This is a genomic window from Amycolatopsis sp. NPDC043887, assembly GCF_056435665.1.
Genome location: NZ_JBWKEB010000021.1, coordinates 56,383 through 111,934 on the forward strand (window position 1 = coordinate 56,383; position 55,552 = coordinate 111,934).

Below are 55,552 nucleotides of genomic sequence, written 5' to 3' on the forward strand. Positions count from 1 at the left end.
CCTGATGACCGAGTGGAAGGCCGCCGGCCGCGCCCCCAAGGACAGCGACGAGGCGCTCTGGCAGCGTTTCCGCGCCGCGCAGGACAAGTTCTTCGCCCGGCGGTCCGCGGTGTTCTCCGAGCGGGACGCCGAGTTCGCGACCAACGCGCAGCAGAAGGAAGAGCTGCTCGTCGAGGCCGAGAAGATCGATCCCGCGGCCAACCTCGACGCGGCGAAGCAGCACATGCGGCGCATCCAGGACCAGTGGGACGAGATCGGCAAGGTCCCGCGCGAGCGCATCCGCGAACTGGACGGGCGGCTGAAGGCCGTGCAGGACGCGATCAAGGCGGCCGAGGACAGCAAGTGGCGCCGGACCGACCCGGAGGCGCAGGCCAGGGCGGCGCAGTTCCGCGAGCGGGTCGAGCAGTTCGAGTCGCAGGCGGCGAAGGCCCGTGCGGCGGGCGACGAGCGGCGCGCGAAGAAGGCGGACGAGCAGGCCGCGCAGTGGCGTGAGTGGCTCGAGGCGGCGGAAGCGGCCATCGCGGACCGCTGATCCGCCGGCACCGTCCGTGAAGGCCTCCTTACCTACCCTGAGGGTAGTGAAGGAGGCCTTCACTACTTTCACGGTGCCGACCCTAGGTTGAGCGCGCCCGTCGCCGCGTTGTGGCCGATGGTGTCAGTGGGACTCAAGGTGAGGCTCCGACACGATGAGGGGAACTTCGAGGGACTCTGGGTCCCTCAAGGAGTCCTTCACGGCAGGCGGTCGGTCATAGCGGGCAGGGGCTGGGCCTTCACTCCACTGTGGAGGGACGCCTAGCACCTTCGTGCGTATTCGGGCGCTCTCCGCGCTCAACCGTGGTCGACTTCGATCATGAACCAGACACTGATTCCCCCAGTACGCCGGGCGTTCGCCGCCCTGGCGATCAGTTGTGCTCTGGTGGCCGGGCTCGCCCCGGCCGCGGCGGCGACCGGTTCCCCGGCACCGCTCCCCGCCTCCTCCGAGGCCGGAAAGAAGAAAGTCAAACTCGACGCCTCGCTCAGCAAGAAGCAGGTCAAGGTCAACGAAAAGGTCACCCTCAAGGGGACTCTGCAGGCCGCGGAAGGCGCCCGGGCCGACGGGACGGACAGCCTCGAAGCGATCATCGTGCAGCAGCTTCAAGGAAGTGTCTGGGTGAACATCGCCGACACGACCTGCCGGCCCAACTCGACGTTCTCCCTGAAGCTGAGTTTCTCCTTCAGCGCGGTGGTCACGCTGCGGGCCTACCACCCGGAAACGACGCTCTACGCGAGCGCGTACACGTCCAGCAACCTCACCCTGCGGGTCGGCTAGCTGCGGGAGAAGGCGGCACGCATCCAGTAGACGGCCAGCGCGACGGTGGCGATCCAGGCGACGATCAGCCCGAAGCCCGGACCGCCACCGGCCGCGCCGGTCGCGTTCGAGGACTGCTGGGACCAGATCGCGAGCATTCCGTCGACGGAGGCGAACCAGCCGCCCGCGGCGCAGACCCAGGCCAGCCACCAGCGACGGGTCACCAGCGTGACGGCGGATACGAACACGCCGACCCCGGTGGAGGTCGCGGCGAACAGCTGCGGGATCCCGCCGCCCTTGCCGAGCAGCACCTCCCAGCCGGCGTGCTCGCCGACCCAGGGCAGCAGCTGCGCGACCAGCAGCACGAACACCAGCACGGCGATGGAGAACCCGCGCCTGCCCAGTTCGATCGTCTTGGCCGCGCGTTCGCCGGCTTCGTCGATCTCGGCGGCGAGTTCGTCGATCTTCGGTTCGGTCACAGTGCACACCCGCTCACCGGTTCCGGCGTGACGGCCGGGGCACCGAAGCCCGGCAGGCCCAGCGTCACGCCGTTGGTCTTCGGCCGCAGCCCGGCCTCGGAGTTGTCCCCCGCCTTGGTGCGGCGGTGCGACAGCAGGTCGCCGTCGGCGACGAGATGGTGCGGAGCGCCGTAGGTCACCACGGTCTCGACGACGTCGCCGGGACGCACCGAGCGGTCCACGAGCGGCCCCGTCGGCGTGAAGTGGACGAGCCTGCCGTCACGCGCGCGGCCACTCATACGCTGCGTCTCGGTGTCCTTGCGGCCCTCGCCGGAGGCCACCAGCAGCTCGACCCGCCGCCCGACGATCTTCTTGTTCTCTTCCCAGGAGATGTCGTTCTGCAGCTTCACGAGCCGTTCGTAGCGCTCCTGCACGACCTCCTTCGGCAGCTGCCCGTCCATCTCGGCGGCGGGTGTGCCCGGCCGGATCGAGTACTGGAAGGTGAACGCGCTCGAGAACCGCGCCTGCGCGACGACGTCGAGCGTCGCCTGGAAGTCTTCCTCGGTCTCGCCGGGGAAGCCGACGATGATGTCGGTGGTGATCGCGGCGTCGGGCATCGATTCGCGCACGCGGTCGAGGAGCTTGAGGTAGCGGGCCGAACGGTAGGACCGCTTCATCTCGCGCAGCACCCGGTCCGAACCGGACTGCAGCGGCATGTGCAGCTGGTGGCACACGTTCGGCGTCTCGGCCATCGCGTCGATGACGTCCTCGGTGAACGCCGCCGGATGCGGCGAGGTGAACCGGACGCGCTCCAGCCCGTCCACGGAACCGCAGGCGCGCAGCAGCTTCCCGAACGCGAGCCGGTCGCCGAATTCGACGCCGTAGGAGTTCACGTTCTGGCCGAGCAGGGTCACTTCCAGTACGCCTTCGGCGACGAGCGCCTCGACCTCGGCGAGGATCTCGCCGGGGCGGCGGTCGCGTTCCTTGCCGCGCAGCGCCGGGACGATGCAGAAGGTGCACGTGTTGTTGCAGCCGACCGAAATCGACACCCAGCCCGCGTACGCCGAGTCCCGCTTCGCCGGGAGCGTCGAAGGGAAGGTCTCGAGCGCTTCGAGGATCTCGACCTCGGCCTCGGCGTTGTGCCGCGCGCGCTCCAGCAGCGTCGGCAGCGAACCGATGTTGTGCGTGCCGAAGACGACGTCGACCCAGGGCGCGCGCTTGACGATCTCGCCGCGGTCCTTCTGGGCGAGGCAGCCGCCGACGGCGATCTGCATGTCCGGCTTCGCCGTCTTCTGCGGCCGCAGGTGGCCGAGGGTGCCGTACAGCTTGTTGTCCGCGTTCTCCCGCACCGCGCAGGTGTTGAACACGATCAGGTCGGGTGTGGCCTCGCCGTCACCCGGTACGTAGCCGGCGTCCTCGAGCTGCCCGGCAAGACGTTCGGAGTCATGCACGTTCATCTGGCAGCCGAAGGTGCGGATCTGGTAAGTGCGCGCGCTCATCTCGCCTTCGAGGGTACGCGGGCGGGGTTCCATGGCACGATCGACCCTCATGAGGAGACCAGGGGTGCTCGCGGTGGTGATCGCCGTCGTCTGTGCCCTGGTCGCCGGGTGCGGGCCCGATCTCTCCGGGACGAAGGTGCGGATCGCGGCGGGGCTCGACGGCGGCGTCTACGACAAGCTGGCCGAGGCGCTGGCCGACGCGTGGGCCGCGCAACTGGACACCGAGCGGCCCGTGATCCAGGAGACCCAGGGGTCGCCGGACAACGTCGGACGGGTGCGTGCGGGGAAGGCCGACGTGGCGTTCGTGGCCGCCGACGTGGCCGCCGACGACACCGCCGGTTTGGCCGCGCTGGCCCGCGTGCACGACGACTATCTGCACGTCATCGTCCGCGCCGACTCGTCGATCAGGTCCTTCGCGCAGTTGCGCGGGCACAAGGTCGCGATCGGTTCGCCGGATTCGGGTGTCGAGTTCCTGTCGAAGCAGTTGCTGAAGGCGTCGGGGCTGACCGGCGCGATCGACCGGCGCAATCTCGGCCTCCCCGAGGCGCTGCCCGCGCTGGAGAACCGGCAGATCGACGCCGTCATCTGGTCGGGTGGCCTGCCGACGCCGTCGATCACCGAGAAGGTGCACACGGTCGGCCTGCGGCTGCTCGACATCACCGATCTCGCGGACGCGCTGCGGGCCACCAGCCCGGTGTACCGGACGGCGACCATCCCGGTGACGGCCTACAACCTGCCCTCACCGGTGACCACGCTCGTGCTGCCGAACTTCCTGGTGGTGCCGACGTCGATGCGCGACGACGTCGCCGAGGCGCTCGTGCGCGGGCTGTTCGACGCGCGGGACCAGCTGGTCAAGGCGGCGGGCGCGGCGTTGTCGATCGACATCCATCCCGCCATCGAGACCGCTCCCCTGCCGCTGCACCCGGGCGCGCTGCGCTACTTCCGGTCACTCAAGGATTAACGGCAGGGTCACGGTCACCTGAAGGCCGCCGCCTTCGGGTGAGCCGAGCCGCAGCGAACCGTCCGAACGGGCCAGGATCTCGGTGACGATCGCCAGGCCGAGGCCGGATCCGGGCACGTTCTGATGCGCGGTGCTGCGCCAGAACCGGTCCGCCGCGCGTTCCAGCTCGTCTTCGCGCAGGCCGGGGCCGTGGTCACGGACGGCGATGTCGACCTTCCCGTCCGTGGTGGTGACGTCCACCCGCACCTCGGTCCCCGGCTCGGTGAACTTGAGCGCGTTGTCCAGCAGCGCGTCGAGGACCACTTCGAGGCCGCGTGCCGGGGTGAGCACCCGCAGTCCGCCGCCCAGCCCGGTCGCCACCAGCGTGATGTCGCGTGCCGCGCCGACCACGGTCCAGTCGGCGACCCGGGCGCCCACCATCTCGTCGAGGCCGACCGGCACCAGTTCGCCGCCCGAGGCCTCGGCGCGGGCCAGCGAGAGGAGTTCGTCGAGGATCTGGTTGAGCCGTCGCGCGTCGACGACGGCGGCTTCGAGGTCGGCCGCGGCGAGATCGTCGTCGACGTGGCCGTCGAGGTTGCCGAGCCGGATCTTCAACGCGGTCAACGGGTTCCGCAGCTGATGGGAGGCGTCGGCGACGAACGCGCGCTGCGCCGACAGTGCCTCGTCGACGCTGGCGGCCATCCGGTCGAAGGACCGTTCGAGCTGCCGCAGTTCCGGCGGGCCGCCGGTCTCGCCCACCCGTTTGACCTCGCGGCCGCTGACCACGGAGGCGACCAGTTCGCCGGTGGCGTCGTCGAGCCGCCGGACCGGGCGCAGGATCCAGCGCACCACCGGCACGGCGACCAGGAGCGCGATACCGAACGCCAGCACCGCGCCCGCCGCGATGAGCAGCCACCACCACAACAGTTCGGTGCGGGCCTTGTCCGTCGAGGACACCGTGATCACCGCGCCCCGCACCTCGCCGTCGATGAGGATCGGCTCGGCCAGCACCAGCGGCTCGGTGTTCCACGGCATCAGCAGCGGTCCGGGCTCCGAACGCCGTCCCGCCAGCGCCTGCTGCAGATGCGAAGCGATGACGGGGTCCTTCAGGTCGATCCCCGCCGTCTCACCCGGACCCCTGGCGACGGATTCGCCGTCCTGGTCGACGATCGCCACCGGCACCCCGTAGACCTCGGTGTAGCGGAGGAGTTCGTCCTCGATCAGGTCCGGCCGGTTCTCCACCAGCGGGCGCTGTGCCAGCGACGCGAACCGGGAGGTGTCGGTGAGGCGGTCGAGGAAGAGGTCGAGCTGCACACTGGCCGCCACGCTGAGCGCGAGCGGGATGCCGAGGCCGAACACGAGCGCCGCGACCAGCGTCAGCACGATCGCCTGGAGCCGGACGCGCACCGGCTCAGCCCTCTTCGGCCGGACCGTAGGCGCCGCCGAGGCGGTACCCGACGCCGCGGACGGTCTCGATCAGCGCTGGCCTGCCCAGTTTGGTCCGCAGGGTGGCGACGTGGACGTCGAGCGACCGGCTCTCCGCGGGGCCGCGGTGACCCCAGACCTCGTTCAGCACGTGATCACGGGCGCAGACCGCGCCGCGGGCGGTGACCACCAGCGCGAGCACCTGGAATTCCTTGCGGGACAACGAAACCGGCTGCCCATCGACCTGGACCTCATGGCGCCCGATATCGACCGAGACATCACCCGCGCGGATGACGCCCGCTGGTTCGGGCGCGGCAGGCCGTTCCCCGCGGCGACGGCGCACGGCCTCGACACGGGCGACCAGTTCGTCGACGTCGTAGGGCTTGACCAGATAGTCGTCGGCGCCGGACCGGAGCCCCTGGATCCGGTCGTCGACCTCGCCCCGCGCCGAAACGACGATCACCGCGACGTCGCTGACCGCGCGGATCCGGCGGCACAGGACGATCCCGTCGATGTCGGGGAGCCCGAGGTCGAGCAGCACCACGTCGACCTCGTGCACCAGATCGAGCACCCCGGCACCGGAGGCGAGGCGTTTGATCGTCAGGCCGCGCCGGGTCAGCGCGGGCGTCAAGGCACCCGCGACCCGGTCGTCGTCCTCCACCAGCAGTACCCGCACCCGTGTTTCCCTTTCACGCCGTCACCGCCACCGCGACGACTTGAAGAACGACTCTATGGGGTGAGTCACCTCTCGCGCTGCCCGTACCGCTGGGCCGGATGGCCCTGTGAGCGACCCGCTGCACGCGGTAATGGTCACGATGCGTCACAGATCTGCTGTGACCCCGGTTACGGGAGACCCCCGCCTTGTCTAGGCTGATCAGCGCCGGACGGAGGTGGACCGGGGCCGTCCGGTGGCTTGAGAACGATACGGACTTGAAACCCTAAGTATTGGTCAAGCCGTCTTTACAAGCGGTCCGACGGGAGTAGGTTTCCGCCATCGCGTGGTGCCTGACCCCGCAGTCCCCTGCAAACGAACGCTCCTGGAGGCCAGATGACCGCGGAGGTGGCGGCGCCGATGATCAAGGCGGCCGCCGTGAACAAGTACTTCGGCGACCTGCACGTGCTCAAGGAGATCAACCTCGAGGTGCCGCGCGGGCAGGTCGTGGTCGTGCTCGGGCCGTCCGGGTCTGGCAAGTCGACGCTGTGCCGGGCGATCAACCGGCTGGAACCCATCAACTCCGGTGAGATCGCGGTGGACGGCGTTCCGCTGCCCGCCGAAGGGAAGGCGCTGGCCGCGCTGCGCGCCGACGTCGGCATGGTGTTCCAGTCGTTCAACCTGTTCGCGCACAAGACGATCCTCGAGAACGTCATGCTCGCGCCGATGAAGGTCCGCAAGGTCAACACGGCCGAGGCCCGCAAGACCGCGATGGACCTGCTCGAACGCGTCGGCATCGCCAACCAGGCCGACAAGTACCCGGCGCAGCTTTCCGGCGGGCAGCAGCAGCGTGTGGCGATCGCCCGCGCGCTGGCCATGCGCCCCAAGGTGATGCTGTTCGACGAGCCGACCTCGGCGCTGGACCCCGAGATGGTCCAGGAGGTCCTCGACGTGATGACCACGCTCGCCAAGGACGGGATGACGATGCTCGTCGTCACCCACGAGATGGGCTTCGCGCGGCGCGCGGCGAACCGGGTGGTGTTCATGTCCGACGGCGAGATCGTCGAGGACTCCACCCCGGACGAGTTCTTCACCAAGCCGAAGACGGATCGCGCCAAGGACTTCCTCGGCAAGATCCTCACCCACTGAGGACTTCCCCGCCGGCCGGTATGGCCGGACAAGATTCGGAAGGAAACTGAGAACAATGCGGTTGAACCGAGTTCTGCGAATGAGCGCGGCCGTCGTGGCGGCCGGTCTCGCCCTCTCCGCCTGTGGCGGCGGCGGGTCGGACGCCGGCAGCGGCTCCAGCGGCGCCAAGAACGTGGTGGCGAAGGCCAAGAACGACAAGAAGCTGACCATCGGCATCAAGTTCGACCAGCCCGGTCTCGGCCAGAAGCAGGCCGACGGCACGTACGCCGGCTTCGACGTCGACGTGGCGAAGTACATCGCCAAGGAGCTCGGCGTCGAAGAGTCGGCGATCACCTGGAAGGAAGCGCAGTCCGCGCAGCGTGAGGACCTGATCAAGAAGGGCGAGGTCGACTTCATCGTCGCCACCTACTCGATCACCGACAAGCGCAAGAACGAGGTCTCCTTCGCGGGCCCGTACTTCATCGCCCACCAGGACCTGCTGGTCCGCGCCGACTCCACCGACATCACCGGCCCGGAGTCGCTGACCGGCAACAAGAAGCTCTGCTCGGTCAAGGGTTCGACCCCGGCGCAGAACGTCAAGGAGAAGTACGCCAAGGAAGTTCAGCTCGAAGAGCGCGGCAAGTACACCGACTGCGTCACCTCGCTGCTGAACAAGACCGTCGACGCGATGACCACCGACGACGTCATCCTGGGTGGCTACGCCGCGCAGCAGCCCGGCAAGCTGAAGCTGGTCGGCAAGGGCTTCACCGACGAGAAGTACGGCGTCGGCCTGAAGAAGGACGACGCCGAGAGCATCACCGCGATCAACAACGCGATCAAGAAGATGCAGCAGGACGGCGCGTGGAAGGCCGCTCTGGAGAAGAACGTCGGCCCGTCGGGCTACAAGATCCCCGAGCCCCCGGCCATCTCCTGACCCCCGGCTCGCTGAGCCGCTGAACTGAAGGAATCGAACGGTGCGCCGTGTACCGCGGCGCACCGTTCCCATACCGAGGCTGGGTTGAGCACCTTGTTCGATTTCCTCGACAATCCCAATTACGACTTGCTCGGCGCCTTCTGGATGACGATCAAGCTCACCTTCTTCTCCGCGATCGGTTCCCTGATCTGGGGCACCATCCTGGTGGGGATGCGGGTGAGCCCCGTTCCGATCATGCGGGCGTTCGGCACCGCCTACGTCAACATCTTCCGGAACACCCCGCTGACGGTGATCATCGTCTTCACATCGCTGGGACTGTCCTCCACCCTGGGACTCAACCTGGCCTCGTCGGAGTCCACGACATCGTTGGAGGACAACGCCTTCCGGCTCGCGATCCTCGGCTTCGTCGCCTACACCGCCACATTCGTCTGTGAATCGCTGCGGTCCGGTATCAACACCGTCCCGGTCGGCCAGGCGGAAGCGGCCCGCGCGCTGGGGCTCGGCTTCGTCCAGGTGCTGACCCTGATCGTGCTGCCACAGGCGTTCCGGTCGGTGATCGCGCCGCTGGCGAACGTCATGATCGCGCTGCTGAAGAACACCACGGTCGCGTCGATCATCGGTGTCGCCGAGGCGTCACTGCTGATGTCGGACATGGTCGAGAACGAGTCCGACTCGCTGTTGCTGGTCTTCCTGCTCTTCGCCGCCGGGTTCGTCGTCCTGGTCCTCCCCCTCGGCCTGCTGCTGGGCTGGGTCGCCAAGAAGGTCGAGGTCAAGCGATGAGCGCGCAGACCGTCCTCTATGACATTCCCGGGCCGAAGGCGCGGGCACGGAACTGGCTCTACTCGGGTCTTTTCGTGCTCGTCGTGGCACTGGTCGCGTATCTCGTCTACGCGGGTTTCGATGAGAAGAACCAATGGGCCGGCGCGCTGTGGGAGCCCTTCCTCAAGGGCTCGACCTGGACCGAATTCGTCCTGCCAGGTCTGCTCAACACCCTGAAGGCCGCGGCGCTGTCGATCGTGATCGCGCTGCCGATCGGTGCGCTGCTGGGCATCGGCCGACTGTCGGACCACAAGTGGATCCGGGTGCCGGTCGGCGCGGTCGTCGAGTTCTTCCGGGCGATCCCGGTGCTGCTGCTGATGGTCTTCGCCGCGGCGTTCTACGCGTTCTACACCGACATCGACGCCGAGATCCGCCCGCTGTTCGCGGCGGTGACCGGCCTGGTGCTCTACAACGGTTCGGTCATGGCCGAGGTGTTCCGTGCGGGCATCCTTTCGCTGCCCAAGGGCCAAGGTGAGGCCGCGTCCGCGCTGGGCATGCGCAAGACCCAGATCATGATGACCGTCCTGCTGCCGCAGGCGGTCACCCTGATGCTGCCCGCGCTGGTGAGCCAGCTGGTGGTCATCCTCAAGGACACGGCGCTGGCCGGTCAGCTGACCATCGGCTTCAACGAGCTGATCCGGAGTACCGGGCCGCTCACCGGCCTCTACGGCAACACGATCCCGACGCTGATCGTCGTCGCGATCATCTTCATCGTGCTGAACCTGCTCCTGAGCTGGTTCGCGTCGTGGCTGGAGAACAAGCTGGCGCGGCGGAAGAAGGCCCCCAAGGGGGCCAAGCCGGTGCACTCCGCACCGTCCAGCGTGGTCATGCAGCGCGATGACGCGAGCGGTGGGGCACTGTAGCTCCGTAAGTACACGAAGGCCCCCTTCCTTGCGTCCAGGTGCAGGAAGGGGGCCTTCCTGTTTTCGGGATAGGCCTCTTGGTCCTGTCGGGACGGTGACCCCGTCGGCTAACGTCGGCCGTATGGCGGACCAGGCCGCGACGCTGCTCGAAGCGCTGCCGGACCTGGCGGGCAGGGCGGTCCTGGTCGTCGGGTGCGGTGATGGCCGCTATCCCCGCTTGTTCCGAGGAAAGGGCGCGCGCCGTGTGGTCGGCGTCGACGCGGATAAGGCGCTGATCGCGGCAGCCCAACGCGAAGAGGAACGCGACCCCGTCGGGATCTCGTACGAGGTTCACCAGCTCGCCCGGCTGCCGGTGATGGGAGCCTTCGACGTCGTCCTGGCCTTCCTGGACTCCCCCGCCCATCTCGGTCGCGTCGCCGCGAGCCTGGTGACGGGCGGGCTGCTCATGGCCGTCGCCACGAACGGCATCGGCCTGGAGGAAGCGTTGCGGGACAACGGTTTCCAAGACATCGTCCTGCGCCGCCACGAAAGCGGCGACGTGCACAGCGCCCGCAAGGTGGGCTGAGTCGCGCACCCTGGTGTCGAGCCAGGCTGGCCGGGGCTATGAATCCCGGCCGGTCGCCGGACCGTGCGCGTCTGGCGGTATGGGACACACGGACCCCACACCGCCGCACCGGTACGACGGAACAGGTTTCCCCGCCGTGCCGGGGCGTAGCGCGTGTGGGAGTCGAACCCACGTCACCGGGGTGAAAACCCGGTATCCCTTCCGCTGGACCAACGCGCCTTGGCCTGGAACACAGTCCGGCGCGCACCGCGCACCGGACTGCTTCGTTCCAGAAATCAGGGTCACCGAAAGAAAAAGCCGCCCGGTTCGGTTTCCCGAAGGGCGGCTCCACGTATGCGACGTCGTGCTAGGACGACGGCGGGGAGCCACGTTTTTCTTCCATGCCAAGGAAAGGACAGGCCATGCGGTACTGCGTCATGTGTCCTCCCTTGGTGGTGTGCGGGTAAGTGTGCGTCAGGTATGAGGGCGGCGGCAACCGATTTAGCTCGTGAGTGGTAAGGACGGTTAGAACCGTCCTTACCACTCACGAGAGGCGACTACTTGTCCCGCCGGAACAGTTTGTTCCCCAGCCACACGATGGGGTCGTACTTCCGGTCCGCGACGCGTTCCTTCATCGGGATGAGCGCGTTGTCGGTGATGTGGATGCCCTCCGGGCACACGTCCGAGCAGCACTTGGTGATGTTGCAGTACCCGAGCCCATGCTCCTCCTGCGCCTCGTCACGCCGGTCGGCGACGTCGAGAGGATGCATTTCGAGTTCGGCGATCCGCATCAGGTACCGGGGCCCGGCGAAGGCCTCCTTGTTCTCCTCGTGGTCACGCACCACGTGGCAGGTGTTCTGGCACAGGAAGCACTCGATGCACTTGCGGAACTCCTGCGAGCGCTCGACGTCCACCTGCTGCATCCGGTACTCCCCCGGCTTCAGCTCCGGAGGCGGCGTGAACGACGGGATCTCGCGGGCCTTGGTGTAGTTGAACGACACGTCGGTCACCAGGTCGCGGATCACCGGGAACGTCCGCATCGGGGTCACGGTGATGACCTCGTCCTCGGTGAAGGTCGACATCCGGGTCATGCACAGCAACCGCGGCTTGCCGTTGATCTCCGCCGAGCACGAACCGCATTTGCCCGCCTTGCAGTTCCACCGCACCGCCAGATCCGAGGCCTGGGTGGCCTGCAACCGGTGGATGATGTCGAGGACGACCTCGCCCTCGTTGACCTCGACGCTGTAGTCCTGCAGCTCACCCGAATCGGCGTCACCGCGCCAGACCCGGAAACTCGCCTTGTAGCTCATGCCGGACTCCCGGGGTGCGAAGCCAGTTCTTCGTCGGTGTAGTACTTCCCCAGCTCGGACAGTTCGAACAGCTCCAGCAGGTCCTGCCGCAGCGGGGTCTGCGCCTTGACCTCGACGCCGATGTCCGGCACCACCGGGTTGTCGCCCGGCGTGGCCGAGCAGACCAGGAGTTTGTTGCGCCACTGGGCATCCATGCCCGGATGATCGTCCCGCGTGTGTCCGCCCCGGCTCTCGGTCCTGGTGAGCGCGGCCCTGGCGACGCATTCGCTGACCATCAGCATGTTCCGCAGGTCGACGGCGAGATGCCAGCCGGGGTTGAACTGCCGGTGCCCTTCGACGGTGACCCGCTTGATCCGCTCGCGCAGCTCCCCGAGCTTCTCCAGCGCCCGCTCGATCTCCTCCGCCTTGCGGATGATGCCGACCAGGTCGTTCATCGACTGCTGCAGTTCGGTGTGCAGGCTGTACGGATTCTCTTCGACGCCGTCACCCGGCGGGTCGAACGGCGCGAGCGCCATCGCCGCGGCAGCGTCCACATCGGACTGACTGACCTTGGGACGGTCCTTCAGCTCCGACACGTAGGACGCGGCGCCGAGGCCCGCACGACGACCGAAGACCAGCAGATCCGAAAGCGAGTTGCCGCCGAGCCGGTTCGAGCCGTGCATCCCGCCCGAGCACTCACCGGCGGCGAACAGTCCGGGCACGCTCGACGACGCGGTGTCCGGGTCGACCTCGATCCCGCCCATCACGTAGTGACAGGTGGGGCCGACCTCCATCGGTTCCTTCGTGATGTCGACGTCGGCGAGTTCCTTGAACTGGTGGTACATCGACGGCAGCCGTTTGCGGATCTCCTCCGCGGGCAGCCTGCTGGCGATGTCGAGGAAGACCCCGCCGTGCGGCGATCCCCGGCCCGCCTTGACCTCGGAGTTGATCGCCCGCGCCACCTCGTCACGCGGGAGCAGATCCGGGGTGCGGCGGTTCTTCTCCTGGTCGGTGTACCAGCGGTCGGCTTCCTCCTCGCTGTCCGCGTACTGCCCCTTGAACACATCAGGGACGTACTCGAACATGAACCGCTTGTCCTCGGTGTTCTTGAGAACCCCTCCGTCACCGCGAACACCTTCGGTGACCAGGATCCCCTTCACACTCGGCGGCCAGACCATGCCGGTCGGGTGGAACTGGACGAACTCCATGTTGATGAGCGTCGCCCCGGCCCGCAGCGCCAGCGCGTGCCCGTCACCGGTGTACTCCCACGAGTTCGAGGTGACCTTGAACGATTTCCCGATGCCGCCGGTGGCCAGCACCACCGCCGGCGCCTCGAACAGGATGAACCGGCCGCTCTCGCGCCAATACCCGAAGGCACCCGAGATCCGGCCGTCGTCGGTCAGCAGTTCGGTGATCGTGCATTCGGCGAAGACCTTGATCCTCGCCTCGTAGTCACCGGTCTCCTTGAAGTCCTCTTGTTGCAGCGAAACGATTTTCTGCTGCATCGTGCGGATCAGTTCGAGCCCGGTGCGGTCGCCGACGTGCGCCAGCCGCGGGTACGTGTGCCCGCCGAAGTTGCGCTGGCTGATCCGGCCGTCGGCGGTACGGTCGAACAGCGCGCCGTAGGTCTCCAGTTCCCAGACCCGGTCCGGCGCCTCCTTGGCGTGGAGTTCGGCCATCCGCCAGTTGTTGAGGAACTTCCCGCCGCGCATGGTGTCGCGGAAGTGCACCTGCCAGTTGTCGTTCGAGTTCGCGTTGCCCATCGACGCCGCGCAGCCGCCTTCGGCCATCACCGTATGCGCCTTGCCGAAGAGCGATTTGCACACCACCGCGACACTGAAGCCGCGTTCGCGGGCTTCGATGACCGCGCGGAGACCGGCACCGCCGGCACCGATCACCACCACGTCGTAGTTGAGCCGTTCGACCTCGGTCATGAAAAGAGCCACCTCAAAGCTTGTCGCCGGGGACGGGAGATTCCCGCGCCGCTAGTTGATGAACCGCAGATCCGAAATGGCGCCGCTGGCCACGAGCATCACGTAGAGGTCGGTCAGCACGAGCGTGCCGAGCGTCGTCCACGCCAGTGCCATGTGCCGGGTGTTGAGCTTCGTGATCTGCGTCCAGATCCAGTAGCGGACCGGATGTTTCGAGAAGTGCTTGAGCCTGCCGCCGGTCACGTGACGGCACGAGTGGCACGACAACGTGTAGGCCCACAACAGGATCACGTTGCCGGTCAGCACGATGTTGCCGAGCCCGAAACCGAATCCGCCGGTCTTGCCGTGGAACGCGGTGATCGCGTCGTAGGTGTTGATCAGCGAGACGACCACGGCCACGTAGAAGAAGTAGCGGTGGGCGTTCTGGATGATCAGCGGCAGCCGCGTCTCACCGGTGTACTTCGCGTGCGGTTCGGCGACCGCGCAGGCGGGCGGTGAGAACCAGACGGCCCGGTAGTAGGCCTTGCGGTAGTAGTAGCAGGTCAGCCGGAAGCCCAGCAGGAACGGCAGGACGAGGAAGCCGAGCGGGATGAAGCCCGGCAGTTCGCCGATCCAGGCCCCGAAATGCCGGGAGCCTTCGACGCAGGATTCCGAGACGCAGGGCGAATAGAACGGCGTCAGGTAGTGGTACTCGGGCACCCAGTACGCGGTGCGCGCGAAGGACCTGATCGTCGCGTAGATGATGAAGGCGGAGAGGCCGAGGACGGTCAGCAGCGGGGACAGCCACCACCGGTCGGTGCGCAGCGTTTTTTCGGCGATCCGGGCCCGCGACGGTGCGCGGACCCCCGTACCCCGTCCGGCCTCGTTGCCGGCGGGGGCGCTCACCGCTGGTCGCGCTTGTAGCCGCCGACGCCTTCGTCATCGGCGCCTTGCCAGAGCGCCGGGTCGTAGGGCGTATCGGGAACCTGGACACGATCGGCGGCCTTCGCCTGCGCGGGCACCGCGTTCGGGGTCGTGTCGAGGTCGGTCGCGTCGATGTCGAGCCGCTCGACGTCGTTCGCCAGGCGTCGTACCGCCGAAGCGTCGCCGTATCGGGATCGCAGCGCGCCGACGCACTGCCTCAACTGACCGATGGCTCGCCGAAGCTCGGCGATCTCTGTGGTGGACATCGGTACCTCCCGATGGTCGGTTCGGTTGGCCGCTTGAGCCTTCGAAGGCCGGCGACTCCTCGCCGTCTCGACTCTGCCGCGCGTTGTGCAATGTGACAAGTAGCACAGTGGAACCTAGTGACGTGACGGAGGTCACGCGAGTCGATCTTCTGTATCGATTTTGATTCGGGCTTTCCCCCGAGGTACTGTGGCCACTGTCACGACCCAGCGACGTCAGCGTTGCCGTCCCGCGGACCACCACGACCAGTGATCCGGAGCCGGACAATGAGTACCGCCCCGAACGTCCACCCCATCATCGCCGAAGTCACCGAACGCATCGCCGCCCGCAGCGCCGAAACCCGCGCCGCGTACCTCGAGCGCGTCGCCGCCTCCCACGAAGAAGGGCCGGTGCGGCGCGGTCTCGACTGCAGCAACCTCGCCCACGGCTTCGCCGCGATGGAAGGTGTCGACAAAGCGGCACTGCGCGCCGTGCGAGCGCCGGGCGTCGCGATCGTCTCGTCCTACAACGACATGCTTTCGGCGCACCAGCCGATGCAGGAGTACCCCGCGATGCTCAAGGGCTCGGTCCGCCAGGCGGGCGGGGTGGCGCAGTTCGCCGGTGGCGTGCCCGCGATGTGCGACGGCGTCACCCAGGGTCGCCCGGGGATGGAGCTGTCGCTGTTCAGCCGCGAGGTGATCGCGATGTCGACCGCGATCGCGCTGTCCCACGACATGTTCGACGCGGCGCTGCTGCTCGGCGTCTGCGACAAGATCGTGCCCGGCCTGCTGATCGGGGCGCTGTCGTTCGGGCATCTCCCGGCGATCCTGGTGCCCGCCGGGCCGATGAACTCCGGCCTGCCGAACAAGGAGAAGGCGCGCGTGCGCCAGCTCTACGCCGAGGGCAAGGCGACGCGCGAAGACCTGCTGGACGCCGAAGCGGCTTCGTACCACTCGGCGGGCACGTGCACCTTCTACGGCACCGCCAACTCGAACCAGATGGTCGTCGAGGTGATGGGCCTGCACCTTCCGGGCGCCAGCTTCGTGCAGCCGAACTCGACGCTACGCAAGGCGCTCACCGAAGAGGCCGGGCGGCGCGTCGTAAAGCTTTCGCGAGGCGAGGAGTACACGCCGGTCTCGCGCGTGATCGACGAGAAGGCCGTCGTCAACGGTGTCATCGCGCTGCTCGCCACGGGTGGCTCGACCAACCACACGATGCACCTCGTCGCGATCGCAGCCGCCGCGGGCATCCAGCTGACCTGGGACGACTTCTCCGACCTGTCTGCGGTGATCCCCCTGCTGGCCCGCGTGTACCCGAACGGCAGCGCCGACATCAACCACTTCCACGCCGCCGGCGGCATCCAGTTCCTGGTCGGCACCCTGCTCAGCGCGGGCCTGCTGCACGAGGACGTCCAGACCGTCGCCGGACCGGGCCTGCACCGCTACCGGCAAGAGCCGATCCTCTCCGAGGGCGAACTGGTCTGGCGTGACGTCCCGACGCGCAGCCTCGACGAGGACGTCCTGCGTCCCGTGTGGCGGCCGTTCGCCTCCGACGGCGGGCTTCGCATGGTCGCGGGCAACCTCGGCCGCGCGGTGATCAAGGTGTCGGCGGTGGCGCAGGAGCACCGGATCGTCCAGGCCCCGGCGCGGGTGTTCACCGACCAGAAGTCCTTCAAGACCGCTTTCGAGGCCGGCGAGCTGGACCGCGACGTCGTCGTGGTCATCCGGCAGCAGGGCCCGCAGGCCAACGGGATGCCGGAGTTGCACGGCCTCACCCCGGCGCTGGGAGTGCTGATGGACCGCGGGCACCAGGTGGCGTTGCTCACCGACGGCCGGATGTCGGGTGCGTCCGGCAAGATCCCGGCGGCGATCCAGGTGACCCCGGAAGCCGCCGCGGGAGGCCCGATCGCGCGGATCGCCGACGGCGACGTCATCCGTCTCGACGCCAAGGCGGGGACGCTCGACGTCCTCGTGGGTGACGAAGAACTCGCCCGCCGTGAACTGGTGGACTACCCGCCTTCGGAGGCATCCTGGACCGGCACCGGCCGGGAGCTGTTCGCGGCGCTGCGCCGCGCGGTCGGCCCCGCCGATCAGGGCGCGAGCGTCTTCGGACCGCTCACGCCGGAACACTTCGGCGCCCCGGCGCACACGTTGACCCCTGTGGAGGTAACCCAGTGACCACCGGCGCAGACCTGCTCGGCCTGTCCCCTGTGATGCCCGTCGTCGTGCTCGACGACGCCGCCGACGCCGTGCCCACCGCGCGGGCCCTGCTCGCGGGCGGGATCGGCGTGATCGAGCTGACCCTGCGCACCCCGGCGGCACTCGCCTCCATCGAGCGGATCGCCGCCGAGGTCCCGGAGATCGTCATCGGCGCCGGGACGGTCACCGCGCCCGAGCACGCGAAGCAGGCGGCCGCCGCCGGCGCGAAGTTCCTGGTGACCCCGGGCTGCACGGACGCCGTGCTGGACGCCGCGTTCGAGACCGGGCTCCCGTTCCTGCCGGGCGCGAGCACGGTGTCCGAAGCGATGCGGCTGGCCGAACGCGGGCTTACCGCGTTGAAGTTCTTCCCCGCCGAGGCCAGCGGCGGCGTGGCGTACCTGAAGTCGATCGGCGGGCCGCTGCCCGGGCTGAAGTTCTGCCCGACCGGTGGGATCACCGTGAAGACCGCGCCGGACTATCTCGCACTGTCCAATGTGGGCTGCATCGGTGGTTCGTGGCTGACGCCGAAGGACGCCTTGGCGGCCAAGGACTTCGGGAAGATCGAAGCTTTCGCGGCGGAGGCTTCGAAGCTCTGATCCGTGTTGTGAGGGCCACTCGCGCGCCGGGTGGCCCTCACTGTTTTCAGAGCGGGAGCTGGTACTGGATGAAGCCCCGGTTCACCGCGACCTGGTCGTACAGGCGGCGCGCGGTGGCGTTGGATTCCTTGGTGTGCCAGTAAACCCTGTCGCAATCGCGGTCGCGCGCCCAGTCCGCGACGGCCTCGATCAACGCCCGCGCGACCCCCTTGCCCCGGGCTTGCGGCGCCGTGAACAGATCTTGCAGGTAACAGGCGTCGGTGAGCGCGGAAGTACTGGGGTGCACCAGGAAATGCGTGATCCCGACGAGCTCGCCGCCCAGGTGGGCACCGAGCGCGTGCATCCGCTCCCCGGTCCGGAATTCTCGCCAGGCCCGGTCGTAGACCTCTTGGGGCGCGACACGTTCGTAGAAGGCGATGTACGCGCGGAACAGGCGTTCCCAGGCTTCGCGGTCTTCGGATTTCAACGGCTCGATGGTGATCATGTGGTCCTCCCAGTGATCACCCGAGCCTAGGGTTTCGCCGCAGTCTCGCGTGTGGCCACTCACGCGGTAAAACGAGCTGCCACTCGCGTTGTGGGGTGGCCTGGCGAGAGGACGTTGCGAAACTGGCTTTCGCAACAACCTCCCGCGAGCTCGCCGCCGGGCATCGCCTGCGGTCGCTCAGCTGACGGCTTGCTTCACCAGCGTGGCGATGCGCTGTTCCACCTCGGGGGTGACGCCGGTCAGCGCGAAGGCCGTCGCCCACATCGCGCCGTCGTCCAGCTGAGCGGCCTCGTTGAAACCGAGCGTCGCGTACCGCGTCTTGAACTTGGCCGCCGCCTGGAAGAAACAGACGATCTTGCCGTCCAGCGCGTAGGCGGGCTGGCCATACCAGAGTTTCGGCGCGAGCATCGGGGCGTTCGCCTTCACGACGGTGTGGACCAGCTCGGCCAGCGCCCGGTCCTCATCGGACATCTCGGCGATCTTCGCGACCACGTCCTGCTCGGCCGCCGCCGCTTTGTCGGCGGCCGAACCGCGGCGCGCCGCCTTCTTCATGTCCTGGGCGTGTTCCTTCATCGCGGCCTTCTCTTCGGCCGTGAATCCTTCGTACGTGGTGGTCATTGCGGTTTCTCCTTGGTAAGCGGCGAGCGGGGGCATCCGGTAGTGGCACATCAGGACTGGGCGGCGAGAGCCGAGGTCTCCCAGACGAACCCGTCGAGGTCGGTGAACGGGGCGGTACCGCAGATCGCGATGCGGTGCGAGCCGTTGCCCTCCGGGGACACGCCGGCGTCCTTGGCCAGGGCCTTGCGCTTGTACAGCGCCAGCTTCACGGGGCTCGAGCCGGATTCGAACTCGACGTACACGCGGCCGAAGCTCTTCCCCACGGTGAGGCCGTGCTCGACGTAGAACTTCTTGCTCGCGGCCACGTCGGCGACGCCCAGCAGCAACACGATGGCGTCGAATTCGCGGGCCGCCGGTCCGGTGTTCTTCTTCGCCGAGGTGGCGATCTTCCAGATCGCGCCGTCCGGGGCCCGCACGGTTCCGCCGTAACCCCACATCGACTTCGCGGCGGGCTTGATCACGGTCGCCCCGGCGGCGACGGCGGCGTCGATGAGCGCGTCGGCGTTGGCGGGCTGGGAAACCGTGAGGGAGAGGGTGTAGCCGCGGAAGCCGGTGGACGGCTCCTGCGAAGCCCGCAGACGCAGCTCGGGGCCGAGCCCGAAGGCGGTGGTGTAGAAGCGTTCGGCGGCCTCGGTGTCGGCCACTTCGAGGGTGATGGCGTCGATGAAGTTCATGCCGGTAACGCTATTTCGCGGCGGGCTTCCGGTGCTTCTTGATTCCTGATCGGTCGTATCGACGCTGGTCAGAGCCTTGGTTCGGGGAGCCGTCTCGGGCGTCTGGGTCCGTGAAGGCCTCCTTACCTACCCTCAAGGTAGTGAAGGAGGCCCTCACTACCTCCGTGGCCGAACCAGTGCCCCTTCATGTACTTCGCCTGAACGCACAACACCGGCCGGCGGGCAATCGGGCCCGCACGGCCGGTGAGCGGCTCAGATGACGGAGGTCAGTCGAGGGTGGCGTCGTCCAGCAGCGCCGACTCGGCGCCGAACTCGCGGAGTTCGTCGCGGATCACGGTGTAGGCCAGCCCCTGGGGATAGCCCTTGCGGGCGAGGAAGCCCAGCAGGCGGCGGATCGCCGTCTGCTCGTCGACGTTGCCCAAGGAGCGCATGCGCTTCCGTACCAGCTCTCGGGCGCGCTGCTCCTCTGCCTCTCGGTCCACCTCTTCGGCGGCCTGGACGGCGATATCCCCATCGATTCCTTTGCGTTTGAGTTCGGCTACGAGGGCGTTCCGTGCCAGGCCCATGTTGGCATGACGGGAACGTACCCACATCTCGGCGAACTCGGCGTCGTTGATGAGCCCTGCCTTGTCCAGCTTACCGAGCAGGGTCTCCGTCGTCTCCTCGTCGAAGCCCTTGCGCTTGAGGGCCTGACGCAGTTCCTCCGTGGAACGCGGGCGCGCGGCCAGGAGATCGAAGCAGATCTCCTTGGCCTTCTTCCTCCGCTCGTCCGGCGGCAGCTCCGCCGGATCCACTTTGGGCGCACGCATTCAGCCATCACTCCAGTCGAAACGATCGATCGGCGACTTCACCCCAGGCGGGGCTGAACGAACTCAGAAGTCGACCGGCGCGGGGGCGGCTTCGGCGTCGACAGCGGCACCGATGCCGAGCTTCTCCTTGATGCGCTTCTCGATCTCGTTGGCGATGTCCGGGTTGTCCAGCAGGAACTTCCGGGCGTTCTCCTTGCCCTGGCCCAGCTGGTCGCCCTCGTAGGTGTACCAGGCGCCGGACTTGCGCAGGATGCCCTGGTCGACGCCCATGTCGATCAACGAACCCTCGCGGGAGACGCCCTTGCCGTAAAGGATGTCGAACTCGGCCTGCTTGAAGGGCGGCGCGACCTTGTTCTTGACGACCTTGACGCGGGTGCGGTTGCCGACGGGCTCGCCGCCGTCCTTCAGCGTCTCGATACGGCGGACGTCCAGGCGGACCGACGCGTAGAACTTCAGCGCCTTACCACCGGTCGTGGTCTCCGGGGAGCCGAACATGACGCCGATCTTCTCGCGCAGCTGGTTGATGAAGATCGCGGTGGTGCCGGAGTTGTTCATCGCACCGGTCATCTTCCGCAGCGCCTGGCTCATCAGCCGGGCCTGCAGGCCGACGTGGTTGTCGCCCATCTCGCCCTCGATCTCGGCGCGCGGCACGAGCGCGGCGACCGAGTCGATGACCAGGATGTCGAGCGCGCCGGAGCGGATCAGCATGTCCGCGATCTCGAGCGCCTGCTCACCGGTGTCCGGCTGGGAGACCAGCAGCGCGTCGGTGTCGACGCCGAGCTTCTTGGCGTACTCCGGGTCCAGCGCGTGCTCCGCGTCGATGAACGCGGCGATGCCGCCGTTCTTCTGCGCGTTGGCGACCGCGTGCAGCGCGACGGTGGTCTTACCGGAGGACTCCGGACCGTAGATCTCGATGACCCGGCCGCGGGGAAGGCCACCGATCCCGAGCGCGACGTCGAGTGCGATGGCGCCGGTGGGAATGACCTCGATCGGCGCGCGGCCCTCTTCGCCGAGGCGCATGACCGAGCCCTTGCCGTACTGCTTGTCGATCTGGGCGAGGGCCAGTTCGAGCGCCTTGTCCTTGTCGGGTGCTGCTGGTGCCATGGGTCCACCTCGTTGGTTGAGCCGGGTAGGGCTTGTTCAGTTCTGAGCTGTCGGGTCCGACGCTACGGGCGACCACCGACAATTCCAGGCCTCGCGCCCAAGCTGTGGATCGCTGACCCCGTTGTGGACAACACCCTAGACGAACGTGTGTTCGAGGCCGCGACCGACACGCCGTCGCGCTGGGGTTCTTGTCCTTTCGCCGAGGTCAGCGCCGCTCAGGCGGGATCTCGAAGGCTTCGCAGACCGCCCGCCAGACGTCCTTGGCAGAGGTTCCCGCGTCGAGGGCCTGTTCGACGGTCCGGCCCCCGAGTTCGCCGAAGACGTGATCCCTGGCGAGGGTTTCCGCACGTCCGGGACCGAATTCGTCGGCCATCAGCCGCCGGAAGACCGTGATACGCATCAGGTGAAGTCTAGCCCCGCCTCGGGCGGAAACGCGTGAAGGCCCCCTTCCCTCGGCTGAGCCGAGGGAAGGGGGCCTTCACGCGCGAACAGCGGCTATTCGCCCGGCTGGACGCTCTTTTCGAAGTAGTCGGCGAGCTCGCCAGGCGTCGGGTTCTGGCCTTCGGCCGGGACCTGGTAGATGAAGCCGACCAGCGGCCGGTCGGTCACGGTGAACACCAGCACGGCGGCGTTCCGCCCGGCGGCCGAGGAGTACTGGCCTTCCAGGGCGTTGCCCGCCCACTTGGCCTCGGTGCGGTCTCCACCGGCCGATTTGAGCAGCCCGTCGGTGTAGGCCTTGAGCTTGTCCGCGGAGTCGCTCTGCAGGTAGGTCACCTGGGTCCCGGCACGGCCGGGGGCGGAGCAGGTCGACGTCACGCCGAGATCCTCCGCCGGTTTCGCCGGCCCGTTGCCCATCCCGGGTTTGCAGTCGCCGGTGTCGGCGATCTTCCCGGCGAGCTGGCGCAGGCAGCCGGTGAGGCCCTTGTCGTCGGCCGCGCCGGGCACCTTGCATTCGTCTGCCGTGTACGTCGTCACCGACGAGGACGTCAGGAAGTACGTGAGCCCGGCGGCGAGCAGCACGACGACGGCCACGATGGCGCCGATGACGAGCGGCTTCTTCTTGCGCGCGGGCGCCTTGTCACCGGAGGTCTGGCCGGCCAGCGAGTACGTCGGGAAATTCGTCGGCGCTGGCTGCTGCACCTGCTGCGGACCGCTGTTCGGGTAACCCGACTGGGGGAAACCGCCGGACTGGCCGGGGCCGCCGCCCGTATACCCCGGGATCGACGCGACCTGCTGCGGCGGCGCGTACGGGCCCGAAACACCGGGCCCGACCTGATGCTGGCCGGTTCCCGCGGCGACCTGCCCTTCGACGCCCTGCGTGCGCGAGCTGATGCCGTCGGAAGCGACGTGCTGGGCGCCGAGCGCGACCGCGGTCTCGGGCTGGTCCAGGCTGCCCGGCACGACGCCGAGCTTCTCCGCGATCAGGCTGCCGACCAGCGGGAGACGGCTCGAACCGCCGACGAGGTAGATACCGGCGAGCCGGTCCGGGGTCATCCCGGCCGAGCGGACCACCCGGGACATCAGCTCGACACTGCGCAGCATCGACGGCCGCACCAGCGCTTCGAGTTCCCCTCGCGTGACGAGGACGTCCTCGAACGGCTCCGGCATCGGGACCTCGGTCTGCGGGTGCCGCGAAAGGGCTTCCTTCGCCGCCTTCACGTCCTCCTGCAGCGCGCGCCGCGTACGACGGTCCGGAGTGGACTCGGGCCGCAGGACCCGCTGCCAGCGCTGGGGATCCTTGTGCGAGACCTCGCGGCCGACGTGCACCAGCAGCGCCTGGTCGACGTCGAGGCCACCGAGGTCGGGAAGGCCGTCTTCGGCGACGACGGTGAAGCCGCCGTTCGGGGTCGCGCCGACGATCGCGACGTCGAAGGTGCCGGCGCCGAGGTCGTACACGGCGAGCGCCTGACCGGGAGCGAGCGTCTTGCCGGGGAACGACGCGAAGTGCGCGGCCGCGGCGACCGGCTCGGGGACGAGCACCAGGTTGCCGCCCATCCCGGCGAGCCGGGCGGCGGACAGCAGCACGTTGCGGCGGGTCGGGCCCCACTGCGCGGGGTGGGTGAGCCGGACCTCGTCGGGCAGGTCCCCGCCGAGCTGGCGGGTGGTCTCGTCGAGGACGCGGCGCAGGATCGCGGCCAGCACCTCGCTGACCGGGATGACGTCGGTGCCCAGCAGGAGCGTCTGCTCGTCGATGCGGCGTTTGGGGTTGGGCTCGAAGCGGGTCGGGTCGAGGCGGGCGCGGCGCTCGGCGTCCCGGCCGACCATGATCGTGCCGTCCTCGGTGGCGAACACCGCGGACGGCATGTTGGCCGAACCGTCGACTTCGACCACGCGCGGGGGCCTCCCGTGCGCCGAAAGGACGGCCACGGTGTTGGACGTCCCGAGGTCCACCGACAGGATCCGCACAGCTCATACCCCTTCACAGACGAACGGCGACCGCCCCAGTACCGATCCGGCCGCGCTGGCGGTGATGCTCCCATGAGCGAGGTCACCGCACGTGCGGAACCCGCCGAACTCGTCCCCGACCGGGTGCCTCGTCACAGCCCTCGGAGCGAAACTGTCGGTGGTCCGGCGCAGTATGGAGGGCGTGGCACACGTACTCGACCTCTTCTCCCCCGCGACCAGGGACTGGTTCACCGGGGCCTTCGCCGCGCCCACCCGCGCGCAGGAGGGCGCGTGGCGTGCCGCGCACGCGGGGGAACACGCGCTGGTCGTGGCCCCCACGGGATCGGGCAAGACGTTGTCGGCCTTCCTCTGGGCGCTGGACAGGCTGTCGGTCGAGCCTCCGCCGTCCGAGCCGAGGAAACGCTGCCGCGTCCTCTACGTCTCTCCGCTGAAGGCCCTGGCGGTCGACGTCCAGCGCAACCTGCGGGCACCGCTGGCGGGTATCTCGCAGGCGTCGCGGCGGCTCGGGCTGCCGGTCCCGGACATCGGCGTCGGCATGCGGACGGGCGACACCACCGCCGCCGAGCGGCGCTCGTTCGGCAAGACCCCGCCGGACGTGCTGGTCACCACGCCGGAGTCGCTGTTCCTCATCCTCACCTCCTCCGCCCGCGATTCGCTGCGCGGCGTGGAGACGGTGATCATCGACGAGGTGCACGCGGTCGCGGGCGGCAAACGCGGCGCGCATCTGGCCCTGTCCCTGGAACGGCTCGACGCCCTCTTGGAGAAACCCGCCCAGCGGATCGGGCTGTCGGCGACGGTCCGGCCGATCGACGAGGTCGCCTCGTTCCTGGCGGGCGGCAGGCCGGTCACCGTCGTCCAGCCGAAGCTCGCGAAGACGATCGAGGTCCGCGTCGAAGTTCCGGTCGAGGACATGGCCGATCTCGACGGTCCTCAGGGGCCGAAGCAGAACGAAGACCTCGACGCCGGCCTCGCGCGTCTGCCCGGATCGCTGGAGGACATCGACGGTGCGCCGCGGCGGCCGTCGATCTGGCCCGCGGTGGAGGAACGCGTCCTCGAACTGATCCAGGCGCACCGGTCGACCATCGTGTTCGCCAACTCGCGGCGGCTCACCGAGCGGATGACCGCCCGGCTCAACGAACTCGTCACGGAACAGGCCGAGCTGGAGCCGGATCAGCGGTATCCGGCCGAGGCGATCGGCCAGTCCGGGCTCACCACCGGCGCGGCACCGGTGATCGCGCGGGCGCACCACGGCTCGATGTCGCGTGAGCAGCGCACCCATGTGGAAGAGGAGCTCAAGTCCGGGCGGCTGGCGTGCGTCGTGGCGACGTCCTCCTTGGAACTGGGCATCGACATGGGCGCGGTCGATCTCGTCGTGCAGATCGAGGCGCCGCCGACGGTCGCTTCGGGACTGCAGCGGGTCGGCCGGGCCGGGCACCAGGTCGGCGCGGTGTCGAGCGGGGTGATGTTCCCGAAGTTCCGCGGCGACCTCGTCTCCTGCGCGGTGGTGGCGGAACGGATGGCGTCCGGGGCGATCGAGGCGGTGCGGTATCCGCGGAATCCGCTGGACGTGCTCGCGCAGCAGATCGTGGCGATGGTGGCGCTCGAATCGTGGACGGTCGACGAGCTGGCCGCCCTGGCCCGCCGCGCGGCGCCGTTCGCGTCCCTGCCGGACGACGCGTTGCTGGCCGTGCTCGACATGCTCGCCGGCCGGTACCCCAGTGAGGAGTTCGGCGAACTGCGCGCCCGGATCACCTGGGACCGGGTCACCGGCGAACTGCACGGCCGTCCGGGGTCGCAGCGGCTGGCGGTGACCTCGGGCGGCACGATCCCCGACCGCGGCCTGTTCACCGTGACGACGCCGGGTTCCGACGGCAAGCCCGGGTCGCGCGTGGGCGAGCTCGACGAGGAGATGGTCTACGAGTCCCGCGTCGGGGACACGATCCTGCTCGGCACCTCCTCCTGGCGGGTCACCGACATCACCCACGACCGCGTGATCGTGGTCCCCGCGCCGGGCGAGCCCGCCCGGATGCCGTTCTGGAAGGGCGACGCCCCCGGCCGCCCGCTGGAACTGGGGCGGGCGCTGGGCGCGTTCGTCCGCGAACTGTCCACTTCGGAGCCATCGGCGGCCAGGGAACGCGCCGCCGTCGCCGGGCTGGACGAGTACGCGTGCGACAACCTGCTCGCGTACCTGGAAGAGCAGAAGTCGGCCACCCGCCATGTGCCGAACGACAAAACCGTGCTGCTGGAACGGTTTCGCGACGAGCTGGGTGATTGGCGGGTCATCCTGCACTCGCCGTTCGGCGCGCAGGTCAACGCGCCGTGGGCGCTCGCGATCGCGGCCCGGCTGCGGGAGAACCGCGGGGTCGACGCCCAGGTGGCGCATTCCGACGACGGCATCGTGCTGCGGCTGCCCGAGGCGCTGGACATGGACGGCGCCGAGGTCACCATCGGGGTCGAAGACGTGTTGCTCGATCCGGAGGAGGTCGAGCAGCTGATCGTCGCCGAGGTCGGCGGCTCCGCGCTGTTCGCCGCGCGATTCCGGGAATGCGCGGCGCGGTCGCTGCTGCTCCCCCGCCGGGATCCGCGCCGCCGCACCCCGCTGTGGCAGCAGCGGCAGCGCGCGTCCCAGCTGCTTTCGGTCGCGGCCAAGTACGAGCGGTTCCCCGTGGTGCTGGAAGCGATGCGGGAAGTCCTGCAGGACGTGTACGACGTCGGCGGGCTGCGCGAACTGATGACCGACGTCCGGTCCCGCAAGGTCAAGCTGGTCGAGGTCGAGACACCGTCGGCGTCCCCGTTCGCGCGCAGCCTGCTCTTCGGCTACGTCGGGATGTTCCTGTACGAGACCGACGCCCCGCTCGCGGAACGGCGCGCGGCGGCGCTGGCGCTGGATTCGACGCTGCTGGCCGAACTGCTCGGCACCGAGGCGATCCGCGAACTGCTGGACGCCGAGGTCGTCGCCGAAGTCGAGCGCTCGTTGCAACGCCTCGATCCGGACAGGCACGCCCGCAACGCCGAAGACGCCGCGGATCTGTTGCGGTTCCTCGGCGATCTCTCGATCGAGGAGGCCGCCGCGCGCGGCATCCAGCGGGAATGGCTGGAGGAATTGGAGGCCGCGCGGCGGGTGATCCGGGTCCGTATCGGCGGCGGAGAACGCTTCATCGCCATCGAGGACGCCGGCCGCGTACGCGACGCGCTGGGCACCGCGCTTCCGGTCGGGGTGCCGGAGGCGTTCACCGAGCCGGTCGAGGATCCCGTCGGTGACCTGCTGTCGCGCTATTCACGCAGCCGCGGCCCGTTCAGCGCCCGGCAGGCGGCCGAGCGGTTCGGCCTCGGGACTGCCGTGGTCACCGGCGTACTGGACAGGCTGACCGCGCAGGGCAGGCTGGTCCGCGGCGAGCTGAGCCCCGTCGGGCATCCGGAGACCCACGGCGTCGGGATGGAGTTCTGCGACGCGTCGGTGCTGCGCAGGCTCCGGCGGGCGTCACTGGCCCGGCTGCGGGCCGAGGTCGAACCGGTCGAACCCGCCGCGCTGGGGCGGTTCCTGCCTTCGTGGCACGGCATCGGGGCGCGAGTGCGGTCGGCGCCGACGGCGGACGACGTACTGTCCGTGGTCGAGCAACTGGCCGGTGCCCCGCTCCCGGCGAGCGCCGTCGAGTCGCTGATCCTGCCGAGCAGGCTGCCCGGCTACACCCCGTCGCTGCTGGACGAACTCACCACGGCGGGCGAGGTCACCTGGTGCGGCTGCGGATCCCTGTCCGGCGGGGACGGCTGGCTGGCGCTCGCCCCCACGGACGTCGCCGATCTGCTGTTGCCGGATCTCGACGACGATCTGCCCTCCGGCCCGCTCCACGAGGCCATTCTGTCCACATTGGAGGGTGGAGCGCAGTTCTTCCGTCAGCTCGTGGACCGGGTGTCGCCGATGGTCGAAACCCCGCCCGGCGACGGCGAAGTCGTGGCGGCGCTGTGGGATCTCGTGTGGGCCGGTCTGGTCACCGGGGACACGCTGGGCCCGCTGCGGGCGCAGGTCTCCGGTTCCGGCGCGGCGCACAAGCCACGGCGACAGGCTCCTCGCGGCCGGTACGCGCGGCTTCGGGCCGGGCGTCCGGCGATGCCTTCGCGCACCGGGCCGCCGACGGTGGCCGGCCGCTGGGCACTGGCCCCGGGACGCGAAGCCGATCCGACCAGGCGCGCGCTGGCGCGGACGGAGGCCTTCCTGGAACGGCACGGCGTCCTCACCCGCGGCGCCCTCGATACCGAGCGTGTGACGGGCGGTTTTTCAGGAATCTACAAGGTTTTACGCGGCATGGAGGATTCGGGGCAGGTCGTCCGGGGGTACGTGGTCGAAGGACTCGGCGCGGCGCAGTTCGCGGCGAAGGGCGCCGTCGACAGGCTGCGCGCGCAGTCGGGGAACCAGCGCACCACCACCGAAGGCGCCGTCGTCCTCGCCGCCGCCGACCCGGCCCAGCCCTACGGTGCCGCGTTGCCATGGCCTGCCGCGACAGGAGACACGAAGCACCGTCCGGCAAGGAAAGCGGGCGCGCTGGCCGTACTCGTGGACGGTGTCCCGGCGATGTACGTCGAACGCGGCGGCCGGTCGCTGCTGAGTTTCACCGAGGATCAGGACAGGTTGCGCTCGGCCGCGCGGGCGCTGTCCACGGCGGTGCGGGAAGGCTGGCTGGGGCAGCTCGCGGTGCAGAAGGCCGACGGCGAGGTGGCGCTCACTTCGGAGCTTTCGGCCGTCCTTCAGGAGGCGGGTTTCCGGGCGACTCCCAAGGGGTTGCGCCTGCGGGCCTAGAATCACCGCTCAGACCTGCGGAGAAGGACGTTCGACCATGGTGATGCGCGACCTGCGCTATTTCGGGGATCCCGTGCTCAAGACCGTATGCGACCCGGTCACGACATTCGACAAGAAGATCGAGTCGCTGGTGACCGATTTGATGGACGGGGTGAAACCGGCCGGGCGCGCGGGTCTCGCGGCGCCGCAGATCGGGGTCGGGCTGCGGGTGTTCAGCTACGACGTCGGCGGACTGAGCGGGTACGTGATCAACCCCGAGATCGTCGAGCTGTCCGAAGAAACACACGAGATCGGCGAGGGCTGCCTGTCCGTGCCGGAGCTGTGGTTCCCGGTCGTCCGCGCGAAGCACGCCGTGGTGCGCGGTGTCGACCTGCGCAACGAGCCGGTCGAGGTCGAAGGCGTCGACGTGCTCGCCCAGTGCCTGCAGCACGAGACCGATCACCTCGACGGCAAGCTCTACCTGGAACGGCTCACCCCAGAACGCAAGAAGCGCGCGCTGAGCGAGGCCCGCGGCAAAGACTGGTTCTGGAACCGCTGACCCACTCCCGCATTTCGTCCTCTGAATGCGGTGGTTGGTAACCCGAACTACCGCGTTCAGAGGACTAAACGCGCGGGTCGGGGAGCCGGAAGCGCAGGGTGCCGGGGTCGCCGGGGGCGCGTTCGGGCCGGAGCCCCACACGGGTGGCGGTGCGGTGGAGGGAGTCGTCGCCGGGCAGGCAGACGGCGGTGAGTTCGCGCTCCCCCTTGGCCACGGCCAGAGTGGCGAGCCGGGCGAGCAGAGCCGTGCCGATGCCTTGGCGCTGCCAGGAATCCTCGACCAGGAGCGAGACTTCGGCCGCGCCGCCGTCGGCAGCCGGGATCAGCTGGCCGAGACCGATCACGTCACGGCCGCAGACCGCGAGCAGGCTGATCCCGCGCGGCGGCATCAGGAGCCGGTGCAGCCAGCGACGCGGCACGGCGCGCATTCCGGTGTGATAGCGGTGGAAGAGCGTCGTCATCGAGCATCTCTGGTGCAGCGCGGACACCGCTTCCGCGTCACCGGGGACGCCCTTGCGCAGGACGATCGCGGCGCCGTCGGCCCGGTCGAGCACGATCGGACCGGTCACGTTGTCGCGGACGGCGGTGGTCAGGCCGACCAGCGCGACGGCGCGGCTCAGCTCCAGTTCGACGAACGGTGACCACCGGCGGCGCGCGACGAACGCGGCGCCGTCCCCTGCCGGGAACACCGCGCGGTGCCCGCCTTCCGTGCGGGCCGGGTTCGCCTCGATCGACGGGACCTTGGTGACGACGTCGGCCGCGAGGACGCCGCGGAGCACTTCCGCGAGGCCGCCGGGCTCCTCGACGGTCCTCTTGGCCGCGGTGAGCGTCGCGGTGGCCGGGTCGACCAGTTCGGCCAGATCCGCGTCGATGACGGCGGAGCATTCGCATCCTTCGTCGCGGATCGCGTCGATGAGCAGTTGGCGCGGCAGACCGGTGGCCGGCCGCAGGACGATCTCGTCGAGCACGCCGCCGGGGACCGGGAGCACCGACAGTCCGAGGATGTTGCATTCGAGGTCGGCGAGCCGGATCGCGATCCTGGCCAGGGTGCCGGGCCGGTCGTCCACGCGGATCCGGACACGCCATGCCGACGCGGCCGCGGTCTCTTCGCCGGGATGGACCAGGGCGGGCCGGGCTCGATAGGTCTCCATGACTCCACGGTCCCGGCCGGTTGTTGCCTGCCCACGGCGCGGGTGTTTCGCTCAGGTCAGCGTTCGACGCCACCGCGCAACCCCGGCGAAACACTCAGCGGGGAGAAAGCACGCTGAACTCGTTGCCCTCCGGATCCACCATCGCATCGCCACGCTGCCCTGACGCGCCCAGCTCCCGCAGGCGCCGGACTTCGGCCGCCCGGCTCTTGCCTCGCCGTGGCGCGATCTCGAACCGCAGCCTGTTCCTGTGCCGTTTCTCCTCCCGCGTGGCGAGGAACTCGATCCACGGGCCGCGGCCGTCCGGTGGCCGCAGGCCGACGATCGCCTCTTCCCGGACGCCGGCCTCCCAGCCCAGGACGGCCGCCCAGAACCGCGCCAGCCGCTCCGGGTCGAGGGCGTCGGTGACGACCGAAGCGATCGCGCCGGCGCCCTCGTACTGCTCGCGCGGCTCGAGGACGCAGAACTCGTTGCCCTCGGGGTCCGCGAGCACCACCCACGGCACCCGTTTCTCCTCCGGCGGGCCCTGGCCGATGTCGATATGCCGTGCGCCGAGGGACAGCGCGCGGTCCACCAGCTCGGCCTGGTGCTCGGGCGAACGGCTCGCCAGATCCAGGTGCAGGCGGTTCTTGCCCCGTTTGGGGCCCGCCTCGGAGCGGAACGCCGGTTGGAACGGGGCGTCCCAGCTGAACAGCCCTTCCCAGAAACCCGCCAGATCTCTGGGAAGGGCCGAGTCGAAGACCAGGTTCACCAGCTGTGCTGCCACACCGGTGAACCTAGACGGCACCACCGACACTTCTGTGCGTCTCAGGTGAACCGGAGTTCGGTCGCTTCTCGGGCACATCTTCAGCTCCGCCGACTGGCGTGACCGGTTTGGCTTCCCCACCGACCGGTCATCGGGTCGCGAGCCGCAGAAGGGCCCAGAGTTGTCCCGCCATGTCCTGGGCTCCGCTGACCGTCACCGCCGTCGGACCCGCCCGGCCCCAGAGCCAGCGGTAGATCTTGTCCGGCTTCCCGGTGATCAGGTCGTCCGCGCGCTGGGCCTCCTCGGCCGAGCACCGCCAGGCGACCGTTTCCGTGGGCCCCGCCCTGGCGATCCAGGTGTGGCCCGCGGTGCGCACGCCGACCGAGCCGGTCTTGGTGCCGGACAGTCCGAGCAACGGCAGCCGCTGGCCGAACCAGAGCACCAGCGCCTCGTCGATCCCGTCGAGTGCCACGTCTTCGGGGATCTCCGACACTTCCCGGCCTGCCGCGCTCTCCGCGTCGATCCGGTGGATCGTCGTCTCGTGCGCCATCCGCCGCCGCCAGAACCCGTAGCTGCGGTCCGCCGGCCACCAGGTCGGCGCCAATTCGTCCGGGTCGTGGGCGGACAGTTCGGCGACGAGTTCGTCCCTGCCCTCGCGGAAGTACTCCTCCAGGTGCTGTCCCGGCCCCGGTTTGCGCTGCCAGTGCTCGGGACGCCGTCCGTCGGTGATCCAGCGGCGGGTGACCCGGTACACGCTGCCCACGTGCCTGAGGACCTCGCCGAGCGTCCAGCCAGGGCAGGTCGGGACCGGCGCGTCGGCGGACGCGGTGTGCGCCACCTGGGCCATCAACTCGGTTTCGGCGCCGATCACTTCCAGGAACCTGCCCTGGTCGATCATGGCCTGCCCGGCCATCGGGCACCCCCTCTCCGCGGTGACTCTGTCTCTAGGTGAACCCGCGTGTGAATCGGCACAGCGGGTTCACGCTCCGGCCGACAGGCTGCTCAGGCCACATGCGCCGAGTCACCCATCGGCAGCCCGTGCACCACCCGTCGCACCAATTCCAGGAACACCGTGGCGGCCCGGGTCAGCTCGTCCGCCAGCTCGACGGTGACCTTTCCGGTGATGCCCGCCTGCGCGGCGGCCCGCGTCGCCGAATTGGCCGCGAAGAACGCCGCCCATTCCTTCAGCTCGGGCGCGACGGAGTCGAGCAGTACCCAGCCGCTCGCCGGCCGGGCACGGCCCCGGTGCGGACGGCCGCGGGCCTCCAGTACCGCCGCCGCGCCCCGCAGCGCGGCGAGATACGCCCCGATGAACCGCTCCGCGGGATCGCTCTCCCGCTCTGCTTCGGCGAGCCCCCGCCTCGCCTGTGCGTACAAGGAGACCGCCGCGGGTGGTGCCGGCGGGCGCAACGACATCGGCAGGGCGGGCTGCGCGGTGCCCCCCGGCCTCTCGGCTTCGTCGGGGGACACGACCGAAACGGACATGACGACCCTCCTCCTGTACGTGAGCGCCTGCCGGTGCCCGGCGCCGAGGCGCTTCCCCCGCCCCCGCGCCGGGCACCTACCGGTGCGCGCTCACCGAATGTCGAACGTCTGTTCGAACAACTCCAATGTAACCCCGAAGTGCCCCATTCCTCAACCCCGTACCGGGGTGATCGCCGCATGTGGTGCGGGACACGGCATCGGCCACGTGATCTCATAGGCGTATGAGCACCATCGACCGGTCCGGTCATCCCTCGGTGGCCAAGGTCGCGGCCGCGCTCGCCGAGGCGGGCCAGCACGCCGCCGCCGACGGGATCCGCATCCTCCCCGCCGAAGTCCGCACGGCCGCGCAGGCCGCCGAAGCGCTCGGTGTCGAGGTCGGCGCGATCGCGAACAGCCTCGTCTTCCGAAGCCGCACCGGCGACACCGAAACGGCCCTGCTCGTCCTGACGTCGGGCGCGCACCGCGCCGACACCGGGCTGCTGGCCTCGCTGACCGGAGCCGACGAGATCGGCAAGGCGGACGCGGAGTTCGTCCGCGCGCACACCGGGCAGCCGATCGGCGGCGTCGCCCCGGTCGGCCACCCGAAGGCGTTGACCACCCTCGTCGACACCGCGTTACGTGCCCACGAAGTCGTCTGGGCCGCCGCCGGGCATCCGAAGTCGGTGTACCCCACGACGTTCGACGGCCTCGTCGCGCTGACCGGGGGCACTCCCGCGGACGTCGCGGGCGACGGGCAGGATGGGCGCCCGTGACCGCGATGTCCTCGGAATGCACCCGTTACGTCCAGCTGTCCGCGGACGAGTTCCGCGCCCGGCTCCCCGAGGCGCTGACCATCTACGTCAACGCCATGCGCTACCCCGAAGGCACGGCGGAGCAACGCGCGCCGATGTGGCTCACGCACGCGCTGCGCGAAGGCTGGCGCTGCATGGCCGCGCTCGACGCGGACGGCGTCCTGCTCGGGCTCGCCTACGGCTACAAGGGCCGCGGCGGCCAGTGGTGGCACGAGCAGGTCCGCCACGGCCTGACCCGGCGTGAGGGCCAGGCCGCCGCCGAGCACTGGATGTCCGACTACTTCGAGCTCACCGAGATCCACGTCAGCCCCGAAAGCCAGGGGAAGCGGATCGGCGAGGACCTCCTGCGACGGCTGCTCGACGGCGTGCCCAGCGCCCACGTCCTCCTTTCCACGCCGGAAGGCACCAGCCGGGCCTGGAACCTGTACCGGCGGGTCGGCTTCGTCGACGTGCTGCGGGACTACCACTTCGCCGGGGATCCGCGGCCGTTCGCGATCCTCGGCCGGACGCTGCCGCTCTAGGGTTTCGAGTAGGCGACCGTGAGCGCGGCGATGAGCACCACCGCGCCGCACCAGCCCACGGCGCCGAGCCGTTCCCCGAGCACGGCCATGGACAGCAGCGCGGCGGTCAACGGTTCGAGCAGGGCGGACAACGCGGCCAGTACGGGATGCGCGCTTTCGAGACCGCGGAAGTACGCGGCGTACGCCAGCGCCGTCGGCACGACGCCGAAGTAGACGACGAGCGCGAGCACGTCGGCCTCAACCGGCACCGCCATCCCGAACCACAGCGCGGCCGGGGCAAGCGCGGCGCCGCCGATCAGGCAGCCGAAAGCCGTGGTGGGCAAGGGATCGAGGCCTTCGACGCGGGTCGCGGTCACCAGCGTCAGCACGGCGAACCCAGCCGCTGCGAGCAGGGCGAACAGCACTCCGGCGACGTCGACCTCTTGTCCGGGCGTCCACTGCAGCAGCGCGAGCCCGACGAGGGACCCGGCCACGGACACCGCCGTCCACGCTCCGGGCAGGCGGCGGGTCTTGACGGCCGTCGCGACGGCGAGCAGGACGGGCGCGCTGCCGATGGTGGTCATCGTCGCGACGCTCACGGAACTCAGTGAGACCGCGGCGAAGTAGCTGGTCTGGAAGAGGGCGAACAGGCCGCCGACGGCGAGCAGACGGCGGCGGACCTCAGGAGTGCGGGGGAAACCGCGGAGGCTCCCGGTGAGACAGAGATAGCCGGTGGCGATCACGCCGCCGATGAGCAGCCGGTACGCGGCGACACTCAGTGGATGGAGGCCCGCCCGGGAGGCGAGCAGGGATCCGGCGAGACCGCCGGTCCCCCAGAGGACTCCGGCGAGGACGAGCGCGGCCGACGATCGGGCGCGCGTGGGTACGGCAACGGACATGGGGAAACGCTCCTGCGTCTGTGTCTGTCGGAAAGGACGTCGACGACGCGGGGTGCTTCAGTGCAGCACGGATCGGCCGGGCGGCTGGAACGCCGCGCGGCCGGAGACACCCCGCTCAGGAAGCGGGGGGTGGGGTGACGAGAAAGATCCGGTGCACGGACGGAACCTACCAAGGCCTTGGCACCGGACGCACGTGAATTCCGGCATACGGAGGCGTCCTCCGGATGCAATTAACGGTCCTTTCCTTGCGAAATTCGCAAGGAAAGGACCGTTCATAGCACGTCCAAAGGGGAGCGGCGGGCTCAGTCCTGCGCGGCCAGCATCTCCCGCAGGGTGTCCAGCCCCATCCCGCCGAGCGCCAGCGCCCGCGTGTGGAACTGCTTGATGTCGAACGCGTCGCCCTGCCGCGCGCGGGCCTCGTCGCGGGCGGTGAGCCAGAGCCGTTCGCCGAGCTTGTACGACGGCGCCTGCCCCGGCCAGCCCAGGTAGCGATCGATCTCGTCGTGCACGTGGGCCGGGTCGGTGACGGTCCGGGTGAGCATGAACTCCAGGCCCAGTTCGGGCGTCCACCGCTCGCCCTCGTGGAAGCCGGTACCCGCCGGGATCTCCAGCTCCAGGTGCATGCCGATGTCGACGATCACCCGCGCGGCACGGAACAGCTGCTCGGACAGCATGCCGAACAGTTCGCCGTCGTCGGAGAGGAACCCGAGGTCCTCCATCAGCCGCTCGGAGTACAGCGCCCAGCCCTCGGCGTGCCCGGAGGTGAACGCCAGCAGCCGCTGGTACTTGTTGAGCGACTCCGACTGGTCGACCGCGGTCGCGATCTGCAGGTGATGACCCGGCGCGCCCTCGTGGTAGACGGTGCTGACCTCGCGCCAGGTGGTGAACTCGTCCCGGCCCTGCGGCAGCGACCACCACATGCGGCCGGGGCGGGAGAAGTCCTCGCTCGGGCCGGTGTAGTACGCGCCGACGGTGCCACCGGGCGGGGCGATCTTGCACTCCAGCGCCATCACCCGGTCGGAGATGTCGAAGTGCTTGCCGCGCAACGACTTCAGCGCGTTGTCGGACAGGTTCTGCATCCAGGCCTGGAATTCCGCCCGGCCGCGTACGACGTACTTGGGGTCGGCGTCGAGGACGGCGGCCGCCTCGGCGAGGGTGGCGCCGGGTTTGACCCGGCCGGCGACCTCGCGCATCTCCGTCTCGATACGGGTGAACTCGGCCCAGCCCCAGGCGTAGGCCTCGTCCAGGTCGAAGGTGGCTCCGGTGAACAACCGGGACCACAGCCGGTAGACCTCGGCGCCGACGGCGTCCTTGACCGGCGCCAGCGGGGCGAGTTCGGCGCGGAGGAAACCGGCGAACTCCGCGTACGCCTCCTGCGCGGCGTGAGCGGCCTGACCGAGTTCGGTGCGGAGCTTCTCGTCGACGTCCTTCGCGCCCGAGACGAGAGTTTCGAAGAAACCGGCCTCGTCCTTCAGACCGGCCCAGGTTTCGGCCTGTTCGGCGACCTTGCCGACCTGCCGCAACGCCGACACCCGGCCGGCGTCCGCGGCCGCGAGCAGCGAGGCGCGGAGACCGTCGAGCGCTTCGGGCACCCTCGCCATCCGGGCGGCGATCGTCGCCCAGTCCTCCGCGGTGTCGGTGGGCATGAAGTCGAAGACCATGCGCAGTTCCTGCACGGGGCTTTCGATCACGTTCAGCGCCGCGATGTCGAGACCCGCCTCGTGGATCTCCAGGTGCAACCCGATCCGCTCGGTGAACACCGCCTTGGCCGCGCGCTCGCCGTCGTCGGCGGGTTCGGCCGCTTCGATGTCGGCCAGCGCACGGGCGGCGATGGCGGCCCGCGCCGCGTGCCCGGCGGGCGAGTAGTCGGTCAGCTGGTCGTCGTATCCGGAGATGCCGAACGTCGTCGCGGCGACCGGGTCGGCAGCGGCGTAGTCGTCGACGTACCGGTCACAGATCTGGTGCACACTTCGCGCGGTTGAAGCCATGACCGGCACGCTACCGGGATGGCGGGCGACTTCGGTACGGAGTTACGCGCGGGCCGGGACCAGCCCGAGCCTGCTGACCACCTCACGCGTGGCCTTGGACCGGTTGAACGTGTAGAAGTGCAGGTCGGGGACGCCTTCGGCGATGAGCCGCTCGCCCAGTTCGGTCACCGCGTCGATCCCCTCGGCGCGGAAGGCCTTGGGGTCGCCGGCCAGCGGTTCGAGCCGGTCCAGCAGCCGCCGCGGCGCCGGCGCGCCGGACAGCTTGATGGACGTGTGCAGTGTCCGCGGCGTGGTCAGCGGCATGATGCCGGGGATGACCAGCGCCTCGCAGCCGGTGGCCGCCACCCGGTCGCGCAGGCGGAGGAAGTCCTCCGGCTCGAAGAACAGCTGCGCGATCGCGAAATCCGCGCCGGCGCGAAGCTTGCGCACGAGGTACTCGGTGTCGGCTTCGAGGTTCGCCGACCTGGGGTGGCCGTACGGAAAGGCCGAGACGCCGACGCAGAAGTCGCCGAGCGAACGCACCAGCTCGACGAGTTCCTCGGCGTAGTTGAGCCCCTCCGGATGCGGGACCCAGTCGCCGTAGACGTCGCCCGGCGGGTCGCCCCGCAGCGCGAGGATGTTCCGCACGCCGACGGCGGCGTACCAGCCGATGACGTTGCGCAGTTCCGCGACCGAGTGGTTCACGGCGGTGAGGTGCGCCATCGGCACCAGCGTGGTTTCGGTGGCGACGCGGGCGATGCTGCGGATCGTGCCGTCCCGGCTGGAGCCGCCGGCGCCGTAGGTGATCGACATGTACGCCGGATCCAGCGGCTCGAGTTCCCGGATCGATTTCCACAGCACGGCCTCGTCTGCCGCGTCGCGGGGCGGGAAGAACTCGATGGAGAACACGGGTCCATCACCCTGCAACCGCTCGACCACCGAAGTCATTCCGCCATTTTAGGGGGGAATGTCCGCTGGCTGGGAGCCCCCTCTCAGGCTATGGGCGTGCGACTTCAGCCACGTACGAGCGGTTGCCGAGCGGAGCCGGGCTGGGGAGACTCGGTGACGAGCACAGGGAGCCGCCATGAGCGCCGAAACCGACACAAGCTGGGATGAGGACGTCCGCGTCGCGGTCTACCGCGCGTTCGCCGAGCACGGGAGGCCGCCGACGGCCCCCGAACTGGCCGACGCCGCCCACGGATCACTCGCGGTGGCGAAACAGGCACTGCACCGGCTCGCGGAGCGACGGCATCTTGTGCTCGACGAATGCGAACACGTCGTGCTGGCGCATCCGTTCGCGGCGATTCCGCTGGGATTCTCCGTGATGGGCGCGCACACGCTGTGGTGGGGCGGCTGCGCGTGGGACGCGTTCGCGATCCCCCATCTGGTCAAGGCCGAACCCGAGGTGCTGGTGTCCACGCGCTGCCGCGGCTGCGGCGAGCCGCACGCCCTGCTGGTGAACGACCGCACTCCGCCGAAGGGCAGGCTGGTCGCGCACTTCCTGGTGCCGGTGGCGCGGATGTGGGACGACGTCGTGCACACCTGCGACAACCAGCGCCTGTTCTGCGGTGAGTCCTGTGTGGACGGATGGCTGGCGGAAACGGGGCAGGACAAGGGATCCGTCATGGATCTGGCGACGCTGTGGCGGCTCGCGGCGGGGTGGTACGAGGGTAGGCTGGAGCACGGGTACACCCGCCGGGATCCGGCCGCCGCGGCCGCGTACTTCGCCCAGGCCGGGTTGAGCGGCCCGTTCTGGAGCTAGACCAGGAAGCGCAGAACGGCGGTGACGACGACCCCGCAGAGGATCGCGGCGAGCACCGGCACGCGCAGCGCGTAGGTCACCGCGATCGCGGCAAGGCCGGCGCAGAGGGTCCAGTCGAGCCCGGACCAGGCCGGATCGGCCACGTCCGTGAGCACGAGACCGGCCAGCAACGCGGGCGCGAGCAGCGCGATCACGCTCGCGAGCCGCGGCGGCAGCGTCCGGTCGCCGAGCAGGACCGGGCCCGCCGCCTTGAACCCGATGCTGACCAGCGCGACGAGGACGATGGCGAGCCAGAGCGTCATCGCCGCGCCCCCAGTCCGAGCAGCGCGGCGGCGGAGGCGCCGATCAGCGCGAGCCCGACCGGGACGAACAGCACCAGGGCCCCCGCCAGGCAGGCGGCAAGGGCCGCGGTCAGGACCGCCTGGCGCGAGCGGCGCAGTTCGTCGACGAGCAGGACCAGGAAGAAGCCGGGGAACACGACGTCGAGCCCGAACCGCGAGACGACATCCGGTGGTGGCGCGGCCAGAACGCCCAGCACCGTCCCCAGCACCCATGCGGGCAGTTGGACGACCGTGCAACCGATGAGCTTTTCGCGATCGAAGCGCCCTTCGCCAAGGTGGGCGGCCACCCACGAACCGTCGACGACGGCCTGGCCCTCCCACGCGCGACGCAGGCGTCCACCGCGCAGATCCGAGGCGACGGCGGCGCCCATCGGCAGGAACCGGGCGTTGATCAGGGCCGCCGCGCCGACCGCGACGGCGAGGTTCCCGCCGCCCGCGAGCGCGGTGGCCATCGCGAACTGGGCCGAGCCGGAGAACACGAGGATCGACGCGACGATCGGGGCCGCGATCCCCCAGCCCAGCGTTTGGCTGTACGCGCCGAAGGTGACACCGAGAACGAAGGTCGCGACACCCAGCCCGAGCCCGATGCGGGCGCCGGCCAGATAGTTCCGCCGGAGCGTCGTCATAACCTCGACACTAACAAGCTAAACTGCTTTTGACCATTAGGAGAACCATGGACGGCCACTGGAACGGATACGACAGCATCGGCGGAAGCGTGCCGTTGGACCTGGTCAACACCGTTTCCTGGCGGCGCGATCCGGCCCGGCGGGAAGACCGGCTTTCGGCCCCGGAACGGCTGTCCGAGTGGGTGGTCCTGGTCGGCGCCCGCACCGAACGGCTGGAGATCTCCGAAGCCGTCTTGGAGGCGGTGAAGGCCTTCCGCGAGACGCTCTACCGCGTCCTCGTCTCGGCTCCGCCGGACCCCACGGCACTGCGAAAGCCCCTGCTCGCGGCGTATCGGCACGCCGAGCTCGCGCCGTCCCTGCCGTTGCGGTGGACGGTGCCGCTGACGGGCGACGCCGCCTTGCCGCACTTCCTCGCGCTGGAGGCCGAGGAACTGCTTCGATCCACGAAGATGGAACGGATCCGCGAATGCGAGGGGCCGGGCTGCGGCTGGGTCTTCACCGACCACACGCGCAACCGGTCACGGCGCTGGTGCAGTTCGTCGGACTGCGGCAACCGGGCGCGGGCGAAGCGGCACTACGACAAGACCCGCGTTTAGTCCTCTGAATGCGGTCCTTGCGCGTGCAACTACCGCATTCAGAGGACTAAACGCGGCGAGTTCCGCCACATTCGAAGGCACCCGACTGGGTCACGGGGACGTGCTTCCCGGAGGATGTGCTCATGGACACGTCCGCCTACGACGCCGATCTGCCCGCCCACGTCGAGCGGGCGCTGGCCGGGTTCCTCGAGCGCGCCGGTGCCGAGATCCGCCGCACCGAACCGGTCGTCGGCGTCGGGATCGACGCGCTGGCCGGGTTCGTCCTGGGCGGCGGAAAACGCCTGCGCCCGACCTTCGCCTGGTGGGGCTGGCGCGGCGCGGGCGGCGATCCGGCGGGACCGGACGTCGAAGGCGTGCTGCAGGCGGTGGCGAGCCTGGAGCTGATCCAGGCGTGCGCGCTGATCCACGACGACCTCATCGATTCCTCCGACTCGCGCCGCGGTTCACCGACCGTGCACATCGCGGGCGCGAAGCTCCACGCCGACAGCGGCTGGCTGGGTTCGCCGAGCACGTTCGGGCTCGCGACCGCCGTTCTGGTCGGCGACCTCGCGCTGGCCTGGGCCGACGACATGTTCGCCGAGGCACCGCTGCCGCCCGCGGCCCTCGCGGCGGCGCGGCCGGCGTGGCGCGCTATGCGCACCGAGGTCCTCGCCGGCCAGTACCTCGACGTCCGCACCCAGGCCACCGGCGACGCCTCCCCCGAGGCTGCGCTGCACATCTGCAAGCTCAAGACGGCCGCGTACACCGTCCAGCGCCCGCTGCACCTCGGTGCCGCGCTCGGTGGCGCCGACGACGCCCTGATCGCGACGCTGCGCGAGTTCGGCGACGAGGTCGGCGTGGCGTTCCAGCTGCGGGACGACCTGCTCGGGGTGTTCGGCGACCCGTCGGTCACCGGCAAGCCCGCGGGCGACGACCTGCGTGAGGGCAAGCGGACACTGCTGGTCGCGCTGGGTCTCCAGGGCGCGGCCGAGCAGGGCAAGGACGCGGCGGCGAAGGTCATCTCCGACGCCATCGGCGACGCTCACCTGTCCGAAGACGCCGTCGAGACCGTGCGCGAGGCGCTGCAGGACGTCGGCGCCGTCGACGCGGTGGAACGCCGCATCGACGAGCTCACCGACTCCGCGATGGCGACGCTGGACCGCGCTCACCTGGCCGAGCCCGCTCCCGCCGCGCTGACCGGGCTGGTCGTCAAGGCGACCCAGCGGACGTACTGATGCGCACTGTCACCGGTCCGAGTGACCACGTGGTGGTGATCGGTGGCGGGCTCGCCGGGCTGTCGGCGACGCTGCACCTGCTCGGCGCCGGCCGCCGGGTGACCCTGCTGGAGCAGGACAAGAGCCCTGGAGGCCGGGCCGGTCAGGCGGATTTCGGCGGCAACACCGTCGACACCGGCGCCAGCGTGCTGACCATGCCGGAGCTGCTCGACGAGGCCTTTTCCGCGGTCGGCGAATCCCTGGCGGACAACCTCACGCTGACCCGGCTCGACCCGGCCTACCGCGCGAGGTTCGCCGACGGCAGCACGATCGCCGTGCACACCGAGGCGGCGGCGATGGAGGCCGAGATCCGCGCGGCCGCGGGCCCGGCCGAAGCCGACGGCTACCGCAGGCTCCGGCGCTGGCTGACCGAGCTGTACGCGGTCCAGAAGGACCACTTCATCGGCGCGAACTTCGATTCCCCGCTCGATCTCGTCCGCCCGGAACTGGCGAAATTGGCCGCACTGGGCGGTTTCGGCCGTCTCGGCCCGAAGATCGGCCGGTTCCTGCGCGACGACCGGGTGCGCCGCCTGTTCTCCTTCCAGGCGCTCTACGCGGGCCTCGATCCGGCGCGCGCGATCGGCGCGTACGGCGTCATCTCCTATATGGACACCGTCGGCGGGGTCTACTACCCGTCGGGCGGGATGGGCGAGATCGCGCGGGCGATGACGAGCGCCGCCGAGCGCGCCGGGGCGGAACTGCGGTTCGGCACCGAAGCCGCTTGGCTGGAAAGGGTTTCCTCGCGGGTACGCGCGGTGCGGACCCGCTCGGGCGAGCGGATCCCTTGCGACACCGTGGTTCTCGCCACCGAACTCGGCACCGCCTACCGGTTGCTCGGTGCCCGCCCCCGGCGGCCGCTGCCGCTGCGGTACTCGCCATCGGCCGTCGTCCTGCACGGGCACGCGCCGGACTCCTGGCCGGATCTGGGCCACCACACCATCTTCTTCGGTCACGCCTGGGAAGAGACGTTTTCGGAGATCATCCGCGAAGGCAAGCTGATGAGCGACCCGTCGCTGCTGGTGACCCGGCCGACCGCGACCGAACCGGGCCTCTCCCCCGGCGGCGGCCAGGTGATCTCGGTGCTGGCCCCGGCGCCGAACCTGCGCCGCGGCAAGATCGACTGGCGTCGGGTCGGTCCCGCCTATCGCGCGGAACTGGTGCGCACACTGGAAAAGCGCGGCCTCACCGGGTTCGCGGACGACTTCTCCGTCGACGAGGCGATCACCCCGGAGGGCTGGGCGGAGCGCGGGCTCACCGCGGGCACACCGTTCTCACTCGCGCACACCTTCGCCCAGACCGGCCCGTTCCGGCCGGGGAACCTCGTGCGAGCGGCGGAAAATGTCGTACTGGCGGGCTGCGGGACCACACCGGGCGTCGGAATCCCTCCGGTGGTGATCTCGGGCAGGCTCGCGGCGGGAAGGGTCACCGGCCGATGAACGAACTCGACGCCGCGGGGATCACCGAGCCGTCGTTGCGGGCCGCGTACACCGAATGCCGCCGCATCAACGCGCATTACGGCCGCACGTTCTTCCTCGCGACCCGGCTGCTGCCGGCGCGGACGCGTCCGTTCGCGCACGCGTTGTACGGCTTCGCGCGGATGGCGGACGAAGTGGTCGACAACCCCGCGCCCGGCACGGATCCCGCGGTCGCCCTGGACGAGGTCGCCGTCATGGTCGCGCGGGTCTTCGACGGCGGCACGCCCGCCGATCCGGTGCTGACCGCGCTCGCCGACACCGTGCGGCGCCACGACCTGGACCGCGAGCTGTTCGACGCCTTCATGCGGTCCATGGCGATGGATCTCAAGATCACCGAATACGCGACCTACGCCGATCTCCGGGAGTACATCCACGGTTCGGCCGAGGTGATCGGCCTGCAGATGCTGCCCGTCTTCGGCACCGTCGTCCCGGTCGCCGAAGCCGTGCCGGGCGCCGCCGCGCTGGGTGAAGCGTTCCAGCTGACCAACTTCCTGCGCGATGTCGGCGAAGACCTCGACCGGGGAAGGCTGTACCTGCCGACCGAGGAGCTGGCCGCGTTCGGCGTCGACCGCGAACTGCTCGAATGGTCCCGTGCCCGCGGGCTGCCCGACCGGCGGGTGCGGCGCGCGCTCGCCGTCGCGGTGGCGCGCAACCGGGCGGTGTACCGCCGCGCCGAAGCGGGCGTCCCGTTGCTGCGCGCGGAATCCCGCGACTGCGTGCGGACCGCGCTCGTGCTCTACGAAGGCATCCTCGACGAAATCGCGGCACTGGGTTACGACGTGCTGAACACCCGCGCGGTCGTCCCGCGCCGTCGCCGGCTCGGAGTCGCGCTGCCGAGGATGCTGGCGAGCGCGTGGAGCAACTCCAGGCTTAGGCTGCGAACATGACCACTGCTGCGAACAGGAAGATCCGGATCGGTGTCCAGCTGCAACCGCAGCACGCCGAATACAAGGCCATCCGCCGGGCGGCTTCGGAGGCCGAAGACCTCGGCGTGGACATCGTCTTCAACTGGGACCATTTCTACCCGCTCTACGGTGAGCCCGAGGGCCTGCACTACGAGTGCTGGACCATGCTGGGCGCCTGGGCGGAGTCCACATCGCGGGTCGAGATCGGCGCACTGGTGACGTGCAACAGCTACCGCAACCCCGAGCTGCTCGCCGACATGGCCCGCACCGTCGACAACATCTCCGACGGACGGCTGATCCTCGGCATCGGCTCCGGCTGGTTCGAGAAGGACTACGACGAGTACGGCTACGAGTTCGGCACCGCGGGCGGGCGGCTCGACAACCTCGCCGAGGCGCTCCCGCGGATCGAAAGCAGGCTGGGCAAGCTGAACCCGCAGCCGGTCCGGGACATCCCGGTGCTGATCGGTGGCGGCGGCGAGAAGAAGACCCTGCGCCTGGTCGCGAAGCACGCCGACATCTGGCACGGCTTCGGCGACCCGGAGGTCGTGGAGCGCAAGGTCAAGATCCTCGACCAGCACTGCGCCGACGTCGGCCGGGACCCGAAGGAGATCGAGCGTTCGGTCGCCGTCGAGGGTGAGCCCGAGGAGCTGGGCCCGAAGCTGCTGGAGCTGGGTGTCTCGCTGTTCACCGTGGCGACCGGCGGGCCGGACTACAACCTCGACAAGCTGCGGTCCTGGATCGCTTGGCGGGACAAGCAGCAGTCCTGACCTCTCACACGCGCTAGGAAAGGTCCTTTCCTTGCAAATTTTGCAAGGAAAGGACCTTTCATGGCGTTCAGGACCGATCGCGACGGTGAGCCGCGACCCTCTCCCGGGTGGCGCACCGCGTCGAGCAGTACCGCCGCGGGCTCCCCCCGCCCAAGTGCACGAACGGCTTCCCGCAACCCGCGGCCGCACACAACCCACCCGGCGGCGCCTGACGGTCCGCCAGCAACACCGCCAGCGCCAGCGCGGACGACGTCACCAGCCACGCGCCCCACGGCCCGTCGTCGTCGGCGTCCACGTGGAGGTGCCAGCCGAACCCGTCGGCGTGATCGGTCAGCCGCGGCGGATGCGCGTAACGAGCCAGCAGCCGGTTGAGCACTCCGGCCGCCTCCGCGACATCCCGCGCCGCGAAGACGTCGCGCAGTTCCGCGGCCGCCTCACGCAACGAAGCCACGTCCAACGGCTTCAACTCGACAGAGGTCTCGCCGTGCGCCTCGAGTACGGCGCGAACCGACGCGACCGACGGTTCCGGCGCCAGCAGCACCGTCAGCAGATCCACCGCCCGTTGCGCCGCCGCCCGAGCCGAACGGCCCGGCAAAAAATCCCGCTGCGCTGAAATCATATCCCACTGTAACGTCTTGTCCATGAGAGGCCGTTACAGACTCGCCGCCTACTTGACCGGCGCGACGATCGCCAGGACCGGCGACGAGCTGTCCGGGCCGGCGTTGCTGCTGCTCGGCATCGGTGTCGACGGTTCGGCCGCCACCGGGTCCGCGCTGCTCGCGGGACTGACGATCTCCGCGGCGGCGGGCGGGCCGCTGCTCGGCGCTCTGCTCGACCGCAGTCCCAGACCAGGCCGATTGCTGGCGTGGGCGCTTCTCGCCTACGCGGGCGGACTCGGCGCGGTGCTCGCGCTGGTCGAAATCCCCGCGGCGATCCCGGTGGCCGTCGCGGCCGGGCTACTCAACCCGGCCTTGGCGGGCGGGTGGACGGCGCAGCTGCCGAACGTCCGCGGCGAGACACCGCTGACGAGGGCCAGCACCCTGGACGCGATGACGTTCACCGCCGCGAGCCTCGCCGGTCCGGGACTCGCCGGCCTCGTGGCCGCGTACGCCGGAGCGCCGGCGGCGGTGGCTGTCGCGATCACGCTGGTCGCCGCGGCCTTCCCGGCCGCGTGGTCGCTCCCCGCGGCCGAGGCGAAACCCGCGACACCGATCCGCCGTCAACTCGCCGACGGGTTCGCGGTCCTCTTCCGCAACCGCACCCTGCTGCGCGCCACCGCGACGTCCACGATGTCCTTCCTCGGCATCGGGGTCGCCATCGTCTGCTATCCGCTGCTCGGCGCCCAACGGCTGGGGAATCCGGGCTTCGGCGCGCTGCTGCTCACCGTGCTGGCCGCCGCGTCACTGGTCGCGAACGCGGTGCTGGCCCGCAGGCCGCCGCCGCCGGATCGCACCGTGCTCGCCAGCACCGTCCTGCTGGGCGCGAGCTTCCTGCTCGCGGCATCGGGGCACGACAGGGTGACTCTGCTGGCCGCCGCCGTGCTCGCCGGATTCGCCGAAGGACCGCAGCTTTCGGCGCTTTTCGCCATCCGGCACCGCGAAGCGCCCGCGCGAGTGCGGGCTCAGGTATTCACGACGGCCGCGAGCGTGAAAATCACCGGACTCGCGGCGGGTGCCGCGCTCGCGGGACCGCTGAGCGCACTCTCCGTAACCGCCGCGCTGAGCGCCGCGGCGGGTTGCCAGCTTCTGGCGGCCGCGACGTTCATGCTGGTCAGAGCTAGAACGCCATCGCCTGCGCGCGTCGCTTGACCTCGGTGCCGTGGCTGGTGCGGAGCGCGTTGACCGGTGTGGTCCCCGGCAGGGTCTCGTCCGCGGCGAAGAGCCAGCGCAGCATCTCCGTCCGGCTGAAACCGGCGTCCGCGAGCACGGTGATGGTGCCCGCCAGGCCCTTGACCACGCCGTCCTTGACCAGGAACGCGACCGGGACGTACAGCTCGCCCTTCCGCCGGACGGCGATCAGGTGGCCGTCGCGCAGCATCTGGCGGACCTTGTTGGCCGAGACGTTCAGCGCGGTCGCGACCTCCGGAACCGGGAGAACGGCCACATCTGCATCGAGAACGTCGTCGGCGACGGGAATACCACTCACAGGTGACACTGTGCCACATTCCGTCTCCCGCTCCGTTAGTACGCATGGGTGACGACCCGGACCATGACGGAGAGTGCCCACCCGGTCACGTATACCGCCGATTCGACGAAATGGCGGGAATCGTGATCCCCGGCGAGCCAGGTCCCGTACACCAGAACATGGGTACTTCCGTACGATCCATAGCCGTGACACGCACGGACCCCACGCTGGTGGGCACTCTGCTCGAGGGCCGCTACCGGGTGGACAAGCTGCTCGCACGCGGTGGGATGTCGTCGGTGTACCGCGGCGTCGACACCCGCCTGGACCGCCAGGTCGCCATCAAGATCATGGACCCACGGTTCGCCGACGACAGGTCGTTCGTCGAGCGTTTCGAGCGGGAGGCCAGGTCAGCGGCCCGGCTGCATCATCCACACGTGGTGGCGGTGCACGACCAGGGTTTCGACACCCCCGGCGGCGAGGAGTCCGGCCGCGCGTTCTTGGTCATGGAACTCGTCGACGGCGGGACCCTGCGTGAACTGCTCGCCGAACGCGGTCCACTGGACGTCGCGCTCGCGCTGAGCATCATCGAACCGGTGCTCTCCGCGCTGGCCGCGGCGCACGCCGCGGGGCTGGTGCACCGCGACGTCAAACCGGAGAACGTGCTCATCGGCCGCGGCGGCACGGCGCTTTCGGGCGGCGTGGTCAAGGTGGGCGACTTCGGTCTGGTCCGCGCGATCGCGAGCGCGGGCACCACGAGTTCGAGCGTCATCCTCGGCACCGTCGCCTACGTATCCCCCGAGCAGGTCGCGACCGGCGCGACCACCTCGCGCGGCGACGTCTACTCGGCCGGGATCCTGCTGTACGAAATGCTCACCGGACGTCCGCCGTACACCGGCGACACCGCCCTCTCGGTGGCGTACCGGCACGTCAACGACGACGTCCCGCGCCCGAGCGAGCTGCGGCCGGGCATCCCGCCGCTGCTCGACGAACTGATCCTGCGCGCCACGCGCCGCGACCCCGAGCAGCGTCCGGCCGACGCCGCGGCGTTCCTCGCCGAGCTGAACCACCTGCGTACCGTCCTCGGCGTCCCGGCCGTCCCGGTGCCCGTGCCGCTGCCCGCCGACGCCGACCGGGAGACCGACGCCGAACGCACGACTCCCGGCATCCCCGCCGTCCCGGCGGCGAACCCGGCCCTGGCGACGACGGTGCTGACCCCGGTCGCCGAGGCGACCATGCCGGTCACCGGCCCGCGCGGAACGCAGGCACTGCACCGTGAGCCGCAGATCCCCGCCGCCCAGCCACCCCGCACGCCTCCCCCACGGCCCCAACCGGCCGCCGACGACGAGCAGCCGGGGTCGCGCAAGCGCCTCTACGTCATGATCGCCGCCGCGGTGCTGGTTCTCGGCGGCCTGATCGGCGCGTTCGCCTTCATCCTCAACGACACCGGGCCGAGCTCGTCGTCGGTGCCGAAACTGGCGGGGATGAACCAGGCCGCCGCCGGGGACGCGCTCCGCTCGGCGAAGCTGACCCCCGCCTACACCGAGGAGTACAGCGACACCGCCGCCCAGCACACGGTGATCCGGTCCGACCCGGGCGAGGGCACGTCGCTCGCGCCGGGTTCCACGGTCAACGTCGTGCTTTCGAAGGGCCGGCCGATCGTGCCGGACATCCAGGCCGGGACGAGCCCGCAGGACGCGGAGACGGCGATCAAGGCCGCACAGCTGACCCCGGTCCAGGGCGAGCAGGAGTACAGCGACGTCGCCAAGAACAAGGTGATCCGCGTCGACCCGAGCCCCGGTTCGCAGCTGAACATCGGTGGGCAGGTCACGATCATCCTGTCGAAGGGCCCCGAGCCGCTGCCGCCGGTCCCGGACGTCACCGGGCAGAGCAAGGACGCCGCGTTCCAGATCCTGCAGCAGGCGGGCTTCCAGCCGTTCCAGGCCGGCGAGGAGTTCTCCGACCAGTTCGCCGCCGGTCAGGTGATCCGCACCGACCCGAAGGGCGGCGGCAAGGCGAGCAACCGCCGTATCGGAGTGTTCGTTTCGAACGCCGTCGAAGTACCGAACGTGACCTTCAAACGGATGGAGGAGGCGATTCAGATCCTGAAACAGGCGGGTCTGGAGCCCGACCGCCAGGGTCGCGGAAACGGGAACGGTCACGGCGGCGGAAACGGTGGTTTCGACTTCGTCCTGGAACAGGATCCGCAGCCGGGCACCAAGGTGCCGAAGGGCACGAAAGTGAAGATCAAGGGCTTCGGGTGACGCGAAAGGTACCTTGAAACCGTTCAGTACCGGCATGGTCATCGGCTACCGTGAGCGCATGGTGGTCGTTGACGGCGTGAACGGCAGGTCGGACAGCTTCACCCCGCGTCCTGCCGCGCCGCGATGAGCTTCTTCACGGACGGTCCGCGCAGCCGCCCCCTGTTCCCGGTGCCGGAACAGGAACTGTTCGGCTACAACGGCCGCCCCTGGGTGGAGCCGCCGCACGAGTACATCGTCCCGGCGATCCTGCCCTGGTCGATGCCGCTGGGCCGCGCCGAGCGGACCATCGTGGCGCTGCGCGGGATCGAGGTGTGGCCGGAGTCTGCGTCCTTCCAGCTGTCGGTGTACTCGCGTGATCTGCTGCTGGACGAACCCGGCGAAGGCCTGATCGACCACCGCCGGGTCCCGGACTACAACGCGCTGCTGGTCGGAGTGCTCTTCCCCGACGGCAGGCGCGCCAGTTCGGAGACCATCTCCGTGCCGTCGGCCACCAAACCGGACCAGCCGGTGCTGCGCGCGCAGGGGCTGGGCGGTTCGGCGTTCCACGTCGAACACGAGATCTTCCTGTGGCCGCTGCCGCCCGACGGGCCGCTGGAGCTCATCGTCCAATGGCTCGACCGCGACATCGAGGAGACGCACACCTCGCTCGACGGCACCGCGATCCGCGACGCCGCCAAGGAGGCGGGCGAGATCTGGCCAGGCCTGCCCGCACGGGAGGCACACGGACTGCCGGTCCGCCGGGTCGGGGCACAGGCGATGATCACCCCGGCCTGGCCCCGCGATTCACAGGCCCCGCCGCCCTTGCCGCAGCCGCAGCGGCCGTCCTCGCCGCCCGCCGAGGCGACCGCTCCGGCGGCGGATCAGCCGCGGCGTGGTGCGCCACTGCCGACCCGCCTCCCCCGCCGGGCTCGCTGAGGACCGGTAAGGCTGTTGCGATCACCCGCCCGGACCGTCATCGGTACAGCGGGTCTTGAGTGGCGATTCGGGTTATCGAGGGTAGTCAAATGCGGCGTGACCGACCCTCTGCGGTGAAGGACCCCTTCGCTGACTCCGAGGCAGTGGAGGGAGCCGGTCGTGCCCCTGAGTGTCCACAAAGGACACCTTCTGCCAGCTGAATGTCCGAGTTGTGACTATATGCGTGGTTTCCGATGGGGCCGTGAGTGGCAAGCAGGGTTCTAACCCTCTTTATCACTTACGCCCCCTTGCAAGCCGTGCAAATTACCCAAATCGGGCACCATTATCTCGAAAGTGTCCCTTATGGACATTCGGGAAGGGGGATGGGCAAATGTGGCGTGTCCGCGAGGGCCTCCTTGCTTACCCTGACAGCAGTGAAGGAGGCCCTCGCCACCCCGGTTCGACGCCCCCGATGTGGCACTGGAGGCGCTGAGCGTCCCCAATGCCACATCGGGAACACCGCAGCCCCAACGTCGTACCCTGATGCCCCGAACGGCCCCTTTGCCCTTACCCCTCCAGAGAACCCGAATCGCCACTCACGACCATTCAGCGGAACGCTTCGACGTTCGCCACCGCCCACTCCGCATAGGTGACGCCGGGCCGTCCGGTGAGTTCCTGGACTACCCCCGTCGGCTTGTCGGGGTTCTCCGTGAAGTACGCGAAGCCGTCGAGGAGCCATTCGGCGATCTCCGCCGGGATCCCGGCGGCGGCCCACTGCTTGTTCGCCTCTTCCCGGGTCAGCTCCTGAAAGACCACCTCTTCGCCGAGCGCGGCCGAGATGGCGGCGACCTGTTCACGCTGACTGACCGCCGTCGGCCCGCTCAGCGTGTGCTTCTTGCCGACGTGCCCTTCGGTCAGGATGACGTGCGCCGCGACGGCGGCGATGTCCGCGAGGTCGATCGGCGTCATCCGTGACTCGGGGTAGGCCTCGCGGACCACGCGCTCGGCCTTGATCGTCTCGGCCCAGCCGAGGGTGTTGTTCATGAACGCGCCCGGCCGCAGGAACGTCCAGTCGAAGCCCGCCTCCCGGACGGCCTTCTCGATGATCGCGTAGTCAACGCCGCTCGAGTTCTCCGCCGGATCGTCGGCGTTGCTGCCCGACAGCGCCACCACCCGGCGCACTCCGGCCTCCTTCGCCAGCTTCACGAAGTCGTCCACCTTGGCCGCGAGCGGCGCCAGGTACACGGTCTCGATGCCTTTCAGGGCTTCCGGCAAGGTCTCCGGCTTGCCCAGGTACCCCTTGGCGACCTCCACCTGTTCGGGTAACGCCGCCTTCACCGGGTCGACGGTCAGCGCCCGCACCGGCGCCCCGGCCTCCACCAGCTCGTCGACGAGCAGCCTGCCGACGCTTCCGGTCGCACCGGTCACCAGGATCGTCACGATTCCCCACTCCTTTTCGTACGCCCTACGGGATAACTTTAACCGTACCGCATACGAGAATGTAGAATCCAGCTTCACGGCCGAGTGGAGTGTGGATGGATTTCGAGCGCAGCCTCGAACTGTTGTGGCGTGACCGCGGCGAAACCCGGCATCCGACCAGGGGGCGAAAGCCGAAACTGACCCTCGACCAGGTGATCGCCACCGCCGTCGCGCTCGCCGACAGCGCGGGCGAGGCGACCGTGTCGATGAGCCAGATCGCCAAGGAACTCGGCGCCGGCACGATGACGCTCTACACCTACGTCCCCGGCAAGACGGAACTGCTCGATCTCATGGTGGACTCGGTGCTCGCCGAGCGGGACCTCCCCGGCCCCGGCGACCCGCGGCCGGACGGCTGGCGCGAGCAGGTGCGGCTCTACGCCGAGCGCACCCTGGCCGTGTTCCGCGCGCATCCGTGGCTGCGCTCGACGTCGATGGTGCGGCCGGTGCTCGGCCCCGGGCTGATGGCGGGCCAGGAGTACCTGATCGCGGCGGTGTCGGACATCGGGCTGGAGCCGCGCAAAGCGGCCGCGGCCGCGAACAGCATCGAGATCTACGTGCAGGCCAACGCGACGCTGTTCGCCGAGACCGCGCAGGTCGAACAGGAGACCGGGCAGTCGACCGACGCCTGGTGGGGGCAGCGGTCGGTCTTCTGGGAGAAGTACTTCGACGTGGAGCGCCATCCGGCGATGACGCGGATCTGGGAAAGCGGCGGTTACGACGCGGACACCTGCGAGGCCGCCGACGAGACCTTCGCGTTCGGCCTGGAACGCCTGCTGGACGGCATCGAAGCCCTCGTCACCCGCTGACCCTGACGCGTTTAGTCCTCTGAATGCGGTAGTTCGTATCGCCAACCACCGCATTCAGAGGACGAAACGCGTCAGGAGACGGTCGGTAGATCGGGTGCCGAGACGTCGAAGACCTTGCCCTCGCGGGTGAGCAGGGCGGCCAGGACCTTCGCCTTGCGTTCGGTGTCGGCCGAGGTCCCCCACCGCACGGTCTTCCCGTCGGCCAGCGCGAACTCGACACTGCCGGGGGTCCTCGCCGTCGCGGTGGTGACCTGCTTGAGCAACTGCTGCGGGATCACGCCGAGGACGCCGGTCACCGCGCGGGTCACGGGGTCGTCGGCCGACACCGACGGCAGCTTCAGCTCGGGCAGCCCGGCGGGCCGCTCCTTGACGGTCTTGAACACCACTCCCCCGCCGTCGACGAGGTGCACGCCGTCGCCGCCGGGCCCGCTGTCGAAGAACGCGATCGCGGTCCGCTCGGTCACGGTGATCTCGAGGGTGCTCGGCCACGACCGGGAGACGTCGACGGTGGCGATGCCGGGCATCTGCGCCACCTTGTCCCGGATCTCGTCGGTGTCCAGGCGCAGCATCGGTTTCTGGTCCGGCACCGCCGCCGTAGCGCGGATCTGGTCCGCGGGCACGGAGCTCGCCCCGACGACGTCGACCTGCTGCACTCCCAGCATCGAGCTGAACCACAGCAGGTAGACGAGGGCGACGGCGGTCAGCACCGACAGCAGCGCGACCCAGCGGCGCCGCATCTCCTTGTGCCTGGCGGGCCGGGCGGTGCGGCGGCGGTCGTACACGGACCGCCTGCGGCGCCGGGCCTTCGCGCGTTGTGCACTGCTCGGACGCCGACCGGGTTCGGCCGGGCGGCGGCGTTCCCCGGTCTGCGTCATGGCTAGCCTGCCCGCCGGTCCAGTTCGGCCAGGATCTCCGGGCCGAGCTGTGTGACGTCGCCGGCGCCCATGGTCACCAGCAGGTCGCCGGGTTTGACCAGATCCGCCGCGAGCTTCGCCGCGACGTCGAACGCGGGCTGGTAGTGCACGGGGACACCGGAGATCTGGTCGGCGATGAGCGCACCGCTCACGCCGGGCTCCGGCTTCTCGCGCGCCCCGAAGACGTCCAGCACGACGACCTCGTCGGCCAGCGACAGCGCGGCCGCGAACTCCTTCGAGAACGTCTTCGTACGCGAGTACAGATGCGGCTGGAAGACCACGATGACCCGGCCCGGGCCCGCGGCCGTCCGCACCGCGCGCAGCTGCGCGTCGACCTCGGTCGGGTGGTGCGCGTAATCGTCGTACACGCGGACGTCGCCCGAGCGGCCCTTGAACTCGAACCGCCGCCGGACGCCGCCGAACGCGGCGAGCCCTTCGGCCAGTCCTTCGACCGGCGCGCCGAGCTCGATCCCGGCCAGCAGCGCGGCGATCGCGTTCAGCGCCATGTGGTCGCCCGGCACCGCGACCCGCAGGACGATTTCCTCACCCCGCAGGGAGATCCGGACGACACCGCCGTCGGGGGCCGGCGCGTAGTCCAGCACCTTGGCGTCCTCGGCACCGGTGACCGAACGCCCGTAGCGACGAACGCGGATGCCCTGCTCCGAGGCCCGCGCACCCAGCTTCTCGGCGCCCTCGTCGTCACCGCAGACGATGAGCAGCCCACCCGGCACGATCCGGCCGAGGAAGTCGGTGAACACCGAGACGTACGCCTCGGCCGTGCCGTGGTGGTCCAAGTGGTCCGGCTCGACGTTGGTCACCACGGCGACCGACGGCGAGTAGGCCAGGAACGACCCGTCGCTCTCGTCGGCCTCGGCGACGAAGATCCCGCCCTCGCCGTGGTGCGCGTTGGCGCCTGACTCGTTGAGGTCGCCGCCGATGGCGAACGACGGATCGAGACGGCACTGCTGCAGCGCGACGGTCAGCATCGACGTCGTCGACGTCTTGCCGTGCGTCCCGGCGATGCAGGCGACGCGGTGCCCCTCCATCAGCCCGGCCAGCGCCTCGGCGCGGTGCAGCACGGTGATCCCGCGTTCCCGCGCGGCCACCAGTTCCGGGTTGTCGTCCTTGATCGCGGTCGACACGATCACCGAGGACGGGCCTTCGGGGAACGCGTCGAGGTTCTCGGCGCGCTGGCCGACGGCGATCTCGGCGCCCTGGGCACGCAGCGAAAGGAACGCGCGCGACTCCTTGGCGTCGGATCCGGAGACCTGGGCACCGCGGGCCAGCAGGATCCGCGCGATGCCGCTCATCCCGGCGCCGCCGATCCCGACCAGGTGGGCACGCCTGAGCGTGTCGGGGAGATTGTCAGGCACCTGCGGCCTCCAGCACGATCTTGGCAAGGGTCTCGTCGGCCTCGCGGTGGCCGAGGCCGACCGCGGCCGCACTCATCTTCGCGACCCTGTCGGCGTCGGACACCAGCGGGATCACCAGCTCCGCGACCTTGGCGGGGGTGAGGTCGGCGTCGTCGACCATCAGCCCGGCACCCGCTTCGACCGCGGGCCGGGCGTTGACCGCCTGTTCGCCGTTGCCGTAAGGCAGCGGGACGAACACCGCGGGCAGGCCGACGGCGGACACCTCGGCCACGGTCATCGCGCCGGAGCGGCACAGCACCGCGTCGGCGGCGGCGTAGGCCAGGTCCATGCGCTCCAGGTAGGGCACCGGGACGTACGCGGGCCTTCCGGGGAACTCCTGGACGACCAGTGTGTTCTTCGGCCCGTGGGCGTGCAGGACGCCGACGCCGGCGTCCGCGAACTCCTTGGCGGCGCCCGAAACGGCGCCGTTGATCGACACCGCGCCCTGCGAACCGCCGAAGACCAGCAGGGTGGGGGCGTCCGGGTCGAGCCCGAAGTGCTCACGGGCTTCGGCGCGCAGCGCGGCCCTGTCGAGCGAGGTGATGGAGCGGCGCAGCGGGATGCCGATGACCTCGGCCTTCGCCAGCGGCGTCCCCGGGACCGCGACGGCGACGCGGACGGCGAACCGCGCGCCGACCTTGTTCGCCAGGCCCGGCTTCTCGTTGGCCTCGTGCACCACGATCGGCGTGCGGCCGCGCGCGGCGAGGTACGCCGGGAGCGCGACGTACCCGCCGAAGCCGACGACGACGTCCGCGCCGACCCGGTCCAGGACCTCACGAGTGCGCTTGACCGCGTCGCGGACCTTCAGCGGCATCTTCAGCAGTTCCGGTGTCGGTTTGCGGGGCATCGGCACCGGCGGGATCAGCTCAAGCGGGTAGCCCCGCGCCGGGACGAGCTTGTTCTCCAGACCGCGCTGGGTCCCCAGCGCGATCACCTTCGCGTCGGGACGCAGGCGCATCACCGCGTCGGCGAGGGCGAGTGCCGGTTCGATATGCCCTGCGGTACCGCCGCCGGCGACCACGACCACCGGTGCCTTGCCGGCGACCTCGCCTGCGGCACCACCTCTGACGGGGTTGTTCACCTATGACCTCTCCGGTTTGCGGTACCCCGTTTCGCGGTACCGCGGTTCGCCGCCGTTCGCGCGGCCGTCCTCCTGCCGGGTTCCCGTACCGAACGGCGCCGCTCCTGTGCGGGCGAAGGCCTCGCCGTCCTCGGCGCGGGCCTCGCCGCCTTGGCGGCGCCTCCCCTGGCCGCGGTGCCCTTGC

Annotated in this window: 55 protein-coding genes and 1 tRNA gene (2 of these 56 running past the window's edge); 24 read left to right on the forward strand and 32 right to left on the reverse strand. The window is 69.8% G+C overall.

Going from position 1 to position 55,552, the window contains the following annotated elements:
* Positions 1–532, forward strand: partial view of a DUF349 domain-containing protein gene (locus AC069H_RS37730; protein ID WP_478228728.1) — the end only. 782 nt of this gene lie to the left of the window's left edge; only the last 532 of its 1,314 coding nucleotides appear in the window; its start codon lies off the left edge, out of view; the stop codon is at positions 530–532.
* Between the two features lie 318 nt (positions 533–850).
* Positions 851–1,309, forward strand: coding sequence for a hypothetical protein (locus AC069H_RS37735; RefSeq protein WP_478235512.1), 459 nt, complete (start codon positions 851–853; stop codon positions 1,307–1,309).
* On the opposite strand, the gene AC069H_RS37740 is transcribed toward AC069H_RS37735, so the two are convergent.
* Complete coding sequence (locus AC069H_RS37740) at positions 1,306–1,767, reverse strand: Rv2732c family membrane protein (protein ID WP_478235513.1); 462 nt, start codon at positions 1,765–1,767, stop codon at positions 1,306–1,308. The genes AC069H_RS37735 and AC069H_RS37740 overlap by 4 nt on opposite strands.
* The gene (gene miaB, locus AC069H_RS37745) at positions 1,764–3,278 is read right to left on the reverse strand and encodes a tRNA (N6-isopentenyl adenosine(37)-C2)-methylthiotransferase MiaB (protein ID WP_478235514.1); all 1,515 of its coding nucleotides are present in this window, start codon (positions 3,276–3,278) and stop codon (positions 1,764–1,766) included. The genes AC069H_RS37740 and miaB overlap by 4 nt, the downstream gene beginning before the upstream one ends.
* A gap of 16 nt (positions 3,279–3,294) precedes the next feature.
* On the opposite strand from miaB, the gene AC069H_RS37750 reads away from it, so the two are divergent.
* Positions 3,295–4,206 (forward strand): TAXI family TRAP transporter solute-binding subunit, encoded by a 912-nt coding sequence (locus AC069H_RS37750; protein ID WP_478228731.1) that lies wholly within the window; start codon positions 3,295–3,297, stop codon positions 4,204–4,206.
* On the opposite strand, the gene AC069H_RS37755 is transcribed toward AC069H_RS37750, so the two are convergent.
* Both AC069H_RS37755 and AC069H_RS37760 read right to left on the reverse strand, forming a co-directional pair.
* Positions 4,192–5,592, reverse strand: a complete 1,401-nt coding sequence (locus tag AC069H_RS37755; RefSeq protein WP_478228732.1) for a sensor histidine kinase — start codon at positions 5,590–5,592, stop codon at positions 4,192–4,194. The genes AC069H_RS37750 and AC069H_RS37755 overlap by 15 nt on opposite strands.
* 4 nt (positions 5,593–5,596) lie before the next feature.
* The gene (locus AC069H_RS37760; RefSeq protein WP_038516335.1) at positions 5,597–6,286 is read right to left on the reverse strand and encodes a response regulator transcription factor; all 690 of its coding nucleotides are present in this window, start codon (positions 6,284–6,286) and stop codon (positions 5,597–5,599) included.
* Between the two features lie 396 nt (positions 6,287–6,682).
* Here AC069H_RS37760 and AC069H_RS37765 point away from each other — a divergent pair, with 396 nt between their 5' ends.
* From AC069H_RS37765 to AC069H_RS37785, 5 genes are all read left to right on the forward strand, one after another.
* On the forward strand, positions 6,683–7,411 hold the full coding sequence (locus AC069H_RS37765; RefSeq protein WP_378436610.1) for an amino acid ABC transporter ATP-binding protein: 729 nt from the start codon (positions 6,683–6,685) through the stop codon (positions 7,409–7,411).
* 79 nt (positions 7,412–7,490) lie between these two features.
* Entirely contained in the window at positions 7,491–8,324 is an 834-nt protein-coding gene (locus AC069H_RS37770) for a glutamate ABC transporter substrate-binding protein (protein WP_478235515.1), read from the forward strand.
* An 84-nt stretch (positions 8,325–8,408) separates the two neighbouring features.
* Positions 8,409–9,104, forward strand: a complete 696-nt coding sequence (locus AC069H_RS37775; RefSeq protein ID WP_340683330.1) for an amino acid ABC transporter permease — start codon at positions 8,409–8,411, stop codon at positions 9,102–9,104.
* Positions 9,101–10,006 (forward strand): amino acid ABC transporter permease, encoded by a 906-nt coding sequence (locus AC069H_RS37780; RefSeq protein ID WP_478235516.1) that lies wholly within the window; start codon positions 9,101–9,103, stop codon positions 10,004–10,006. The genes AC069H_RS37775 and AC069H_RS37780 overlap by 4 nt, the downstream gene beginning before the upstream one ends.
* 121 nt (positions 10,007–10,127) lie before the next feature.
* Positions 10,128–10,571 carry a class I SAM-dependent methyltransferase gene (locus tag AC069H_RS37785; RefSeq protein WP_478235517.1) on the forward strand — a complete coding sequence of 148 codons (444 nt, stop codon included), beginning with the start codon at positions 10,128–10,130 and terminating at the stop codon, positions 10,569–10,571.
* A 147-nt stretch (positions 10,572–10,718) separates the two neighbouring features.
* Here the strand turns inward: AC069H_RS37785 and AC069H_RS37790 are convergent.
* The 5 genes from AC069H_RS37790 to AC069H_RS37810 all read right to left on the reverse strand — a co-directional run bounded on the left by AC069H_RS37790 (position 10,719) and on the right by AC069H_RS37810 (position 14,939).
* A tRNA-Glu gene (locus AC069H_RS37790) sits at positions 10,719–10,790 on the reverse strand.
* A gap of 317 nt (positions 10,791–11,107) precedes the next feature.
* Complete coding sequence (locus AC069H_RS37795; protein WP_005164720.1) at positions 11,108–11,860, reverse strand: succinate dehydrogenase/fumarate reductase iron-sulfur subunit; 753 nt, start codon at positions 11,858–11,860, stop codon at positions 11,108–11,110.
* Positions 11,857–13,773 (reverse strand): fumarate reductase/succinate dehydrogenase flavoprotein subunit, encoded by a 1,917-nt coding sequence (locus AC069H_RS37800; protein WP_478235518.1) that lies wholly within the window; start codon positions 13,771–13,773, stop codon positions 11,857–11,859. Before AC069H_RS37800 ends, AC069H_RS37795 begins: the two co-directional genes overlap by 4 nt.
* A gap of 51 nt (positions 13,774–13,824) precedes the next feature.
* A complete protein-coding gene (locus AC069H_RS37805) occupies positions 13,825–14,655 on the reverse strand; it encodes a hypothetical protein (RefSeq protein ID WP_478228738.1) in 831 nt (276 codons plus the stop codon).
* Positions 14,652–14,939, reverse strand: a complete 288-nt coding sequence (locus AC069H_RS37810) for a hypothetical protein (RefSeq protein ID WP_016332714.1) — start codon at positions 14,937–14,939, stop codon at positions 14,652–14,654. Before AC069H_RS37810 ends, AC069H_RS37805 begins: the two co-directional genes overlap by 4 nt.
* A gap of 264 nt (positions 14,940–15,203) precedes the next feature.
* Here AC069H_RS37810 and edd point away from each other — a divergent pair, with 264 nt between their 5' ends.
* Complete coding sequence (edd, locus tag AC069H_RS37815; RefSeq protein WP_478235519.1) at positions 15,204–17,093, forward strand: phosphogluconate dehydratase; 1,890 nt, start codon at positions 15,204–15,206, stop codon at positions 17,091–17,093.
* Positions 17,090–17,710: a bifunctional 4-hydroxy-2-oxoglutarate aldolase/2-dehydro-3-deoxy-phosphogluconate aldolase gene (eda, locus tag AC069H_RS37820; protein WP_478235520.1), complete on the forward strand. Its 621-nt coding sequence runs from the start codon at positions 17,090–17,092 to the stop codon at positions 17,708–17,710. The genes edd and eda overlap by 4 nt, the downstream gene beginning before the upstream one ends.
* 46 nt (positions 17,711–17,756) lie before the next feature.
* Here the strand turns inward: eda and AC069H_RS37825 are convergent, their stop codons facing one another.
* The 7 genes from AC069H_RS37825 to AC069H_RS37855 form a co-directional block, all read right to left on the reverse strand.
* Positions 17,757–18,194: an N-acetyltransferase family protein gene (locus AC069H_RS37825; RefSeq protein WP_478235521.1), complete on the reverse strand. Its 438-nt coding sequence runs from the start codon at positions 18,192–18,194 to the stop codon at positions 17,757–17,759.
* Positions 18,195–18,371: 177 nt separating this feature from the next.
* Positions 18,372–18,812: an iron chaperone gene (locus AC069H_RS37830; protein ID WP_478235522.1), complete on the reverse strand. Its 441-nt coding sequence runs from the start codon at positions 18,810–18,812 to the stop codon at positions 18,372–18,374.
* Between the two features lie 50 nt (positions 18,813–18,862).
* Entirely contained in the window at positions 18,863–19,486 is a 624-nt protein-coding gene (locus tag AC069H_RS37835) for a glyoxalase (protein ID WP_478235523.1), read from the reverse strand.
* 266 nt (positions 19,487–19,752) lie between these two features.
* The gene (locus AC069H_RS37840; RefSeq protein WP_340688761.1) at positions 19,753–20,280 is read right to left on the reverse strand and encodes a regulatory protein RecX; all 528 of its coding nucleotides are present in this window, start codon (positions 20,278–20,280) and stop codon (positions 19,753–19,755) included.
* Positions 20,281–20,358: 78 nt separating this feature from the next.
* On the reverse strand, positions 20,359–21,399 hold the full coding sequence (gene recA / locus AC069H_RS37845) for a recombinase RecA (protein ID WP_005164741.1): 1,041 nt from the start codon (positions 21,397–21,399) through the stop codon (positions 20,359–20,361).
* Positions 21,400–21,604: 205 nt separating this feature from the next.
* A complete protein-coding gene (locus tag AC069H_RS37850; RefSeq protein ID WP_126734939.1) occupies positions 21,605–21,799 on the reverse strand; it encodes a DUF3046 domain-containing protein in 195 nt (64 codons plus the stop codon).
* Between the two features lie 95 nt (positions 21,800–21,894).
* Positions 21,895–23,805 (reverse strand): Hsp70 family protein, encoded by a 1,911-nt coding sequence (locus tag AC069H_RS37855; RefSeq protein ID WP_478235524.1) that lies wholly within the window; start codon positions 23,803–23,805, stop codon positions 21,895–21,897.
* A gap of 172 nt (positions 23,806–23,977) precedes the next feature.
* Here AC069H_RS37855 and AC069H_RS37860 point away from each other — a divergent pair, with 172 nt between their 5' ends.
* Positions 23,978–28,600: an ATP-dependent helicase gene (locus tag AC069H_RS37860; RefSeq protein WP_478235543.1), complete on the forward strand. Its 4,623-nt coding sequence runs from the start codon at positions 23,978–23,980 to the stop codon at positions 28,598–28,600.
* A 37-nt stretch (positions 28,601–28,637) separates the two neighbouring features.
* Positions 28,638–29,138, forward strand: coding sequence for a peptide deformylase (gene def, locus AC069H_RS37865; RefSeq protein ID WP_478235525.1), 501 nt, complete (start codon positions 28,638–28,640; stop codon positions 29,136–29,138).
* Positions 29,139–29,202: 64 nt separating this feature from the next.
* On the opposite strand, the gene AC069H_RS37870 is transcribed toward def, so the two are convergent.
* From AC069H_RS37870 to AC069H_RS37885, 4 genes are all read right to left on the reverse strand, one after another.
* Positions 29,203–30,288, reverse strand: coding sequence for a GNAT family N-acetyltransferase (locus AC069H_RS37870; protein WP_478235526.1), 1,086 nt, complete (start codon positions 30,286–30,288; stop codon positions 29,203–29,205).
* 94 nt (positions 30,289–30,382) lie between these two features.
* On the reverse strand, positions 30,383–31,051 hold the full coding sequence (locus AC069H_RS37875; RefSeq protein WP_478235527.1) for a VOC family protein: 669 nt from the start codon (positions 31,049–31,051) through the stop codon (positions 30,383–30,385).
* 127 nt (positions 31,052–31,178) lie between these two features.
* Positions 31,179–31,943, reverse strand: a complete 765-nt coding sequence (locus AC069H_RS37880; RefSeq protein ID WP_478235528.1) for a maleylpyruvate isomerase family mycothiol-dependent enzyme — start codon at positions 31,941–31,943, stop codon at positions 31,179–31,181.
* A gap of 89 nt (positions 31,944–32,032) precedes the next feature.
* Entirely contained in the window at positions 32,033–32,515 is a 483-nt protein-coding gene (locus tag AC069H_RS37885; RefSeq protein ID WP_340683906.1) for an SAV_6107 family HEPN domain-containing protein, read from the reverse strand.
* A 221-nt stretch (positions 32,516–32,736) separates the two neighbouring features.
* Here AC069H_RS37885 and AC069H_RS37890 point away from each other — a divergent pair, with 221 nt between their 5' ends.
* Positions 32,737–33,267: a YbaK/EbsC family protein gene (locus AC069H_RS37890; RefSeq protein WP_478235529.1), complete on the forward strand. Its 531-nt coding sequence runs from the start codon at positions 32,737–32,739 to the stop codon at positions 33,265–33,267.
* Positions 33,264–33,827 carry a GNAT family N-acetyltransferase gene (locus AC069H_RS37895; RefSeq protein WP_016332697.1) on the forward strand — a complete coding sequence of 188 codons (564 nt, stop codon included), beginning with the start codon at positions 33,264–33,266 and terminating at the stop codon, positions 33,825–33,827. The genes AC069H_RS37890 and AC069H_RS37895 overlap by 4 nt, the downstream gene beginning before the upstream one ends.
* On the opposite strand, the gene AC069H_RS37900 is transcribed toward AC069H_RS37895, so the two are convergent.
* The 3 genes from AC069H_RS37900 to AC069H_RS37910 all read right to left on the reverse strand — a co-directional run bounded on the left by AC069H_RS37900 (position 33,824) and on the right by AC069H_RS37910 (position 37,620).
* Positions 33,824–34,705: a DMT family transporter gene (locus AC069H_RS37900; RefSeq protein WP_478235530.1), complete on the reverse strand. Its 882-nt coding sequence runs from the start codon at positions 34,703–34,705 to the stop codon at positions 33,824–33,826. The two genes, AC069H_RS37895 and AC069H_RS37900, sit on opposite strands and share 4 nt — an antisense overlap.
* A gap of 302 nt (positions 34,706–35,007) precedes the next feature.
* Positions 35,008–36,693 carry a DUF885 domain-containing protein gene (locus tag AC069H_RS37905; protein ID WP_478228749.1) on the reverse strand — a complete coding sequence of 562 codons (1,686 nt, stop codon included), beginning with the start codon at positions 36,691–36,693 and terminating at the stop codon, positions 35,008–35,010.
* Between the two features lie 42 nt (positions 36,694–36,735).
* A complete protein-coding gene (locus AC069H_RS37910; protein ID WP_410647071.1) occupies positions 36,736–37,620 on the reverse strand; it encodes a methylenetetrahydrofolate reductase in 885 nt (294 codons plus the stop codon).
* A 136-nt stretch (positions 37,621–37,756) separates the two neighbouring features.
* Between AC069H_RS37910 and merB the strand changes: the two genes are divergently transcribed.
* On the forward strand, positions 37,757–38,434 hold the full coding sequence (merB, locus tag AC069H_RS37915; RefSeq protein ID WP_478235531.1) for an organomercurial lyase: 678 nt from the start codon (positions 37,757–37,759) through the stop codon (positions 38,432–38,434).
* Here the strand turns inward: merB and AC069H_RS37920 are convergent.
* Together AC069H_RS37920 and AC069H_RS37925 are read right to left on the reverse strand one after the other, a co-directional pair.
* Complete coding sequence (locus AC069H_RS37920; RefSeq protein ID WP_478235532.1) at positions 38,431–38,736, reverse strand: AzlD domain-containing protein; 306 nt, start codon at positions 38,734–38,736, stop codon at positions 38,431–38,433. The two genes, merB and AC069H_RS37920, sit on opposite strands and share 4 nt — an antisense overlap.
* A complete protein-coding gene (locus tag AC069H_RS37925; protein ID WP_478235533.1) occupies positions 38,733–39,401 on the reverse strand; it encodes an AzlC family ABC transporter permease in 669 nt (222 codons plus the stop codon). Before AC069H_RS37925 ends, AC069H_RS37920 begins: the two co-directional genes overlap by 4 nt.
* A gap of 47 nt (positions 39,402–39,448) precedes the next feature.
* Here AC069H_RS37925 and AC069H_RS37930 point away from each other — a divergent pair, with 47 nt between their 5' ends.
* From AC069H_RS37930 to AC069H_RS37950, 5 genes are all read left to right on the forward strand, one after another.
* Positions 39,449–39,997 (forward strand): CGNR zinc finger domain-containing protein, encoded by a 549-nt coding sequence (locus AC069H_RS37930; protein ID WP_478228753.1) that lies wholly within the window; start codon positions 39,449–39,451, stop codon positions 39,995–39,997.
* A 122-nt stretch (positions 39,998–40,119) separates the two neighbouring features.
* Positions 40,120–41,211 (forward strand): polyprenyl synthetase family protein, encoded by a 1,092-nt coding sequence (locus tag AC069H_RS37935; protein ID WP_478228754.1) that lies wholly within the window; start codon positions 40,120–40,122, stop codon positions 41,209–41,211.
* Positions 41,211–42,686 carry a phytoene desaturase family protein gene (gene crtI / locus AC069H_RS37940; protein ID WP_478235534.1) on the forward strand — a complete coding sequence of 492 codons (1,476 nt, stop codon included), beginning with the start codon at positions 41,211–41,213 and terminating at the stop codon, positions 42,684–42,686. Before AC069H_RS37935 ends, crtI begins: the two co-directional genes overlap by 1 nt.
* Positions 42,683–43,612, forward strand: coding sequence for a phytoene/squalene synthase family protein (locus AC069H_RS37945; RefSeq protein WP_478228756.1), 930 nt, complete (start codon positions 42,683–42,685; stop codon positions 43,610–43,612). Before crtI ends, AC069H_RS37945 begins: the two co-directional genes overlap by 4 nt.
* A complete protein-coding gene (locus AC069H_RS37950) occupies positions 43,609–44,397 on the forward strand; it encodes an LLM class F420-dependent oxidoreductase (protein ID WP_478228757.1) in 789 nt (262 codons plus the stop codon). The genes AC069H_RS37945 and AC069H_RS37950 overlap by 4 nt, the downstream gene beginning before the upstream one ends.
* Positions 44,398–44,464: 67 nt before the next feature.
* On the opposite strand, the gene AC069H_RS37955 is transcribed toward AC069H_RS37950, so the two are convergent.
* On the reverse strand, positions 44,465–45,016 hold the full coding sequence (locus AC069H_RS37955; protein ID WP_478228758.1) for a CGNR zinc finger domain-containing protein: 552 nt from the start codon (positions 45,014–45,016) through the stop codon (positions 44,465–44,467).
* A 22-nt stretch (positions 45,017–45,038) separates the two neighbouring features.
* Here AC069H_RS37955 and AC069H_RS37960 point away from each other — a divergent pair, with 22 nt between their 5' ends.
* The gene (locus tag AC069H_RS37960) at positions 45,039–46,205 is read left to right on the forward strand and encodes an MFS transporter (RefSeq protein WP_478228759.1); all 1,167 of its coding nucleotides are present in this window, start codon (positions 45,039–45,041) and stop codon (positions 46,203–46,205) included.
* Here AC069H_RS37960 and AC069H_RS37965 read toward each other — a convergent pair.
* Positions 46,174–46,542: an Rv2175c family DNA-binding protein gene (locus AC069H_RS37965; RefSeq protein WP_126734959.1), complete on the reverse strand. Its 369-nt coding sequence runs from the start codon at positions 46,540–46,542 to the stop codon at positions 46,174–46,176. The two genes, AC069H_RS37960 and AC069H_RS37965, sit on opposite strands and share 32 nt — an antisense overlap.
* Before the next feature lie 185 nt (positions 46,543–46,727).
* Between AC069H_RS37965 and AC069H_RS37970 the strand changes: the two genes are divergently transcribed.
* Together AC069H_RS37970 and AC069H_RS37975 are read left to right on the forward strand one after the other, a co-directional pair.
* Positions 46,728–48,782, forward strand: coding sequence for a PASTA domain-containing protein (locus tag AC069H_RS37970; RefSeq protein ID WP_478228760.1), 2,055 nt, complete (start codon positions 46,728–46,730; stop codon positions 48,780–48,782).
* A gap of 123 nt (positions 48,783–48,905) precedes the next feature.
* Positions 48,906–49,697, forward strand: a complete 792-nt coding sequence (locus tag AC069H_RS37975) for a hypothetical protein (protein WP_478228761.1) — start codon at positions 48,906–48,908, stop codon at positions 49,695–49,697.
* Positions 49,698–50,282: 585 nt separating this feature from the next.
* On the opposite strand, the gene AC069H_RS37980 is transcribed toward AC069H_RS37975, so the two are convergent.
* On the reverse strand, positions 50,283–51,116 hold the full coding sequence (locus AC069H_RS37980) for an NAD(P)H-binding protein (protein ID WP_478235535.1): 834 nt from the start codon (positions 51,114–51,116) through the stop codon (positions 50,283–50,285).
* A 95-nt stretch (positions 51,117–51,211) separates the two neighbouring features.
* On the opposite strand from AC069H_RS37980, the gene AC069H_RS37985 reads away from it, so the two are divergent.
* Complete coding sequence (locus AC069H_RS37985) at positions 51,212–51,961, forward strand: TetR/AcrR family transcriptional regulator (RefSeq protein WP_478235536.1); 750 nt, start codon at positions 51,212–51,214, stop codon at positions 51,959–51,961.
* A 71-nt stretch (positions 51,962–52,032) separates the two neighbouring features.
* On the opposite strand, the gene AC069H_RS37990 is transcribed toward AC069H_RS37985, so the two are convergent.
* The 4 genes in view from AC069H_RS37990 to ftsW are tightly spaced (at most 2 nt apart) and all read right to left on the reverse strand, a layout consistent with a single transcriptional unit that may run on beyond the window.
* Positions 52,033–52,836, reverse strand: coding sequence for a cell division protein FtsQ/DivIB (locus AC069H_RS37990; protein ID WP_478228764.1), 804 nt, complete (start codon positions 52,834–52,836; stop codon positions 52,033–52,035).
* A 2-nt stretch (positions 52,837–52,838) separates the two neighbouring features.
* Positions 52,839–54,248, reverse strand: coding sequence for a UDP-N-acetylmuramate--L-alanine ligase (gene murC / locus AC069H_RS37995; RefSeq protein ID WP_478228765.1), 1,410 nt, complete (start codon positions 54,246–54,248; stop codon positions 52,839–52,841).
* A complete protein-coding gene (gene murG, locus AC069H_RS38000) occupies positions 54,241–55,368 on the reverse strand; it encodes an undecaprenyldiphospho-muramoylpentapeptide beta-N-acetylglucosaminyltransferase (protein WP_478228766.1) in 1,128 nt (375 codons plus the stop codon). The genes murC and murG overlap by 8 nt, the downstream gene beginning before the upstream one ends.
* Positions 55,365–55,552: the 3' portion of a putative lipid II flippase FtsW gene (ftsW, locus tag AC069H_RS38005; protein WP_478235537.1), read on the reverse strand. It continues 1,291 nt past the right edge of the window; 188 of the gene's 1,479 nt are visible here — the last part of the coding sequence; the start codon falls outside the window, past its right edge; it ends in the stop codon at positions 55,365–55,367. The genes murG and ftsW overlap by 4 nt, the downstream gene beginning before the upstream one ends.

What these genes read in the sequence shown, in the direction of transcription:
- AC069H_RS37780 (WP_478235516.1), top strand. Translation starts at nt 9,101, where the DNA reads ATGAGCGCGCAGACCGTCCTCTATGACATTCCCGGGCCGAAGGCGCGG.
- AC069H_RS37835 (WP_478235523.1), bottom strand. Translation starts at nt 19,486, where the DNA reads ATGAACTTCATCGACGCCATCACCCTCGAAGTGGCCGACACCGAGGCC.
- AC069H_RS37870 (WP_478235526.1), bottom strand. Translation starts at nt 30,288, where the DNA reads ATGGAGACCTATCGAGCCCGGCCCGCCCTGGTCCATCCCGGCGAAGAG.
- AC069H_RS37900 (WP_478235530.1), bottom strand. Translation starts at nt 34,705, where the DNA reads ATGTCCGTTGCCGTACCCACGCGCGCCCGATCGTCGGCCGCGCTCGTC.
- crtI (WP_478235534.1), top strand. Translation starts at nt 41,211, where the DNA reads ATGCGCACTGTCACCGGTCCGAGTGACCACGTGGTGGTGATCGGTGGC.
- AC069H_RS37945 (WP_478228756.1), top strand. Translation starts at nt 42,683, where the DNA reads ATGAACGAACTCGACGCCGCGGGGATCACCGAGCCGTCGTTGCGGGCC.
- merB (WP_478235531.1), top strand. Translation starts at nt 37,757, where the DNA reads ATGAGCGCCGAAACCGACACAAGCTGGGATGAGGACGTCCGCGTCGCG.
- AC069H_RS37800 (WP_478235518.1), bottom strand. Translation starts at nt 13,773, where the DNA reads ATGACCGAGGTCGAACGGCTCAACTACGACGTGGTGGTGATCGGTGCC.
- AC069H_RS37770 (WP_478235515.1), top strand. Translation starts at nt 7,491, where the DNA reads ATGAGCGCGGCCGTCGTGGCGGCCGGTCTCGCCCTCTCCGCCTGTGGC.
- AC069H_RS37890 (WP_478235529.1), top strand. Translation starts at nt 32,737, where the DNA reads ATGAGCACCATCGACCGGTCCGGTCATCCCTCGGTGGCCAAGGTCGCG.
- AC069H_RS37810 (WP_016332714.1), bottom strand. Translation starts at nt 14,939, where the DNA reads ATGTCCACCACAGAGATCGCCGAGCTTCGGCGAGCCATCGGTCAGTTG.
- AC069H_RS37825 (WP_478235521.1), bottom strand. Translation starts at nt 18,194, where the DNA reads ATGATCACCATCGAGCCGTTGAAATCCGAAGACCGCGAAGCCTGGGAA.
- AC069H_RS37930 (WP_478228753.1), top strand. Translation starts at nt 39,449, where the DNA reads ATGGACGGCCACTGGAACGGATACGACAGCATCGGCGGAAGCGTGCCG.
- AC069H_RS37830 (WP_478235522.1), bottom strand. Translation starts at nt 18,812, where the DNA reads ATGACCACCACGTACGAAGGATTCACGGCCGAAGAGAAGGCCGCGATG.
- AC069H_RS37880 (WP_478235528.1), bottom strand. Translation starts at nt 31,943, where the DNA reads ATGGCCGGGCAGGCCATGATCGACCAGGGCAGGTTCCTGGAAGTGATC.
- def (WP_478235525.1), top strand. Translation starts at nt 28,638, where the DNA reads ATGGTGATGCGCGACCTGCGCTATTTCGGGGATCCCGTGCTCAAGACC.
- recA (WP_005164741.1), bottom strand. Translation starts at nt 21,399, where the DNA reads ATGGCACCAGCAGCACCCGACAAGGACAAGGCGCTCGAACTGGCCCTC.
- AC069H_RS37985 (WP_478235536.1), top strand. Translation starts at nt 51,212, where the DNA reads ATGGATTTCGAGCGCAGCCTCGAACTGTTGTGGCGTGACCGCGGCGAA.
- AC069H_RS37960 (WP_478228759.1), top strand. Translation starts at nt 45,039, where the DNA reads ATGAGAGGCCGTTACAGACTCGCCGCCTACTTGACCGGCGCGACGATC.
- AC069H_RS37885 (WP_340683906.1), bottom strand. Translation starts at nt 32,515, where the DNA reads ATGTCCGTTTCGGTCGTGTCCCCCGACGAAGCCGAGAGGCCGGGGGGC.
- AC069H_RS37955 (WP_478228758.1), bottom strand. Translation starts at nt 45,016, where the DNA reads ATGATTTCAGCGCAGCGGGATTTTTTGCCGGGCCGTTCGGCTCGGGCG.
- miaB (WP_478235514.1), bottom strand. Translation starts at nt 3,278, where the DNA reads ATGGAACCCCGCCCGCGTACCCTCGAAGGCGAGATGAGCGCGCGCACT.
- AC069H_RS37735 (WP_478235512.1), top strand. Translation starts at nt 851, where the DNA reads ATGAACCAGACACTGATTCCCCCAGTACGCCGGGCGTTCGCCGCCCTG.
- AC069H_RS37905 (WP_478228749.1), bottom strand. Translation starts at nt 36,693, where the DNA reads ATGGCTTCAACCGCGCGAAGTGTGCACCAGATCTGTGACCGGTACGTC.
- AC069H_RS37765 (WP_378436610.1), top strand. Translation starts at nt 6,683, where the DNA reads ATGATCAAGGCGGCCGCCGTGAACAAGTACTTCGGCGACCTGCACGTG.
- AC069H_RS37750 (WP_478228731.1), top strand. Translation starts at nt 3,295, where the DNA reads ATGAGGAGACCAGGGGTGCTCGCGGTGGTGATCGCCGTCGTCTGTGCC.
- AC069H_RS37785 (WP_478235517.1), top strand. Translation starts at nt 10,128, where the DNA reads ATGGCGGACCAGGCCGCGACGCTGCTCGAAGCGCTGCCGGACCTGGCG.
- AC069H_RS37935 (WP_478228754.1), top strand. Translation starts at nt 40,120, where the DNA reads ATGGACACGTCCGCCTACGACGCCGATCTGCCCGCCCACGTCGAGCGG.
- AC069H_RS37910 (WP_410647071.1), bottom strand. Translation starts at nt 37,620, where the DNA reads ATGACTTCGGTGGTCGAGCGGTTGCAGGGTGATGGACCCGTGTTCTCC.
- AC069H_RS37860 (WP_478235543.1), top strand. Translation starts at nt 23,978, where the DNA reads ATGGAGGGCGTGGCACACGTACTCGACCTCTTCTCCCCCGCGACCAGG.
- AC069H_RS37795 (WP_005164720.1), bottom strand. Translation starts at nt 11,860, where the DNA reads ATGAGCTACAAGGCGAGTTTCCGGGTCTGGCGCGGTGACGCCGATTCG.
- AC069H_RS37925 (WP_478235533.1), bottom strand. Translation starts at nt 39,401, where the DNA reads ATGACGACGCTCCGGCGGAACTATCTGGCCGGCGCCCGCATCGGGCTC.
- AC069H_RS37950 (WP_478228757.1), top strand. Translation starts at nt 43,609, where the DNA reads ATGACCACTGCTGCGAACAGGAAGATCCGGATCGGTGTCCAGCTGCAA.
- AC069H_RS37920 (WP_478235532.1), bottom strand. Translation starts at nt 38,736, where the DNA reads ATGACGCTCTGGCTCGCCATCGTCCTCGTCGCGCTGGTCAGCATCGGG.
- AC069H_RS37975 (WP_478228761.1), top strand. Translation starts at nt 48,906, where the DNA reads ATGAGCTTCTTCACGGACGGTCCGCGCAGCCGCCCCCTGTTCCCGGTG.
- AC069H_RS37990 (WP_478228764.1), bottom strand. Translation starts at nt 52,836, where the DNA reads ATGACGCAGACCGGGGAACGCCGCCGCCCGGCCGAACCCGGTCGGCGT.
- edd (WP_478235519.1), top strand. Translation starts at nt 15,204, where the DNA reads ATGAGTACCGCCCCGAACGTCCACCCCATCATCGCCGAAGTCACCGAA.
- AC069H_RS37850 (WP_126734939.1), bottom strand. Translation starts at nt 21,799, where the DNA reads ATGCGTATCACGGTCTTCCGGCGGCTGATGGCCGACGAATTCGGTCCC.